At 64.7% G+C, this 57,671-nt stretch carries 32 protein-coding genes (2 of these 32 cut by a window edge); 14 read left to right on the plus strand and 18 right to left on the minus strand.

Annotation, left to right across the window (positions count from 1 at the left end):
- Positions 1-712, plus strand: partial view of a TerD family protein gene (locus tag ACFWU2_RS06635; RefSeq protein ID WP_378603745.1) — the 3' portion only. It extends 527 nt beyond the left edge of the window; 712 of the gene's 1,239 nt are visible here — the last part of the coding sequence; the start codon falls outside the window, past its left edge; it ends in the stop codon at positions 710-712.
- 160 nt (positions 713-872) lie between these two features.
- On the opposite strand, the gene ACFWU2_RS06640 is transcribed toward ACFWU2_RS06635, so the two are convergent.
- From ACFWU2_RS06640 to ACFWU2_RS06655, 4 genes are read right to left on the minus strand one after another with little or no spacing between them, the layout of a single operon-like run.
- Positions 873-1,649, minus strand: a complete 777-nt coding sequence (locus ACFWU2_RS06640) for a hypothetical protein (protein WP_378602828.1) — start codon at positions 1,647-1,649, stop codon at positions 873-875.
- Between the two features lie 52 nt (positions 1,650-1,701).
- On the minus strand, positions 1,702-2,886 hold the full coding sequence (locus ACFWU2_RS06645) for a hypothetical protein (protein ID WP_378602830.1): 1,185 nt from the start codon (positions 2,884-2,886) through the stop codon (positions 1,702-1,704).
- Positions 2,883-3,164 carry a hypothetical protein gene (locus ACFWU2_RS06650; RefSeq protein WP_378602833.1) on the minus strand — a complete coding sequence of 94 codons (282 nt, stop codon included), beginning with the start codon at positions 3,162-3,164 and terminating at the stop codon, positions 2,883-2,885. Before ACFWU2_RS06650 ends, ACFWU2_RS06645 begins: the two co-directional genes overlap by 4 nt.
- Positions 3,161-3,442 carry an SAV_915 family protein gene (locus ACFWU2_RS06655; RefSeq protein WP_378602836.1) on the minus strand — a complete coding sequence of 94 codons (282 nt, stop codon included), beginning with the start codon at positions 3,440-3,442 and terminating at the stop codon, positions 3,161-3,163. Before ACFWU2_RS06655 ends, ACFWU2_RS06650 begins: the two co-directional genes overlap by 4 nt.
- Positions 3,443-3,855: 413 nt before the next feature.
- Between ACFWU2_RS06655 and ACFWU2_RS06660 the strand changes: the two genes are divergently transcribed.
- The 13 genes from ACFWU2_RS06660 (at position 3,856) to ACFWU2_RS06720 (ending at position 30,965) form a co-directional block, all read left to right on the plus strand.
- Positions 3,856-5,727, plus strand: a complete 1,872-nt coding sequence (locus tag ACFWU2_RS06660) for a DNA/RNA helicase domain-containing protein (protein ID WP_378602839.1) — start codon at positions 3,856-3,858, stop codon at positions 5,725-5,727.
- A 341-nt stretch (positions 5,728-6,068) separates the two neighbouring features.
- Positions 6,069-10,187, plus strand: coding sequence for an NERD domain-containing protein (locus tag ACFWU2_RS06665; RefSeq protein ID WP_378602842.1), 4,119 nt, complete (start codon positions 6,069-6,071; stop codon positions 10,185-10,187).
- Positions 10,187-13,786, plus strand: a complete 3,600-nt coding sequence (gene pglX, locus ACFWU2_RS06670; protein ID WP_378602845.1) for a BREX-2 system adenine-specific DNA-methyltransferase PglX — start codon at positions 10,187-10,189, stop codon at positions 13,784-13,786. Before ACFWU2_RS06665 ends, pglX begins: the two co-directional genes overlap by 1 nt.
- Positions 13,786-17,499 carry a DUF6079 family protein gene (locus ACFWU2_RS06675; protein ID WP_378602848.1) on the plus strand — a complete coding sequence of 1,238 codons (3,714 nt, stop codon included), beginning with the start codon at positions 13,786-13,788 and terminating at the stop codon, positions 17,497-17,499. Before pglX ends, ACFWU2_RS06675 begins: the two co-directional genes overlap by 1 nt.
- A complete protein-coding gene (gene pglZ / locus ACFWU2_RS06680) occupies positions 17,496-20,306 on the plus strand; it encodes a BREX-2 system phosphatase PglZ (RefSeq protein ID WP_378602851.1) in 2,811 nt (936 codons plus the stop codon). Before ACFWU2_RS06675 ends, pglZ begins: the two co-directional genes overlap by 4 nt.
- Entirely contained in the window at positions 20,303-21,598 is a 1,296-nt protein-coding gene (gene brxD / locus ACFWU2_RS06685; RefSeq protein WP_378602854.1) for a BREX system ATP-binding protein BrxD, read from the plus strand. The genes pglZ and brxD overlap by 4 nt, the downstream gene beginning before the upstream one ends.
- A gap of 3 nt (positions 21,599-21,601) precedes the next feature.
- A complete protein-coding gene (locus ACFWU2_RS06690) occupies positions 21,602-23,692 on the plus strand; it encodes a DEAD/DEAH box helicase (RefSeq protein ID WP_378602857.1) in 2,091 nt (696 codons plus the stop codon).
- Between the two features lie 191 nt (positions 23,693-23,883).
- Entirely contained in the window at positions 23,884-24,573 is a 690-nt protein-coding gene (locus ACFWU2_RS06695; protein WP_378602860.1) for a GIY-YIG nuclease family protein, read from the plus strand.
- Between the two features lie 122 nt (positions 24,574-24,695).
- Complete coding sequence (locus tag ACFWU2_RS06700) at positions 24,696-25,592, plus strand: hypothetical protein (RefSeq protein ID WP_378602863.1); 897 nt, start codon at positions 24,696-24,698, stop codon at positions 25,590-25,592.
- 31 nt (positions 25,593-25,623) lie between these two features.
- Positions 25,624-27,555 (plus strand): McrB family protein, encoded by a 1,932-nt coding sequence (locus ACFWU2_RS06705; protein ID WP_378602866.1) that lies wholly within the window; start codon positions 25,624-25,626, stop codon positions 27,553-27,555.
- Positions 27,552-29,000, plus strand: coding sequence for a hypothetical protein (locus ACFWU2_RS06710; RefSeq protein WP_378602869.1), 1,449 nt, complete (start codon positions 27,552-27,554; stop codon positions 28,998-29,000). The genes ACFWU2_RS06705 and ACFWU2_RS06710 overlap by 4 nt, the downstream gene beginning before the upstream one ends.
- 37 nt (positions 29,001-29,037) lie before the next feature.
- Complete coding sequence (locus ACFWU2_RS06715; protein ID WP_378602872.1) at positions 29,038-29,904, plus strand: ankyrin repeat domain-containing protein; 867 nt, start codon at positions 29,038-29,040, stop codon at positions 29,902-29,904.
- Between the two features lie 173 nt (positions 29,905-30,077).
- Entirely contained in the window at positions 30,078-30,965 is an 888-nt protein-coding gene (locus ACFWU2_RS06720; RefSeq protein WP_378602877.1) for an HNH endonuclease, read from the plus strand.
- 128 nt (positions 30,966-31,093) lie between these two features.
- Here ACFWU2_RS06720 and ACFWU2_RS06725 read toward each other — a convergent pair whose 3' ends face one another.
- The 14 genes from ACFWU2_RS06725 to ACFWU2_RS06790 form a co-directional block, all read right to left on the minus strand.
- Positions 31,094-31,462 carry a nucleotide pyrophosphohydrolase gene (locus ACFWU2_RS06725; protein ID WP_378602880.1) on the minus strand — a complete coding sequence of 123 codons (369 nt, stop codon included), beginning with the start codon at positions 31,460-31,462 and terminating at the stop codon, positions 31,094-31,096.
- A gap of 204 nt (positions 31,463-31,666) precedes the next feature.
- Positions 31,667-35,935, minus strand: coding sequence for an AAA domain-containing protein (locus ACFWU2_RS06730; protein WP_378602883.1), 4,269 nt, complete (start codon positions 35,933-35,935; stop codon positions 31,667-31,669).
- A gap of 516 nt (positions 35,936-36,451) precedes the next feature.
- Complete coding sequence (locus ACFWU2_RS06735; protein WP_378602886.1) at positions 36,452-37,174, minus strand: hypothetical protein; 723 nt, start codon at positions 37,172-37,174, stop codon at positions 36,452-36,454.
- A 190-nt stretch (positions 37,175-37,364) separates the two neighbouring features.
- A complete protein-coding gene (locus tag ACFWU2_RS06740) occupies positions 37,365-39,038 on the minus strand; it encodes a DUF262 domain-containing protein (protein ID WP_378602889.1) in 1,674 nt (557 codons plus the stop codon).
- Positions 39,039-39,163: 125 nt separating this feature from the next.
- Entirely contained in the window at positions 39,164-40,327 is a 1,164-nt protein-coding gene (locus tag ACFWU2_RS06745; protein WP_378602892.1) for a hypothetical protein, read from the minus strand.
- Positions 40,324-41,316 carry a hypothetical protein gene (locus ACFWU2_RS06750; protein ID WP_378602895.1) on the minus strand — a complete coding sequence of 331 codons (993 nt, stop codon included), beginning with the start codon at positions 41,314-41,316 and terminating at the stop codon, positions 40,324-40,326. The genes ACFWU2_RS06745 and ACFWU2_RS06750 overlap by 4 nt, the downstream gene beginning before the upstream one ends.
- 46 nt (positions 41,317-41,362) lie before the next feature.
- The gene (locus tag ACFWU2_RS06755) at positions 41,363-44,101 is read right to left on the minus strand and encodes a hypothetical protein (protein ID WP_378602898.1); all 2,739 of its coding nucleotides are present in this window, start codon (positions 44,099-44,101) and stop codon (positions 41,363-41,365) included.
- A 2-nt stretch (positions 44,102-44,103) separates the two neighbouring features.
- Positions 44,104-46,113: a hypothetical protein gene (locus ACFWU2_RS06760; protein WP_378602901.1), complete on the minus strand. Its 2,010-nt coding sequence runs from the start codon at positions 46,111-46,113 to the stop codon at positions 44,104-44,106.
- Positions 46,114-46,128: 15 nt separating this feature from the next.
- Positions 46,129-48,831, minus strand: coding sequence for a magnesium transporter (locus ACFWU2_RS06765; protein ID WP_378602904.1), 2,703 nt, complete (start codon positions 48,829-48,831; stop codon positions 46,129-46,131).
- A 16-nt stretch (positions 48,832-48,847) separates the two neighbouring features.
- The gene (locus ACFWU2_RS06770; protein ID WP_378602907.1) at positions 48,848-52,414 is read right to left on the minus strand and encodes a tubulin-like doman-containing protein; all 3,567 of its coding nucleotides are present in this window, start codon (positions 52,412-52,414) and stop codon (positions 48,848-48,850) included.
- Positions 52,415-52,459: 45 nt separating this feature from the next.
- A complete protein-coding gene (locus tag ACFWU2_RS06775; RefSeq protein WP_378602910.1) occupies positions 52,460-55,234 on the minus strand; it encodes a vWA domain-containing protein in 2,775 nt (924 codons plus the stop codon).
- Positions 55,201-55,725, minus strand: coding sequence for a hypothetical protein (locus tag ACFWU2_RS06780; protein WP_378602913.1), 525 nt, complete (start codon positions 55,723-55,725; stop codon positions 55,201-55,203). The genes ACFWU2_RS06775 and ACFWU2_RS06780 overlap by 34 nt, the downstream gene beginning before the upstream one ends.
- 161 nt (positions 55,726-55,886) lie before the next feature.
- Positions 55,887-56,384 (minus strand): hypothetical protein, encoded by a 498-nt coding sequence (locus ACFWU2_RS06785; protein WP_378602916.1) that lies wholly within the window; start codon positions 56,382-56,384, stop codon positions 55,887-55,889.
- A 187-nt stretch (positions 56,385-56,571) separates the two neighbouring features.
- Positions 56,572-57,671, minus strand: partial view of an NERD domain-containing protein gene (locus tag ACFWU2_RS06790; RefSeq protein ID WP_378602919.1) — the 3' portion only. 559 nt of this gene lie beyond the right edge of the window; 1,100 of the gene's 1,659 nt are visible here — the last part of the coding sequence; its start codon lies off the right edge, out of view; the stop codon is at positions 56,572-56,574.

The raw sequence follows: 57,671 nt of genomic DNA on the forward strand, positions 1-57,671 counted from the left end.
AGCACCAGCTCCGCCCCAAGCACCGCCGCCCACCCCCTCCACGGAACGCCGTGGGGTTCCTCCGTCCAGGCCACGCGTATCGACACCCCCAGCGCCGCCCGTCACCCTCTCCAAGATCACTCTCGACAAGAACACCCCCTCGGTGAGCCTTGTGAAAGCCGGCGAGGAGCAAGGCGTCATGCGAGTGAACCTGAACTGGACGACCAGAGGCTCCGGTAAAGGGTTCCTGGGCCGCCTCGCCGGCAACAACGGAATCGACCTCGATCTCGGCTGTTTGTACGAAATGGCCGACGGACGCAAGGGCGTCATCCAGGCCCTCGGTGGAGCGTTCGGATCGCGGTACGACTATCCGTTCATCGAGCTGGATGGCGACGACCGAACGGGCTCCGTGGCCGGTGGAGAAAACTTGTACATCGACCTGTCGAACCCGCGAGCCTTCAAGCGAATTCTCATCTTCGCGTACATCTATGACGGTGTGCCGAACTGGGCTGCGGCGGACGGGGTGGTCACGCTCTACCGAACTTCCGGCTCCGAGATCGAAGTCCGACTCGACTCCGGCGACAACAGTGCGCCTATGTGCGCGATCGCCCTCTTGAAGCAGAAGAATGGTGAACTGGATATCAAGAGAGAAGTTCGCTATATCCGGGGCGACCAATCCCACCTCGACAAAGCCTACAAGTGGGGCTTGCGATGGACGGAAGGAAGGAAGTAACGGTTGGCGGATCGCACCGCCGGAAGTGCCTCGGCAACCGCCGTGAAGCGAAACCGAGTCTCCGCGACGGCCCTCGTTTACGTTGCAGTCCCCGCGCGCACCCAACCGGCGGGTACCGCTCGATCCAGGCAGAACACTTCGGGGATTCGGCGAGCGCCGCTCATCGGCGCTCGTCACCGAAGCCTCTTGCCTTGACCCGTTCCAGCGCAGCGTCGGTCCCCAACTCGCTTCGATACCCGGGGTTCTCGAGATAGAACCGCAACAGCGAGTAGAGCAGCACCGGGTCGATCGGGTGCATGTGGCAATGCACTTCGATCATCGGTGTGATCGGCAGCCCGTCCCACCCGAGACCTCGGGGCACCGTCGCACGTCGCTCCCACTGTGCTGCAGGGTGTCCGAGAAGCACAACCGCCCAGTTGCCGAGTACTACGGGCCTGACGGTGAGGATGGAATGCCAGTCCAACGTCGATTCCAGACTCCAGCCTCGCTGGTGGATCACGTTCGGTGTCAACACAAGTCGTCCACGGCGGATTCTTCCGGCCAGCATCATGGGAAGGAAGAAGCCCACAACACATCCGAACACGCTCAACAAGATGACGAGCACTATCGTTCCTCCACCACCGCCATGACGAAAAATGTCCGCTGCCGCCGACAGGCAGAGTCCAGCCCCGGCGAGGAAAAATGCCGTCACCACTGCGAATACGATCCGCGAGTGTTCGATGACAGTCGCCGACACACCGTTCCACTCCGTGGTGCGAATCGAGCCCCACCGATTCCTACGCGCATTCGCCGCGAAGGGCATCAGAATCGCGCTCACTAATACGCAACTGAACAACACTCCATATTTCGCCAGGTATGGATCACCGATCACAAATCCACCTGCCGCAACGAGTAGCGCAGGAACGGAAAACGCCGACATGGCGATCACCGAGAGCACCAGGCGTCGAGTCCATCTTCGCGCCGACCATTCGATCGGTCGTGAGAGCTGATTAGAATAGTGCATCCCAGATACCTTCCACAACATCGCCCACGGCCGATCCAGCCTCGGCGACCGCGTCGACTCCGGCTGAAACCGCACCTCCTACATCTCCGATCCCGTTGGCGTACACAGCGTCTACCGAACCTGATGTGAAGAGCCCCGCTGCTGATCCCGCGGCTGCGCCGGCAATCGCCCCCGCCGTTGTCCCCAGGATCGGCACAACCGACCCCGAAATGGCACCGATACCCGCGCCCGCTGCCAACGAGGCGCCGAATCCCGCAGCCCCGGAAACAACCGCTTGACCAACCGGTTTGTCCGTGGCAAGGACGTCGTATGCCACGCCTGCAACCGCCAAAGCTCCGCCGAGCTTGATACCACTCATTCGCGCCAGGCCGTCAGACCTGACAGCCGCGGCTGCCGCGTCGTCGGCACGATGGGCGAAGGCCCTCCCGAGATCGAAATCTCGGTAGATCACCGAGGCTGGTGTACCGGGTACTCTCGCTCGCGCCAGGTCGACGTACTTCTGCGCTTCTCCGGCCAAGAACGCTGCGTTCTTCCTCAATGCGGCCGCGTTCACAACAGCGAGTGCACCGGATATGCCGTTCACCGAGTTGGCGGCAAAGAAGAACCATTTGCTTGTGATTTCCGCCCCGACGTTGCGGGTCGATTCCAGTGCGATCATCCAGACAGATCTCGCGGCTCTCACTGCGGCGTCGGCGATCTCGAAGGCTGCGGTCAGCTCGTCATGTCGACGTCGTGCCGACACAGCGGCGTCATAGGCCGAAACAACGCTCGGCGACGCGTCCTCCGGCGGTACGCCGGGAACGGACGGCGGAGTTCCCGGTGGATAAATCAGCCCGCCTTCCACCGCCAATCCGGATTCCCGTGCCGCGTCGCGTGCGCGCTCCAGATCCGACTGGGCGGATCGCAGTTGGCCGGCCAGGTCGTCGATGTGCCGCCCGCAGTCGGCGATCGCCTCAGCGAAGCGCTCCGCGGTCTGTGCGTCAGCAGTGATGAGCTTCCGGAAGTCTTCACTTGCCGCGCCTTCCCATCCACCGTCCGCCAGGCGTCGAGCCGCATACATCGCATCGACCGCCCTGTCCACTTCGGCCGCGAGTTTCTCGTTGAGCCATCGACTCACGGTACGAATGGATTCGGGGTCACCGGGCAGGCGGGTATCGAGCGGCTGACTCATTCGGTCCACGCTCGGGTCAGGTCGGAGGCGAGATCGTGATCCCCGTTGCGATACGCGGTGTTTATTTCTGCGACGACAACGCTGGTTTTCGCGAGAGCAGCCACCAACTCGCCTCCGTTCTCGAGCAGCAGCGCCGCGATCCCCAGTACGAGCGCCGTCGCGTCCCCTGCATCGACCGACAACGGAACGGTCTCGCCTACTTCCCCGACAGACCTACTGGCAGCGCCGCACGTCGCCGTGATCTCCTCGAGTGCAGTGTGATCGACGTAAAGGCTCACTCCCCCGACACCTGACCCTCCGGCGTGACAACGTCCAGAAGCAGTAGGTCGAACGGGTCAGCGCGGTGAAGAGCCTCCAAGGCAACCGACGGGAGTGCAACCCACGGTTTGAGGTCCCCGCAACACCTCTGAAACCTGCCGAAGGCGGAGTAGGCCAGAAGCGCCGTCCGGCCATCTTTAGTGCGTCTCAACTCGATCACTGCGTCCGCCGGATCGGTCACTCTCTCGATGCACGGCAGATCAACGATCGGCGGTACTTCCCGCACAGCACAGGTCACATTTCCCCCTAGATCCGATCACCGATCCCCCTCGGTGTTCCCCATCCGGATTCCGGCGCCAAGGGTAACGCACCTATCCGGGCAACTACCGCTTCTCCTCGCGCAAGTTGTCGCCGGCCGGACGGGAAGATCTTCCCGGAGCTGTCGGGCACTGTCGAAGCGTGGCGGTGGCGTTCCTCGTTGCGTGATTCTCTGGGGCGCGGCGCATCCGAATCTCCACGCGCCCTGCGCCCTACACTCCCCCGGATTGTTCACGGCCATGCGTGGCCAACGCACCGCTGCTCCTTCTCGCTAGGAACGAGTGACCTCCGTTAGTCTCTCCCCTGCGGCCCGACGGACTTCCGCTGCGATGAGCGGCCACGGACATGCCCCCACCCGCACGACTGAATTCGTGCTGCCTTGGGGACTTGACTGTGACGTTGCTTCGTACTTCCGCCCGCCGGATTGTCGACCTCGAACGACCCGATTCGCTCGTCGAGCAATTGCTGGAGCAAATGCTGTTCAAGACCGGTCGCCGGGCCAGTGAGGCCGAGCAGCGATCATGGCGCCGCAGCTTGCCTGCACTGGCACAGGATCTGGTCGATGCCGGTCTCGGCGAAGTTGAGATGCTTGTCGAATACCACCTACCGCTGACCTCACAACGGGCGGATGTGGTCCTGGCCGGAGTCCATCCGCGGACAGGCGCTGCCTCATACGTGGTGGTGGAACTGAAGCAATGGACGGCCGCATATCACTATGAGGACAATCCTGAGCTGGTCGAGGTGCCGGGTATGCCCGGCGGTCCGAAGTTGCATCCGGTGGCGCAGGTCAAGGGTTATTGCGAGTACCTCTTCGACTTCGCTCGTGCTTTATCCGATCAACCCGACGCCTTGGCGGGAATCGCATACCTTCACAACGCCACCGATCCCGGAACCGTCTCGGATCTACGCGCCTACCCCACCGACGTGACCGGACGAATGTTCACCGCCGCCGAACGCGGTGACATGCTTGACTTTCTTCGGACCCGCCTCGCGTCCGTCTCCGGTCATGCCGCCGGCGACACATTGATGAAGTCGGCGGTTGCACCATCGCAGCAGCTGTTGAAGGTTGCAGCCGCCGAGGTGCGAGACCGGCCGCAGTTCCACCTGCTCGGCAACCAGAAACTGGCCGTCGATCTCGTCCTGCACGCGGTGGAGAACTCGCGTGCGTCGAACAGCAAACGGATCGTCATCGTCACCGGTGGTCCCGGTAGCGGGAAGAGCGTGATCGCCCTGTCGCTGCTCGGTGAGTTGGCGCGTCGAGGACGAACCGTCCTGCACGCCACCGGGTCACGGTCCTTCACTCAGACACTTCGCAAGGTGGCAGGGCATCGAGCACCGCGCGTGCAGAAGATGTTCAAGTACTTCAATCAGTTCATGTCCGCCGATCCGAACGGTCTGGACGTCCTGATTCTCGATGAGGCCCACCGGATCCGGGAGACATCGGTCGATCGATACACCCGGGCCGAACTGCGTACCGATCGACCTCAGGTCGACGAACTCATCGCAGCGGCACGAGTACCTGTGTTTCTCCTCGACGAACATCAAGTCGTGCGTCCCGGTGAGATGGGGTCGCTCGAGCAGATCGAGCACTATGCGACGTCGCTCGGAATCGAAACGCAGCATGTCCACCTGGGCGAACAGTTCCGTTGTGGGGGGAGCGAGGAATACGTCCTGTGGGTGAAGCGACTCCTCGGCCTCACCGAAGGGGGTGCATTCCAGTGGACCCCCGACCCTCAGTTCATTGTGCGCGTTGCCGACACTCCCGAGGAGATGGAGCATCTGCTTTCGCAGCAGATGGAACGCGGCTATTCGGCTCGAATGACGGCAGGCTACTGCTGGCCCTGGAGCAACGCTGACAAGGACGGCAACCTCGTTCCCGACGTGCAGATCGGAAGCTGGGCGAGGCCCTGGAACAGCAAGAGCGATCGGCGCACGGGCGATGCTCCGCCGGCTCCGTTGTGGGCCACCGAGGACGGCGGCTTCGGACAGGTCGGGTGTGTCTACACAGCACAAGGATTCGAGTACGACTGGAACGGCGTCATCCTGGGACCCGACCTGGTGTGGCGAAACGGTCGTTTTACGACGGACCGCGCCGCGAACCGCGACCCCGACTTCAAGAACCGCACCAAGATTTCCGACGTCCGATTCGATCGGCTCGTGCGCAACGTGTACAAGGTCCTGTTGACCAGGGGCATGATCGGTACGGTCATCTATTCCACGGACGCGGAGACCCGAGCAGCTCTCCGCGATTTGATCTCGGAATAGCACCGGGCACGGGTAGCAGGTTCGCGACTTATGCGCTCCACGCCCAGGTCCACCGGAACCACCTGTAAGGGTGCAGGTGGTGCCGAGTTCAGGCCGTCACGCAGTACTCCGCGACGAGATCTGCCAGGCGCGGACGTGGAATCCGACTCGCCGGAGCAACGGGTGTAACGCACATCGAGTCCCATACGACACTCCTGTGTCCGACAGTAACGGGGTGGGGAGGTTCTGGGGTTGAGGCGTCAGTGGTGGACTCGGAGGACGTGTCCACTGGTTGGTAAAGTCCGCTCTGACTTGCGCGACCCTCGTTCGGCCGCGATTCGAACCGAGAAGTAGGCGGTGACGTGGCACAGAGCGATGATCGCTGGGTCGAGGTCTCGAAGTCGGCGTTCGCGCACGAGACCGACGGTCTGGCGATGCTCCGGTACATCGTGCCCAAGGCGTCCCCTTACCGCGCGTGGACGAATTTCGAGTTCATGGACAACCACGGACAGTGGCATGAGATCGACGCGCTTTTTCTGGGCCGGCGCCGACTCCATCTTGTCGAACTCAAGCACTACACCGGCGTCCTGCAGGGCACAGAGACCAGCTGGGTGCGCACCACCCTCGGCGGCAAGACCCGTACCCAGCGCTCCCCGCTGCTGATCACCCGCCGCAAGGCCCAGCGGTTGGCGACGCGGATCGAAGAAGAGGCCCGCAAGGTTGCGCAGCAAGCCGGCTTGAACGCAGAGAAGGTGCGACGCGCCCTGCCGTTCGTGCAGGAGTCCGTGTTCCTTCACGGCGCCCCTTTCAAGGTCGATATGCCGGACCTGGCGAAATCGGGGCTGTTCGGCCCGGACGGGTTCGAGGACGAGACCGGTCTGCCCGGCATCTCGACTCGGCTACTGGAGCCGCCCACCGAGACCAAGCGGGTGGACGAGGACCTATCGGTCATCATCGCCCTCGCTCTGAAGAACCTGGGCATCGCACGCCGCACCGAACGCGACGCGGGGTCGTGGACGATCACCGGCACTCCCCTGGCCAGCGGCGACGACTGGCAGGAGTGGGCAGCCACCCACAAAGGCACAGACGAACGCGCACGCGCCCGCATCGTTTCGTTCCACCGCGGTACCCCGGTGCAGGCACGGGCGGCGGCGCACCGACGAATGCAACGGGAGTTCTCGCTGCTCTCCTCGCTGCGGCACGACGCGATTGTCGCGCCTCGTGATCTGGTTCAGGACGACGACGGCAACACCGTCATCGTTTACCCGGACATCCCCGGCTACGAACCCCTGGATCTAGCCCTGGCGACGCGCACCCTCACCGCGGAGCAGCAACTGCTGATTCTCACCCAGACCGCCGAGGCCGTCGCCTACGCGCACCGCAATCACGTCGCACACCGAGGCCTGGGTCCGAGCACCGTGCTCGTCCACACCGATGCTCTCGATCGAGGCGAGGTACGCGTGCGTCTCGCCGACTGGTCGTGGGCCGGCCGCGTGCATACAGGAGATACCCGATCCGCGACGATGCTCGGCACCGCGGTCGCGCCGGGCAGTGCCCCGGCCGATGCCGTCTACCAGGCCCCGGAGGATCGATGGGCCCCGGACGCCGACCGGCTCGCGCTGGACGTGTTCTCCCTCGGGGCACTCGCCTATTACCTGCTTTCGGGTGGGCAGGCACCCGCCCGCGACCGTGCCTCGTTGCTCGAACGACTGCGGCTCGAACAGGGCCTGGATCTGGCAGCCTCGGGAGGCGGGTTCGTCGACGAGACGTTGCGCGCGCTTGTGTTGCAGGCGACAGCTCCGTCGGTGTCGACGCGCATGAAGACGGATCGCAAGACCGGCCGTCCCGAGTTCGGTGCGCAGCAGTTTGTCGCCGCGCTTTCCGACTACCGGCACGACCGATTGGCCACGTCGGCGGCTCCGGAGGCGGATCCGCTCAATCCCGCTCCTGGTGCGCTCCTCGGCGGCCGCTTCGACGTGGTGCGAGTGCTGGGCGCCGGTTCCACTGCACGCGGCGTGTTGGTCACCGACCGGGAGCACGACGACCAACTGCGGGTACTCAAGGTGGGACTTGACGACGCCGCCACCTCTCGCCTCCACGATGAGGCACTGGTTCTTACCGAGCTGGCCCGCCAGTCCCCGCCGGTGCCCGGCGTGGTGGAGCTCATCGAAGGACCGATCGAGCTCGCGCACCGCACAGCGCTGCTGCTGAGCAACTGCGGCGAGCAAACACTCGCAGACGTCGTGCGCTACACCCCGCTGGGGGAAACACAGCTGCGAAGCTGGGGCAAGGAGTTGCTGGACGTGGTGGTCGCGCTCGACGCGGCCGGCATCACCCACCGCGACCTCAAACCCTCCAATCTGGGTTTGGCAAAGCCCGAAGGCAAAGCCAAGGCGAAAGCCAGGCTCGCGCTGTTCGACTTCTCGTTGTCACGCGCCCCCGTCGAGCACATCGATGCGGGCACTCCGCCGTATCGGGATCCATTCTTGGGCACCGGCATTCGCACCTCTTATGACTCCGCGGCAGAACGATACTCGGCGGCCGTGGTGCTGTACGAAATGGCAACGTCCGGAACTCCCGTATACGGGGACGGACTGAGCGACCCACGTGTTCTCGACGACGACGTTTCCGTCTCGGCGGAAGACTTCACTGCCGGAGGCATGAGCATCACCCGCGCCGATGCGCTGGCGGACTTCTTCCGAACCGCTTTGGCACGCGACGTGAAGAAGCGGTTCGATACCGCCGCTACCATGCGGGACGCCTGGACCGCAGTCTTCAAGGCGCAGACGATCGAACCGGCATCGACACCGAAGAAGAAGCCCACCCCGCCGCCCGTTCCGGAACCCGTGCAACCCATCGGTTCCGCAGCGACGTACACCTCGCTCGCGACGCTGGCAGACGAGTTCGCTCGCGCAGCCGCGACGAAGCCTTCGGCGATCCGTCGACAGGTAGTGGAGCTGGTTCTCGGGTCGCATCCGAACAGCACCGACGATCCGTTCATGACCTATCAGATGGTGGCACCGCGCGCCGGAGTTTCCTCGGGTCGCATCGCCCAGATCTTCGGTGAGTTCCCGTCGCTGTGGGCAAAGAACCCGCAGCTCGCGGGGACCGTAGAGGACTTGTACGGGCGCATGCTTACGCTGCTCGAATTGTCTGGTGGTGCTTCGACGCCGGATTTGCTGGCTCAGAAGCTCGCCGGCGCGCTCCACACCGACGGAGTCGAGAACCCGCAGCGGACCGCGCTCGGCGTGCTGCGGCTTCTACTGGCGTCGCCTCCACACGCCGAGAACGACGAAGAGGGCGCGGCCGTCGCCGCAGTGCACATGGCGCGGCGGCACGGCTCGGGCACAGTCGCGATGATCTCGCTGCCGGGGGTCTCACGCAAGCTGCCCGCGGTGCTCGCGGCGCGTGCCGAGGTACTGGTGGACGCCGCACAGGCTCAGGGGTCGCTGCTGGTGGCACCTGCGGAGTCCGAGTCGGCGCTGCGCCACGCCACAGCAGCACTGTTGGATGTCGCTGCCGGCGACGTGGAGATCCCGGGCCACGCGCTGCTGCGTATGGCTGCAGCGTCGTCGACGCAGGTTGCATTGTCGTCTCGTGACGAGTTGCACGCTCGATCGATGCCGATTCTCGAGGCGTTGCGCATGCTACTGCGCGGCCTCTCGGCAACGGACTCCTTCGGCAGGTCCGAACTGGAATCGCGTCTCGCAGCGCGTTTCCCAGCGTTGGCGAAGCCCCTGCCCCGCCGCCCGGAACTCGACGCGATGGTTCTGTCTCTCGTACCGGACATGGAGTGGAACGACGCCCGCGCTCGTTACCAGTTCGTGCAGGAGCACGCCGCGGCGTCCTACGTGCCGACACGGCACACGCGCACCCCTGCTCCTACGCACCGGGAGCACGGGACCTCCGATGTCGAATACCTTCTGGCCTCAAGCGTGCAGGAACGAACGTTCCGGGCTCTCGGTGTTCCTCTGGGTACCTCCGACGCGGTGGCTGCGGCGCTGGTCGAGAAATTTGGTGCCGCCCACATCGACGTGACGGAGCTTCTACTGAGTTCGCTGCGATCGAAGGCCGAGGCCGCGGGCATCGACTGGAACATGATTCTCGCTGCAGACGCAGGTGCTACTGCCGATCGTGAAGGGCTGAAAGGCTTCGTCGCTCAAGCAATTCCGACACTCGTCGAGGTGATCTCGGCAGCGAACCGCCCGGTGGTCCTCACCGACCTGTCGACGCTCGCCGCGTACGGGCAGCTCGACGTGCTCGGCAGATGGACCGATCTGACCACCCCGCCTCCACATGCTGTGTGGGCGCTGGTGCCGCAGCGTAACGAGGCTGGCGGGCGTCCTGGCTCGAAGGTGGACGGCACGAGGTTGCCGATCAACAGCCCGGAACAATTCGCGCAGATCGACGACACAGAAGTATCAGCGCTACTCAGCGCTGCAACGCAGACCGAGGATTCGACAATGAAGGAGCACGCCTGATGGCATTGGCCACGATCGCCGGAGCCCAGTTGACGGCCGCACTCAAGCCGCAACTGACCCTGCTGGTCGATGACATGCGGGCACGGCTGAACGCCGACACGCACGAACTCGAAAACTGGCGGACCACCCACCGCGAGGCCGTGCGTGAACAGCGCACCGCCACGTCGTGGACCGACTGGTCCGAAGATCAGCTCACCCAGGCGGCCGTCGGCTGGCTCCTTACTTCCGTGTTCGTGCGGTTCTGCGAAGACAATCTTTTGCTCGGCGACACCGCGGTGTGGATCGCCGGCCCCACCTCTCTGCTGCGGCAACGAGCGGTCGATGCCGAGAATGCCTTCTACCGCGAACACCAGGACTGCTCTTACCGCGAGTGGCTCGAACAGTCCTTCGACGCGCTGCGCCGCAACCCCGCCACCCAAGCGCTGGTCGACGAACACGCTGCGCTCAACATCATCTCCCCGTCCTCAGACGTCGTGCAGCAACTACTCGGATTCTGGCGCCGAACCGACGACGTGGGCGAGTTGGTGTGGTCGTTCGACGACGAGAGCCTCTCGACGCGATTCCTCGGCGACCTGTATCAAGACCTGTCGGACTTCGCGAAGAAGAAGTACGCGCTCCTCCAAACCCCTGACTTCGTCGAAGAATTCATCCTCGACCACACCCTCGAGCCTGCGCTGAGAGACCGCCCACTCGAAGGTTTCAAACTCATCGACCCGACCTGCGGCTCCGGTCACTTCCTCCTCGGCGCCTTCGACCGGCTCGTGGAACGCTGGCACCGGCACGCCCCGGGCGTTGAGCTCCGCACCCGCGTGGACAACGCGCTCGCTTCTATCTATGGCGTGGACCTGAACCCGTTCGCAGTCGCGATCGCAAAGTTCCGGCTCATCGTCGCAGCGATGAAGGCATGCAATGAACCATCGCTGGTGCATGCCCCGAAGTTCACCCTCAATCTCGCCGCTGGCGACTCGCTGCTGCACGGACCGGAGCAGGGCGGCAAGGACGCGTTCGACTTCGGCGACACCACGTTCGACAAGGACGCTGTCGCTTCGGGTTTCATCTACAGCACCGAAGACGCGAAAGTACTGCGCCGGATTCTCGCACCGGCGCAGTACGACGCGGTGGTAGGTAATCCTCCGTACATCACCGTCAGCGACAAGGCACTGAATTCCCGATACAGGGAGATCTACCACTACTGCAAAGGCAAGTACGCTCTCACAATCCCGTTCATGGAGAAGTTCTTCGACCTCGCCAAGTCGGGTGAGCGTGCAGGCTGGGTCGGGCAGATCACGTCGAACTCGTTCATGAAACGCGAATTCGGCGTGCCTCTTATCGAGGAGTTCCTCGCACGTAAGGACTTGCGCCTAGTTGCCGACACCTCCGGTGCGTACATTCCTGGGCACGGAACCCCGACGGTAATTCTGGTCGGTCGCAATCAATCGATGGTTCACGAGGCGGTCCGCGCGGTGCTTGGCATTCAAGGTGAACCTGGAGCCCCGCAGAATCCGGCCAAGGGTCTCGTCTGGTCGACGATCGTCGAGCACATCGATCAGCCTGGCTACGAGGACCAGTGGGTATCGATCACCGACCTTCCGCGCGCAAACCTCAGGGAGCACCCGTGGAGCCTTAGTGGTGGCGGTGCCGTCGAACTCCTACGGGCCGTTGAGTCACGTAAGCGATTCACCCTCGCAGATGTTGCGAAGAGGATCGGGGTGTTCGGCATGACCAACTGCGACCCAGCCTTAATCGTTCCTGATCGTGTGCGCGCGCGACATAGTCTGGAGGCGGAAGGGTTTCGTCGGCTGGTTTTGGGCGATGAGATCCGTGACTACAAAATTAATGAGGGCGACGCCGCCTGGTTTCCATACGCCAGCCTGAATAGGCTTCGACCGATCTCGGATTTTCCGAATGCTGGTCGGCATCTATGGGCGTACCGAACCGAGCTCGGTAACCGTGCGACCTTCAATAAGGTCTCCTACTTCGTAGAAGGACGCCCTTGGTATGAATGGCACCAAGTGCCGAAGAACGACGACCCGACGACTCCGACTATCACCTTCGCGTTCGTCGCCACCCACAACCACTTCGTGCTCGACCGCGGCGGCAAGGTGTTCAAGCAGTCCGCGCCGGTGATCAAGTTGCCGGAGGGGGCGAGCGAGGACGATCACCTGCGGCTGCTGGGCACCCTCAACAGCTCGACCGCGTGCTTCTGGCTCAAGCAGAACAGCCACGACAAAGGCAACGGTGGCATCGGCGGCGGCATCGGCGATGAAAAGTGGGAGCCTCGATACGAGTTCACAGGCACCACCCTCCAGGATTTCCCGCTGACGAAGGAAGCCCCACTCGAACGTGCCCGTCTTATCGACGCCGTGTCACGGCAACTCGCCACACAAGAACCGGCAGCAGCAATGAAGGCCTCCGGTCCCATCCCCACTGCCATCGACACCGCTCGAACCGAACACGCCCGTCTTCGCGGGTTGATGATTGCCGAACAGGACGAGATCGACTGGGAGGTCTACCGCCACTACGGCCTGATCGACGACGACCTCACCCTTCCACCGAGGGAAGCGCCCGGCATCACTCTGGGCGAGCGCGCGTTCGAGATCTTCCTCGCCCGCAAGATCGCGGCCGGTGAAGCCGAAACCGAGTGGTTCGCCCGCCACGGCTCAACACCGATCACTGAGCTCCCTGCGCACTGGCCGGCCGAGTACCAGGCACTAGTCGAAAAGCGCCTCGCCGTTATCGAATCCAACCCGTTCATCCGTTTGCTCGAACGCCCCGAATACAAGCGCCGCTGGGCCGGTGATTCGTGGGACGTGAAGCTGCAGCGTGCCCTGCGGGATTGGCTGCTCGACAAACTCGAAGACCCGACTCTGTGGTTCACCCCGCACGGCACCCCGCTGCCCCGCTCCGTCAGCGAACTGGCCGGACACGTCGAGAAGAATCCCGAGTTCATCGAAGCCCTGGATCTGTGGGCAGGCCAGAAGGACGCACCCGTCACCGCGACTCTGGTCAAGCTCCTCTCCGACCAAGCCGTCCCCTACCTCGCTGCCCTGCGCTACAAGGACTCCGGGCTGCGCAAGCGCGCCGAGTGGGAGCGGGTATGGGACATGCAGCGTGACGAAGACGCGGGCCTGATCAAAGCTACCGACATCCCCGTACCCCCGAAGTACACCAACGCGGACTTTCTCAAGTCGTCGTACTGGTCGCACCGCGGCAAGCTCGATGTGCCGAAAGAAAGGTTCATCGCCTACCCCGACGCCGGACGCGCAACCGATCCGACCCCGCTGCTCGGATGGGCAGGCTGGAACCACGCTCAGCAAGGTTTGGCGCTCGCCACCATCTATGCAATGCGCGAATCCGAGGGCACACCGCTGACCGCATTGGTGCCTGTCGTCGCGGGCATCGCCGAGGTGCTGCCCTGGGTCAAACAGTGGCACTCCGGTGTCGACCCGAATCTCGGGGTCGACCTCGCCGAGTACCTGACGACCCAACTCTCCGAGAAATCCGCCGCGGTCGGTGTTCCGGTGCAAGATCTGCCGGCGTGGCGACCCGAAAAGAAGACCCGCGGCCGCAAGGCAGCAACCGGAAAGGCAGGCCAGTAGTGTTCCCCGGCGCCTCGGCTCCCGCGCGCACCTTGCGCGAGACATTCGACATCCCCGAATCACACGGCACAAACGACTACGTGTTGCGGCTGTCCGATTCGGTAGGCGAAGACCACCTCTCCGCAACCGTCGACTCGTACGTCGTCACTCCCGCCCTCGTTGAAGCATTCGACTCGGCTCTATCGGTAGTCGACGAGGCACTGCGCTCCGGCGAAAACAAGGCCGCGTTCCTCCACGGCTCCTTCGGCTCCGGTAAATCGCACTTCATGGCCGTGCTGCACGGCATCCTCGGACACTCCCCCAAAGCTCTGTCCGTACCGGAGCTTCAGCCGATCGTGGCCCAACACCCCACAATGAACCAGGCGAACCTGCTGCGGCTCACGTTCCACTTCCTCGACGCTACGAGCGTCGAATCGGCGCTGTTCGACCAGTATCTGCGGCAGATCGCCGCTGCACACCCCGATATGCTTCCCCCGGTATTGCACTCCGCGGGCGGCTTGTTCGGTGACGCCGACAACCGACGCCGCGAGGTGGGCGACGAGAAGTTCTTCGCCGCGCTCAACAGCGCCGGGGGCCCGCAGGCCAGCACCACGGTCAACTGGTCCGCATTGGGTCAGTCGACCGGGGCGTGGACACCCGAGACCTACGCAGCCGCAAGCGCTCCCGGTGCAGATCCCGCCGAGCGTGCTCGGCTACAGCAGGCCCTGGTATCCACCTACTTCACCAGCTACTCGCGCAACACCGACTGGCTCTCTCTCGAAGACGGTCTCGCCGTCATCGCCGACCACGCCAAATCGCTCGGTTACGACGGCGTCGTTCTCATGCTCGACGAACTCGTGCTGTGGTTGACGTTCCTCATCACCGAACGCGAACGTTTCAACGCCGAGGTTCAGAAGATCACCAAGCTGGTCGAGACCAGCAGGGGGCGCCTTGCCGTCCCGGTCATCTCGTACGTCGCCCGGCAGCACAACCTTGCCCAGTGGGTCGCCAGCGGCCCTGACGCCGGTGCCATCCAGCAGGCCGTCGAGCGTGCCTTCGCGCATCAGGAGGGACGTTTCGGACTCGTTACCCTCGGCGATGAGAACCTCCCCTATATCGCGCACAAGCGGCTGCTGCAGCCGCGGGATGCCGATGCCAAAGCCGCCCTCGACGCCGCGTTTGCTCGTCTCGACCGCAGCCCGCAGGTCTGGGATGTGCTCCTGGACGGTGTCAACACCGATGACCGTCACCGCGGCTCCGACGCCGATGCTTTCAAGCTGACCTACCCGTTCTCGCCTGCGCTCATCGCGACGCTGCGCGAGTTGTCGGGACAGATGCAGCGCGAGCGCACCGCGCTGAAGGTCATGCAGCAGATGCTCTCGGACAACGCCGACCGGCTCACTATCGACAATGTGATTCCTGTCGGCGAGGCGTTCGACTACATCATCGACAGCGCCAACGCGACCCCCATCAACGAAGCCGCCACCCAGACGTTCAAGACTGCGCGGTCGCTGTGGACCGATAAGTTGCGTCCGTTGCTTTTCCGCAATGCGAATGTTCCCGAGTCCACACCGGACAAGGACGTGCCGCCCGGTCTGCGCGCAGATATCCGTATCGCCAAGACGTTGCTGATGTCGGCGGTGGCCCCGAATGTGCCTGCGCTCAAGCAGATCGACGCCGCTCGGTTGGCCTCGCTCAATCACGGCAGCGTCATCAGCCTCATCCCGGGTGACCAGATCGGGCAGATCACCGGCAAGGTCAAGGCGTGGGCGGCGGAGATCCCCGAGTTGTCCGTCACGGCAGACGCCAACCCCATCATCTCGGTGACTCTCGAATCGGTCGACTACGAGCGGATCGTTCGCCGCGCCCAGGCCGAGGACACCGACGGTCGTCGCCGCGAGCTGATGCGCGAGATGCTCTCCGAGCAGTTGGGTGTGGTCGGCGCCGATCACACCGTCGACAACGCACTTCTACGCCAGGTGATCTGGCGCGGAACCCAACGGCAAGTGGAGGTAGTGTTCGGCAACATCCGAGACCACGGCTACCTGCCGGACGAAGCTTTTCGCCCCTCGATCGACGGGGCGTTGCGGCTCGTCGTCGACCTACCGTTCGACGATGCCGGCCACACCACCGGCGAGGACCACGACCGCATCGATCAACTCCTGCGTACCGGGCAGGATCGGTTCACCGTGGCATGGTTGCCGAACTTCTTCAGCGAAAAGGTGACTCGGCAGCTCGGCCGACTCGTGATCCTCAACTATGTGCTCGCCGGAGACCGATGGGCGTCCTACGCGAACGAGCTGTCCGACGCGGATCGGGCCGCGGCCCGATCGATCCTGCAACAGCAGCAAACACAGGTGCGTGGCCAGCTGGGGACAGCCATTCAAGTCGCCTACGGCGTGGCAGCCGGATCCGGTTCGGCCTTCGCACCCGATCAGCCGCCGCTGCGGTCGCTGCACGCTGGTTTCGCCGTGCAGCCTCCGATCGGACACGACCTGGGCGAGGCCGCCAACCGGTTGATCGCCGACGCGTTCGCCGCGCTGTATCCCGATCACCCCGAGTTCACTCCTGCCGATCAGCTCATTACCCGCCGTCAGCTGAATACGACGTTGACGCGGTTGCGGGAGGCCCAGGCGGTAGAAGACGGACGTATCCCCCTCGACCGCGGTGAACGCGACACTGTACGACGCGTCGTCGAATCCCTCGGTATCGCCCGCACCAATGACACCCATTTGCTTTTCGGCCCAGAACATTTCGCGAGCTGGCGTAACCGCATCACTCAGGAACTCTCACGCGGTGGATTCGACGAGTCCGGGGACGTTCACATCGAGGATCTGCGCAATGCGATCGTCGCGAGCGGACCGAAGCGGGGTTTGACCGATGACATGGTCGACCTCGTCGCGGGCGCGTGGGCAGCGCAGGGCAAACGGTCGTGGTTCCTGCACTCGTCTCCCATCACCGAACCGGCCATCGGCGACTTCCGACGTGGCACCACGCTGCGACTCGAGCCGCTGCCGGACCGTCAGGTATGGACCCGGGCGTGCACTCGGTGGGAGATGCTGACCGGACTCACGGTCAACGATTACCTCACCGCCACCAACGTCGCGGCGTTCGTTCAGCATGTGCGCGACTACGCAGCAAGCGGACGCGCCGACCGGTCGCGCCTCGTCGATGTCCTTACTCGCGCATACGCCTATCTCGGCCTCAAAACCGGCAAGCGCTTCGACCTGGCGCGAGACCTCACCGAGATGCTCGATGCGCAACTCAACCACTTGGACAACATCGCCATGGTCGAGACGATTGCGACTGCTCCCCTCGCCGGCACAGACCTCGAGGCCGGCAAGTGCCTTACCACGGCGGTCTCGGTGGCCGATGCTGTCAGTCGCTATTCGCTCGACAAGTTCACCGTGCTGCGAAATGCGGCAGCAGCGGACGATGAGCGGGGCCGCGAGGCGGCTGTGATCATCGATGCTGTTGCGGGCAGCTTCGCCGACCATGAGCTTTCGCGCCCGCTGGCTGGAGCCCTCCGGACTGCTGATGCGGCGCGGGATCGATGGATCGAGAAGTGGATTACCCAACCACCATCCCCACCGCCACCGCCACCACCGCCGCCGCCGGTTTTCACCTTCACCGCTCGTGGCGGCTTCTCCGCCGTCGAAACCCGTCTACGGGAACTACTCGACGCAGATCCGAACGCCACCTACACCGTCACCATCACCAAGGTGGAGCCGTGACCGTCGCTGCCGGACTTCCTGAGGCCGACGTCGCGGCAGTACGCAGTCTCGTCGCTGGACTGCGCAGCAAGAACTACTCGCACGGGGTCATTGCCCTTGCCGCCGCACCCGTATGGTCGGGACCGGACGAGATCGACTTCAACGGCCAATCAGTGCGGGTGCGTGTGGCGCCGAGTGTTCTGGCGATCCGCGACGCACTCACCGAGCGGCACCGTGCCGACTGGGTAGTGATTCTGACCGATCGCGACGCGGCCGAGCTCCCCGCTGGTGTGCTCGAACATCTCACCGCCGGACGGCTGTCGAATCTGGATCCGTGGCCGGCGTTGCGAGAGCTGTTCCAGGCTGCCAGGCAAGAGTTTCACCTGCTCTCGCTGAGCAACGATGCCGCCCGCGCCGCATTGCGCGACCTCGACGGCGTGCGCGCACCCGCGCCCGGTGGGGTACTGACGAACGATCACCTTTTCGCGACGCTGGCCGACCGAAACTTCGGATTACGCCCAGCCGAGTACACCCCTCACCACATCGCGTTGTGGTCGATGGACGACGCGATCACCGCCCGGTTCGAGGTGTGGCGCCAGCACACGGATCCAGTGCTTCTCGAGCAGTTCTACAGCTGGATCGAGACCCGGCTCGGCCCGCTCGGCCCGGTCTTCGTCGCAGTGTGGCGCAGCATAGGCCCTGGGCACCTCGTCCCGCTCGGTCTCGTCGCCGCACTCATCGGCGACGGTAGCGCGGCCTCTGTAGCGTTCCCCGCGGCGCGAGACACCATCGTCAAAGCCCGCACCCTGCTCGAGGTCGAGCTCGGAAATCGTGCCCTCACCGAGCAGCAGCTCACCGCGTGGGGCAACGCCGCCGCACTTGCGGTGTCGGGCACCAACGTTCCCGACGAGGTGCTGCGCCGGGCCGAAGATGCAGTGCGACGCCTGCACGCCGAGCCGCTGGTCGCGCGGTCCGACGTCCTACCGATGGCACTTGCCCCGCGCATTGCGCAATTCGCAAAGGCCCTCGGAGCAGCCGTCGATTCCGATGATCTGGCGACAGCGGAAAACGCGTGGGCAGATGTGGTCGCCCACCGTAGTGCGCACGTCGGCACAGCCGATGCTCCACGGAATGTACAGGTCGGGGCAGCTGCGCTGCGTCTGCTCCGTCGACGGAACCTCGAATGGTCCGAGCCTGCCGGTCTGACCCACTGGCTCTCGTACTACCGGCGCGACCTGTCGTGGGTGGACGACGCCGTCAACGATGCATTCGTCGGTGCCGATGACCGAGCCCTGGCAACGGTGGCCGATCGAATAGTCACTGCGGTGCGCAACCAGCGGTCCGAGGCGGATCGCCGATTCGCGCGCCAACTCGCCTCCGGCGGCGGCCATCGCGCCGGCTCGGGCGGCCCGCTCTACATCGAAGATGTGCTCGACCGAATCGTGAAACCGCTGACGGTGCCGGCACCGGGACCCACCGGTGGGCTCGGCAGCGTCTCCGCAGGCGGACCGAAGCCCTCGCCTGTACTGCTCGTGATCGCCGACGGGATGAGCGGATCGGTCGCCAATAAAGTTGTCGCCGACGCGCTGCGGCGACACCGGCCACAATGGCAGGAATGCCGGTTCGCCGGCGCAGACCAGCCGCACGCAGCACTCGCGGCACTGCCCACCGTGACACGCTTCTCGCGCTGCTCGCTCCTGACCGGAGGTCTCGCCGAGGGTGGGCAAGACAAAGAGCGATCCGGGTTTGCCAAATGGTTGCAGCGCAACGGGTTGAAAGGCACTGGACAGGTCCTGTTCCACAAGGCCGATCTGGATCTGGTCTCCCGAAATCACGCACTTGCCGACGTCGTCCGCGATGCGGTGGACGACACAGAGCATCGCCCGGTCGTGGCGTGCGTCCTGAACGACATCGACGATGCGCTCGATCGGTCCGATCCCATCGGCACCATCTGGAGCACTGCAAGCTTCAAGCATCTCGATCCACTGCTCACTGCCGCCGCAGCCGTGGGCCGAACTGTAGTGCTGGTCAGTGATCATGGGCATGTCGTCGAACGCCGCGAGCAGCCGAGCGTCCAACGCGGGCAGCAGATCTCCGCGAGATACAGGTCTGCCTCCGACCTCGACCCTGAACCCCGTGAGGACGAAGTGCTCGTCATCGGTGAGCGGGTACTGTCCGGACACCAGCGCGCGATCCTCGCTGTCGACGAGCAAGTGCGTTACACGGGCCTCAAAGCCGGATACCACGGCGGCGGCTCACTGGCCGAAGCGGTGATCCCCGTGTCCATCCTCGTCAACGGCGCGCTACCACAGCATCTCGGGCTCGAAGTGGCACCTGCGCCGCAACCCGCATGGTGGGAAACGGCGCGTGCCGCACCGACACCCATGGCCGCCCCTCCTGTCGCCGCGGCACCGGTTCCGAAACGCAAGAAGCCGCCAGCCTCCACGAAACCCGTTGCACAGGCCGATGCGCTGTTCGATGTCGGCACGCCCGCCGCCGGCCCTGCCGCCACGGCACCCATGGGCCGCGATCGGATCGCGGAGGTCCTCGGCAGCGAGCTCTTCAAGCAGCAGTACGCGCAGTTCCGACCCAAGTTCACCAAGCCGGTCATCGGCAAGTTGTTGCAGGAAATGCTCGACGCTAACGGTCGGCTTGCGTTGAGCCGAGCTGCGGACGTCCTCGACGTGAAGCCTGCACGCGCTCGCGCCGCGATCGCAGTGCTCGCACAGGTACTCAACACCGACGGGGTGGTGGTGCTCTCCGACAACGGCACCGAGGTCGAGCTCGAATCCGCGCTGTTGTTCGAGCAGTACGGGGTTGCGCCGTGACCACGTTGTCGCCGGTCCGGCGGCGAGAGATCCTGCAGGCGCTGCGACAGGGAACCGTTCCTGCCGGCAACCTCGATGTGCTTGCCGTAGGCATCGACAGATTTGCTCCGACCGTCGACGAGGACCTCGACGCCATCGCCGCCGGTGGATCGGTGTTCAAGGCTGTGCGTGGCGAATATGGCTCGGGCAAGACCTTTTTCGCTCGGTGGATACAGCAGCGCGCTATGCGTCGTGGCTTGGCGGTGGCCGAGGTCCAGATCAGCGAACTCGAAACACCCCTCCACAAGCTGGAAACGGTGTATCGCCGGACTACCGAGTCCCTGCGCACCGCCGCGTTCCCTCCCTCTGCCTTCCGCAGCGTGCTCGACGCTTGGTTGTTCGGTGTCGAGGAGGACGCCGCGACAGCGGCGGGAGTGGACGAAGCGTCCGAGGAACAGATAGACGCGCTGCTCGAGCAGCGCCTCGCGGCCGTTGCGACTGTGACACCGGTGTATCCGATGGTGTTGCGGGCCTATCGCGCCGCCCTCGCCCGCGAAGACGCCGCCACCGCGGATGCGCTCGTCGCCTGGCTCGGAGGGCAGCCTCACGTGGGTGCAGCCGCGAAACGGGTTGCCGGCGTTCGGCAAGACGTCGACCACTTCCTCGCCATGGGATTCCTTCAGGGGTTGCTCGCGGTGCTCGAAGGAGCGCGACACCCGGGGTTGCTCCTGGTGATCGACGAAGTCGAGACGCTGCAGCGGATGCGCTCGGACAGTCGCGCCAAGGCGCTCAACGCGCTGCGTCAGTGGATCGACGAGCTCGACTCGGGTCGATATCCGGGCTTGTATCTGCTAATCACCGGTACACCCGCATTCTTCGACGGTCGTCTCGGCATCCAGTCGCTGCCGCCACTTGCGCAGCGCCTTCACACCGACTTCACCACCGACGCTCGCTTCGACAACCCGCGCGCTCCACAGATCCGTCTTGCCGGGTTCGACTTGGAGAAGCTCGTCGAGGTGGGCATTCGGGTGCGTGACGTGTATGCGAATGGTGCCTCGGCACCCGACCGGATTCGCGCCCTGGTCGACGACTCTTACTTGCGCGACCTCGCATCCGCAGTGGCCGGCAAACTCGGAGGGCAGGTGGGAATCTCACCGCGGCTCTTCCTCAAGAAGCTTGTGCTCGACGTGCTCGACCGAGTCGACCAGTTCGACGACTTCGATCCGCGACAACACTACGCGTTGACGGTCGCGTCGACCGAGCTGACGGACACCGAGCGCGCCGCGGTTTCCGCGGACGACGTGGAGCTTTAACACATGACCGGCTTCGACCTGCTCGATCCGGTGCTGCAACACCACATCGTCAACTCGCTCGGCTGGCCTGGTCTGCGGCCGCTACAAGACGAGTCGGTCGCGCCGATCGTCACCGGATCGGACGCGATTCTTCTTGCGCCGACTGCAGGTGGCAAGACCGAAGCGGCAATATTTCCGTTGCTGACCCGTATGCAGTCCGAACGCTGGACCGGTATCTCCGTGTTGTACATCTGCCCGCTCAAGGCGCTACTGAACAACCTGCAGCCGCGTCTGGCGGACTACGCGACGTGGCTCGGCCGCGATGCGATGACGTGGCACGGAGACGTCGGTCAGTCCGTCCGAGGTCGCATCAAACGCGACCGACCCGACATCCTGCTGACCACCCCGGAATCGCTCGAGTCCATGCTTGTCTCCGAAAGTGTCGACGCAGACGAACTACTCGGTGGCGTGCGGGCCGTGGTCGTTGACGAGGTACACGCGTTCGCGGGTGACGACCGCGGGTGGCACCTGCTGGCGGTGCTAGCCCGAGTCGAAACGTTGCTCGGACGACGTCTGCAACGGGTGGGTATGTCCGCCACCGTCGGGAATCCGGACGAGTTGCTCGGCTGGTTGCAGAGTGGCACGACCGCCCCCGGCCGCGTCATCTCCCCCGCAGTGTCAGGCGCTGCGGTGGTTCCCGAGATCACCGTCGACTCCGTAGGTGGTATCGAGAATGCCGCAAAAGTGATCGCCGCGCTGCACGCCGGGGAGAAGCGACTCGTCTTCGTCGATTCGCGGAGGCTCGCCGAAGAATTGGGAACCCAGCTGCGCCGACGTGGCATCACCACCTTCATCTCGCATTCCTCGTTGTCCGCGGCTGAGCGCCGTGAATCGGAGGAAGCGTTCGCCGAGAATCGTGACTGCGTCATTGTCGCCACCTCCACTCTCGAACTCGGTATCGACGTCGGCGACCTCGACCGAGTAATCCAGATCAATGCTCCTCGGACGGTGTCGTCGTTCCTCCAGCGACTCGGTCGCACAGGCCGCCGCCCCGGTACCACCCGCAACTGTCTGTTCCTTGCTCTTACCGATCAGGCAGTACTCGACACCCTCGGTATGCTGCAGTGCTGGTCGCGCGGGTGGGTTGAGCCGGTGTTATCGACGCCGCAACCCCGGCATATCGCAGCCCAACAGTTGCTCGCCGCCGCGTTGCAGACCCGCCGCGTTCCGCTCGTCGATTGGCGGCGGGCATGGGGATCGCTGCCGCTGTTCGACTGCGACGGGCAGGAGGTTTTCGACCACCTGCTCGCCGAAGGATTCCTCGAACACGATGCGGGAAGCGCATTCATTGGACCTGAGGCCGAAAAACACTTTGGGCGGCGACATTTCATGGAGCTGCTCGCGGTGTTCACCGCCGCTCCGGAGTTCAAGGTATGGGCCGGTCGACAAGAAATCGGCTCGGTAGAGACCAGTGTGCTCACCGACGATGTCGAGGGACCGCGTATTCTGCTGCTCGGTGGGCGGTCGTGGAAGGTCACTCACATCGATTGGAAGCGACGGCACGTATTCGTCGAGTCCACCCATATCCAAGGTCGCGCCAAGTGGAGTTCGATGCCCGATGGTGCCTCATTCGAGATCGCGCGCGGTATTCGTGATGTGCTGCTCGGTGCAATGCCCTCCGGGGTCACGTTGACGCGGCGAGCCATAGCGACGTTGGAAGACCAGCGTCTGCAGCGCTCCGGCCACGTCACCGATGGTGCATTCGTCATCACTCGCGACGATCGGGACGATTGGCGTTGGTGGACGTGGGCAGGCTCGAAGGCGAACCGAACCCTCGCGGCGTGGGCCCCGGATCTGGTTCCGCCGCGGCAACGGATCGGAGCCGAGTCGCTGCGTTTGCACGCAGACCTGACGGTCGCTGATATCCGTGAAGGACTCGCCGCACTACGCAATGGGCGTTCGAGGCCTCTCCCGGCGGTGGACGCGGGCGCACTGCGAGGGTTGAAGTTCTCGGCGGCGTTGCCAGAGCACCTGGCACGGGCAACCCTTGCTGTCCGCGCCATCGACGCAGCCGGAGCGGACACGGTACTCGGCGAGAAGACACAGATCGGATGATCACGGGCTCAACACCAGATTGGAGCAGCTGGTTTCCACTGCTGGGAATCTCCCGCAATGCCTCTGTCCCCCGACTCCCGGGCATCTACCGTGTCCGCCGCAGCGATTCCGAAGGTCTCGATTACATCGGGCAGACCGGACGGAGTCTTCGTGAGCGCTTGGGTGCGTTGTCCCGGTGCCACGCCGAGGAGATGCCCTATCGCGATCCGCACACCGCGGCACCCGCGCTGTGGGCGTTATACCATTCAACCGGCTGTGAATTCGAGGCGTCGTTTGCAGAATTCTCTGGCGATTCGCATGCACGGAAGGGGCTGGAATCGTTGGCGATCGGCCTCTACCGCCAGGAGTTCGGCGCTTCCCCCACCGTACAGTTCGGCCGTGTCCCGAAGGGCTATCGCGCCTCATCGCAGAACAACTCACGCCTCATAGCCGCGGGTGCCAGGTTTCGTGGTGGCCTGTACGACGGACCCCCGCTGGCGGAGCACCTGGCCGGAGTGCCCCCGGTCGGTCCGCTTACTCCCTCCGCACAGAGCCAGTCGTGGTGTGGACACAGCTGGAGCGAGTGGGTGGCGCTCTCGGATGCTCGATACAGAATCCCCTCGAACACGGTCGGCCTGTATCGCATACGGGGTGATTGCGACGGCGCCCTGCTGTACATCGGGCAGGGTGTGCTTCCGAATCGGCCCGTTGCGCACCTGTCAAAGATCACCAAAGTCGGCCACGCGCAGGGTGAAATGTTCGCGGCCCAGCGGAGGTTGGAAGTCTCCTGGGTTGCTGCGCCGAAGCGACGGGCACATCAGCTGCTGGAACTCGAGAACGACCTCATCGCAGCACACGTGCTTCATCTGAACTGCGCGCCCGCGGCTCAGTTCAAGGGTTGAACGGACAGGACACTCAGGTGCATTCGACAGATTCATGGGCCACTGCCAATGGGTTCGGGCCTCACGTTCCCTACACGCCGGCGGCGATGTCGGTGCCACACTCACGTCGTGGCCCTCGCGGGTTGCGCGGCATCTACCTGGTGGAATTCGCCAACGGTGCGTGTTATATCGGTATCTCCGGGAGCGACTGTGCCAGCCGCCTGATTGCTCACGGCAAGACCTATGACGACATCATCGGGTTCCGCCTACAGCGGTTCGCCGGTTCATACTCCGCATTGAGGGACCGCGAACGTTCACTGATTCATGACGCGGAGAAGTCCGGACTCGTCGTACGGAACCGCGAACACGCCCTTCGATTCGAAGGAACCTCGGTATTGAACGATGTCGTGACAACGGACGACCAGGCTCTCTGGCTCGAGGAACCTGTGGCCCGGAACTCGCTGGATTTCGACTGCGCACCGCCGGACTTGCCGGCTAACCAAATCGAGAGCTACGCCCACCGATGGGCACGATTCGGTGGTCGTCCCGACGCTACGGACCTCATCGAGATTGTCGGCAAGTACCTGAGGAGCACGGTATGCCATGCTCGGCGCACCGAGGCGCAGTTCTGGTCAGTCAGCTGTCTACCTACTTCGAACCCGACAAGGTTATCCTGCGTGAGTATCAACTGGATGGAAACCTTTGTGCTGTTCACCGCGCCGTCCGGCCCGGTTCAAGCGTCGCTCTTCGTCGATGGGGACGAACTTCCGGCCGGCGCATTCCGATGCGCAATTTATCTGCGTCGGCGTGGAATACGCCGCGGCAAGATCAAGCACGCACCAGGTGGCGCGTCGCAGCAACAACTGATTGCCCGCGGTCACAAGGCGATCGAAACAATGACGGAAGACCCCGTGATCATGCGTGCCGCGGCAAGTTTGAATCTCGCGCTCATGCGCAAGGGCAGAAGCTCACAGATCCGGTCCCACTGCGCTCAACTGGCCCGAGCAGCTCTGGATGCGACAGTTCTCGACCCCGCCTGAAGCCCACATCACGTCCAATGAAAGCGACCACATGGCAATCCGCGATATCGAACGAGAGCACCTCGACGCTGCCATCAGCGAGTTCGACACGACCGACCGTAAGGCGATGCTCGATACCTACGGCTTCGGTGTCTCCACCGGGTATCTCGTGCATCTCAACGGACGATTCTACGATCCCAAAGCACTCATCGGCGTCGCGCACAAGTATGCGACCGGACGCCCGCTCACAGCGTCCGCCTTTGTCACGGACAACGCCCGAGCCCAACTCAAGGCGCTCCGCGTACCGGTCGTAAAGTTCAAGGGTCTGTGGTGGGTCAACCAAGGCGCCAACTACGCAACTGAGCGTGATGGCGGATACGTGTGGGCCGGGCAACGTGCGAAGAACGGGAGGGCCGTCCCGTCCTGGTCGAATGTCATGAAACTGCAGGAGGGGCAACTCGTCCTGCACTACACAAACAAGCAGATCACTGCCGTCGGCACCGTTCACGGGCACCCGCGAGAGGCGACGGATCCCGAGTCGAATCTCTTCGAACAATACGCACCCGCAGGATACCTCTGCCCCATCGACTACCGGGAACTCGCCAACCCTATTTCCGCGTCGGAGTTCCCTGAGGAGCTTCTCGCGACTGCGCCGTTCGACAAGAACGGCAAGGTCAACCAGGGGTATCTCTACCCGATCGGTAACGACCATATTCTTGACGTGCTTGCGTTCCTCGACGCCCGCATACCCGGCCTGCTCGCGGGCACCTTCACCCATCGGACACACTACGAGGATCAACACTCCGACGAGTTCGCCGGCTCCTACGAATCCGATCCCATTCTTGAGTCCTTGCTGCAGTTCAAGAACATCGTCCTCGAAGGCGTTCCAGGCACGGGGAAATCGTACGCAATCGACAATATTGCACGTCAATGGCGTTCCCGAACCGGTCGGTCGCTACACGATTTTGATGGGCGCCCGTACCGCACCACAGTGATGCACCCGAGTACTTCTTACGAGGACTTCATCGAGGGGTTGCGCCCCGTCCCGTCTGTACGCGTAGATGCGCCTGGATATTTCGACGAAGCTCCGGCTCGGGATACCTCGTTCGCAGTCGCCGACGGCTTCTTTGTCGAGGTGTGCCGTGCGGCGGTACGCACGCCACACGAGGATGTGCTTGTCCTGCTCGACGAGTTGAATCGCTGCAACATTCCGAGCGTCTTCGGCGACTTGCTACTGACACTGGAGTCTTCCCGTCGTGCAAAACTACGCAGTGCCGGACCAAGCAGCGGATCGGCGGAAGATTGGTCGGCAACGACGACAGCTCGACTCCCGTACTCCGGTCGCACGTTCTTCGTCCCGGACAACGTGTATGTCGTGGCAACTACCAATACGACGGACCGGTCGGTGGCACCCCTCGACGCTGCGTTACGTCGCCGGTTCGCATTCCACCGGCTGGAACCCGAGTTGGGCGAAGTGACTGCGCCATCCATCTTGTCCTCCGCTGATCGCGAGTTGTTCCGCAGCGGGGCTCGGATTCTGGAGAATGTGAACGAACATGCGTTGCGGCCCTGCCTGGGCCCCGACGCACTACTCGGACACTCCTACTTCTACTCGATTGCCGACGCACTCAATGATCGTTCCCGAAATCCCGCAGACGTGATTGCAAGCTATTGGAGGTACACGATCCTCCCCCAGTTGATCGATTCGGTCCGAGCACTCAATGCCGACGATATTCTCGACAGCCACACCCGACCCGCATGGTTCGATACCCATTCCGAGATCGAGAAAAAAGCTCTCGACCGTGCCATGGATGCTCTCGGCGCCCTGGACGATTATCTGGCCCAGCTCGGACTCATGCTTGTCGTCGAAGGCACCGGGTTGGCGAGAGGGGCGCGGATCGCGGGAATCGAGGTCGGCGACCCGGGTTCTGATGACGAGTTGGTTCTCGACGACTTCGACGCAGCGGCCGGTATCGACTCGTGACAGTCACGATTGCAGCGTCACCACGTGGCGCCCGCGTCGGGTTCTCCTCGGCGAGCGTGGACGGGACACAACTGCTGTTGACAGTCGCGCCGAAAGCCTGGCGTCCTGAACATCAGGGGACGCTCCACGTGGCGGGCCCACGACGAGCGGATGGCCACTACCTCGCAACCGTCTACGAAACCGACCGACTTCACGTCCGTGACAACCCCGACCTCGAAAACCTCACTGAGCGATGCCTACAGCGTTCAGTGATCGAATCAGAGAAGTCGAAACGAATGTGGGGAGAGGCATTACTCCACCCCGACGTCTCACCTTTACGGACGGGTCTGCTCGCCACACTCCCCGAGGTCGACACTCACGCGGCAACCGATCTGCTCCGATTGTGCAACCGTGTGAATCTGCTGCGGCGCGAATCCGAACCACTTTCAGCCGAATTTATTCGATCACAGCTTCACCGACCTATGCTTTATCGCCGCCTTCTCGACGAGGTGCAACGTCGTATCTCCTCCGCCCGTCGCGGATTTCGCCCGATTATTGCAACACATACAACGATTCGAGGTCGGGTGGTTTCGGCTGGTTTGGCTCGATACCACGCCACCGGAGACCCACGGATCGAATGCCGCTACGCGGAATTGAGCGGATCCACTGCACTGTTGGGCATCGTCTGCGCGGCGCTCGACTGGATCGCCGACGGCAGTTCGACATCGTCGCTGTTCTCGGCCGAATACTCGACGCCACGGCTGCGGCAGGATGCCGTCGGTCTGCGACGCGCACTCAACGAAGTCACCTCCACACCGATGCGTTCCGCCCTCACCAACGGGCCGCGCATGCACTTGACGCGTCTGGATCGCCCGTGGTCCGATGCGCTCGCGATGAGCCTGGCAGTCCTGAGCGAATACGAACATATCGTAGGGCGAACGCATTCTCGCGAGACCGACGCATTCGAGTTGTCGACACGCACCGACAAGCTGTGGGAACGCATCGTCGAGGAGTTGCTTCAACGCGCGGGGTTCGACGCCGTGCGGAATCAAAGCAGACTCAGTACGGGGGTGGTGGCGGACCCCTGGTCCGGCAAGGCGGACAGCGGATCCCGCACATTCCCGGATCTCGTGGCCCAGTTTGGCGACGATCTCGTGGTGATCGACGCGAAATACAAGTTGCGTAACAGTCTCGTGGCACCGAGCCGCGACGACCAATACCAAATGTTCGCCTACAGCCACCTCGTGGCGGACGAAGGGCGCCGGCCGAGCCGGGTCATGCTCATCTACCCAGGAACTGGACCGACTGCACGATGGTATCGAGGACCTGATAGCACGATCCCGCTCGATGCCTACAGCATTCCGTTCCCTCAACCTGGCGATGCCCGGACCGACGCTGCGTTCGCGCAGTACCTGGATCGTGCCGGAATGGATCTTGCGAAGCAGCTCCGTGACAGCTCCAGATGACACCAAGCGAGCCGGCTGACTCGCATGTCAGCTACGTGTGACGCTATTGCTCGGTTCGACCTTCCAACCAACACGCAACTCTCAGGGCAGGCAAGCCCACATCGCGGAGGTTGCAATTGTCCTGGCACTTCGATACCTGAAAGTGCAGACGAACATTAAGGAACGGAGTTCAGAAGTGGCAAAGATAAACGGTGACACGTCGGCGGGGGACGCCAGCGCTCCTGCGCTCCTCGACGGGGCTGAAAATCCCGACCATCCCAAAACGACTGTGTGGGATGGGCGACTCGATCATTTCTCCGAAGAGGAAATCGCGGTTCGAAACGCACTTGCCGATGCAGCCAGAGCCGCAAACTGGAAGGCTGTGTTCGGCCTGCTCGATACCCACAGATACACCCTGTCGCCGAACTCGTGGCGTGCGAATGGAAAGTCCTGGTACACACCACTTCACCAAGCCGCCTGGCACAACGCGCCGGTTTCGGTTGTCGAGGAACTCATCCAACGTGGCGGATGGCGGTCATTACGCACCGCGTCCGGCGAAACTGCACACGATATTGCTGTGAAGAAGGGACACATCACGCTTGGCGACTCACTCGTCCCACCCACATGCAAGCGTGTCGACAATGACGTCTTCAGCAAGCTCGACGAATACTTGGCGCGGTTGGTCGAATCTCGAATCCGCCCTGCTCTGCCTGTACGGCTCCGCCACCCTGCCACCGAGGTACTCGCCGAGACCACCGACCAAGCGTTATGGTTCCCCATCCCGGGTATGTACGGCGGCTTCTCCATCCGACTTATGCGCAGCTATCTGTTCGTAGAAAGTTGGTGCCGAGTCGCCGGAGGATCCGGGCAAGCACACGTCGTCACCACCGAAGGGTTCACCCTCGTCGAGGAGGGGTTCGTATAGCCAGATCTACCCCGATCCACCATCTACGGCCGAGAACCCAGGTCGGGACGCGATACGCGACCTGATCGCCCAGTACTATCACCTCACCACTAACACTTCTCGAGCACGGCCCGACGGGCTTCCGACACAGGACATGCCCCCACCCGATGCGAACCTGAAAAGGCGCATGGGCATTGACCAGTTGGATCGTCAAAATCGGTAAGAGCACTCCACAGCATTGGGGTTTCGCACGCGACGACGGGTTCTGGGATGTCCGCCGCCCCGGGTTCTTCCGACGCATCGAGCCTGGAGACGATATCTGCTTCTGGCTGTCAGGGACCGGACTACTCAGCAGGGTTCGCGCAACCAGCGCTCTCTACGAACTCACCCCCGACTCGCGTCCGGCTCACTGGATCGACCGAGACGACGGCGGTTACACCCACCGCTTCGAGTTCGAGACCGTTAGCGAGGTTCCCCAGCGTTCCTTGACGTGGGGCGAGCTCAAACGAGAGCACGGACGCAAATACGCCGCGCAAGCCCCAGCCAACGAAATAGATGATCCGGTAGCCGAATCACACCTTAGATCCCTGTTCGACAATCGGAGCGATATCGCCTTTTCGAATCTCCCGCTACCGGACGACACCCAGCTCGAGTACTCTCCCGGGTATACGCATGGCGACGATCTGCGCGAGCGAGCGAAGCGCGAGATCGCGGCCCGGCGGGGCCAGCGTAGGTTTCGCCAATCACTCCTCGTTGCTTACGAACACAGGTGCGCCGTCACAGGATCGAAAATCGAATCGGTTCTCGAAGCAGCACACATCGACCGATACTTCGGCGATCACAGCAACCACGTCACCAATGGACTATTGCTTCGCGCTGATCTACACACTCTCTTCGACTTGCAGATGTGGACCGTCACGGATCTGCTCACCATCGAAGTCTCACCGATGCTGACACGCAGCGAGTACGCATCGTTCGATGGCAGACCACTCCGGGTACCCGCGAATCCGAGGCATCGCCCAGACCGTGCCGCCCTCGGCCGCCACCGAAAAGCGTGCGGATGGACGACGCAGACCGCGTGAACGATCGCCTAGGTATGCATCTTCGGAACGCAACCTGTCGAGTTTCTCCTCGGATTCGATCGTCCTGAGGTCAGGGCAGCGAACCGACCCGCAATGTCGCCCACGGTTCAGGCCCTGAGCCGCGTTAATCAGTCGGTGTCGGTCGAAGCCCTGAGCGCTGTGTATTTGGTGGCGTTGCCGCGAGCCTGATCGACGGGATACTTGCTGCCGTTGGCGGCGAGCTTGTTCTGGACGGCATCGGCCAGGTCGATGTCAAGAATGTCAGCGAGTCGAAGCAGATAGATCAACACATCGGCAAGCTCATCGGATGTGTGCTTCCGTTGCTGCGGGTCGAGCTGATCCGCCTGCTCAGGAGTAAGCCACTGGAAGATCTCTGCGAGCTCGCCAAGCTCCCCGGTGAGTGCCATGATCAGGTTCTTTGGAGTGTGGAATTGTCCCCACTCGCGTTCATCAGTGAAGGCACGCACCGCTGCTTGCAACTCGTCGATGGTCGTCATTTCCAGCTCCGTCCGTGCGTGCTCTCTTAAGTCCGTGCCCCGCGTAGTCCAGCGTCTCAGACGTGCGAGGCAACGCGTCCTGGAAGGACCGCACGTTTTTAGTCGGACGCAACTAATCCACCACTGCCTGCCCGTCAAACCACGCCGAGGTGATGCGGCCCAGGCACGCTCACGGTGATCATTGCGACGAGCGACCAGTCACGTTCAAGCAGGGACATCCGGGATACGAGTTGTGATACGCCGCTCGAGCTCGTCCCATAAGCCCGCCATCGCCGCGACCGGGTCGAGGTAATACTCCGACTCCCGAACCCTCCAGAACTTCCACCCACTCCGGTGCAGTTCACGTTCCCGCTCGAGGTCGGCGCGCTGCCGGTCGGGGCTGGCGTGCCACTGCCCGTCGTCGCATGCGACCGCCAGCTTCCCCGCTGCACCGGTCACGACCAGATCGATGAAGTGCCCGTTCACCTCGACCCGCGGGTTCACGTGATATCCCCGGGCGGCGATGTCGAGAAACACTTCCTGCTGGAAGAGACTGTCGAACGCCTCGTGCCGCTCGTCTCGCGTCACACCGTCCGGCATGGGTGCGGCGGGCATCGTCGACGTCGACTGCATATGGGCTAGCAGCGAATACCGCAGGTCGGTCCGTCGCAGCGTGTCGAGCGTCCGTGAATGGAACAACCACAGTTGGTCCTGAGCGCGCGACGCGGCAACGTTGAACCGTCGCTGGTATTCGGTGCGCGTCATGGCCGCGATGTTCTGGTCGGGCGCGACGACCATCGACAGGAACACCACATTCCGCTCGTCACCCTGGAAATCGGGGGGCGTGCCGACGCGCAACCTGCGTTGCTCCCATTGGGCCGGGGTGAGCCGGTCGAGCAGTTCGTTCTGGATGACGTCAACCTGCGACTGTCCCTGCAGAACGACGACGCCGAATGTCTTGCCGTCGTAGGCGGGGTCCTGGACACATTGAACGAGGGTGTCGACGAGGGCACGTGCCTCGACGTGGTTCGCCAACGTGGAGTTCTGTCCTGTGACGGCGCCACTCTCGACGTACGTGGTGCGTAGTGGCGGCAGGCGATCGGACCCGTACTGCCGCAGGGGAACCAACGGGTCGTCCGCGTAGAACTGTTCGCTGGACCACGCGATGATCTCCGGCATCGACCGGAAGTGTTCCCGCAACCGGATGATGCTTCCGAACCGCGACCGCAGCAAGGAGAACAGACTCGACCGTGGAGTGAAGCTGTCGCGCAGGTAATTCGGAATGTCGGGCAGGTACGAATCGAGACGGGTGAAGACGCCGTCGAGTGCACCTAGCGACACCGCACTCGGTGCACACTGCTTGTCATCGCCGACGACGATCACACGCGGCGCCAGCCACAGCAGGAACAGACTGCTGATGTCGACCTGGCTCGATTCGTCGACGATGACAACGTCGAACGAATTCTGTTCGGGTGGAACCGAAGCCAGCACCTGTTGCAACGGCATCACCCACGCCGGCACCGCGCCTTGCGCGACCTGCATGGCCTCGCGCGCCGCTGCCCGATAGCGCTCCGCATACCGCCCGGTTCCCTTACCGATGCTCGCGACATGGTCGCGGTAGGAATGGAGTGCCTGGACTTGCTCGGCAGTGGTGCGGGCGAGACACGCACTCCACGCCTTCTCCTCGACGAGCTGCGTTGTGATACGCGTGATGTCCTTCTCGACTGCGCCTAGCTCACGTTCGAACTGCCCGTCGTCGCTATGCTCGTGGAAGCGCCGCACCCAGTCGTCTGCGCGTCGCCACGCCCACGCATCCTCGATGTGGGCGAGACGAACCGGCCATGCCAAGCTCAATGGATTGTCTCCGAGTGTCTGCGCGAGTGCCGGTGCAGCAGTCGTCAAACGCGCCTGCAGGGATACGAGTTCCAGCTCCTCGCGTTGTTCACCGACCGCACGGTCCCACGCGTCCAATGCCGCATTGATCGCCTCGAAGTCCGCTTCGTGGAAGGCTCGTGCCAGCGCGCGGCCTTCGGGCGACGCTCCCCCGGCGGTCTGGCCCCGCACGTACATTCCGATGGATTCGAGCCAGTTTTTGCTTGCTTCCGCAGTGCCCGTCGCGGCGATGGCCCGTGCCGACTCCGCGATGGACCGCGCCTGCTCGACACTCGCGATCCGCGGCGCACCGGGGTGGACATCGCGCAACGCCGATTCGACGTCTCGCACCCGTGCTACGAGACCGTCGATGATGACGCGGTCTCGGTCGATGAAGGCGAGGGTGCCGACAGCACGGCTGCGCGACTCGTCGAGCTGGATGTCGATGCCCAGATCGCGGAGGACGACACCCGCCACCCGGATCGCCTCGAGCACACGAAGATGTTCGGCGACGATGCGTACCGTGTGGGCGGTGGTAGCCGCGACGCCGTCGACGGTCGCCGGCTCACCGAGCGCCTCGACTGCGGATTGTTCGTCGCTTCTCAGGAACCGAGCGAAACCGTTGCGCCACGTTTCCCCGGCCTCCAGCTTGCGGGCGAGCGCGTCGTACGCCTCGAAGGCGAGCGGTCCCGCTACCGGTACCTGGACCGAGCTGGCACCGACGATCCGGTCGGCGTCCTGCGCGGCCTGCACGAGCCCTGCGAGCTCGGCGGTCTTTCCCCACAGATGCTGAGCCTTCCCCGACAGGACGTCGTCGGCGACGCGACGAATTCGAGCGTCGAGCCGATCTGCATCCTTCAGGGCACCCTGCAACTGCTCGCACCGGTCACGGATGTGGGCGAGTGCCTCGAGGGATGCCCCCTCGAGTATCCGTAACAACCCTTGCATCTCATCGTTTGCGGTGCCGTTCGACGCCTGGGAGACGGCAGCACACGCGTACTGCAGTTCCCTCTGGGTGGGGAGCGACAACTCCGGAAAGCGTTGGTGCCTGCGACGCGCGCGTTCGACACTCGAACGCTGATGGAGCGCATGGAGGGTGACGAGCTCGTCGACCGTTAGTGGCGGGGCGTCGGTGAGGAGAGGTGCGGGCAACCATTCATATTTGGACTGTTGCGCGCGGACCCGTCGGACGATCGACGCAACCGTCCCCTCGTAGCCGGCAACGACCTCGGCATGGATCAACGCTTCCTCGGCTCGCGCCTGCCGGATCTGTTCCATCAGCGTCGCTCGACGGCCGAGTGCATCGTTCCGTTGCGTGGTGAGTTCGTCGATGCGTTCTTGCGCGCGCCGCGCGTTGAATTGCGCTTTGCGGATAGCGATTTCGCTGACGCTACGGGTGAGCTCCACAGACCCGCCGTCTACCGGGTCGGTCACCGCCACACACAGGTCCTGAAGCTCGTCCGGGAGCTTTTCCCGGAGGACACGCAGCGCCTGCGCCTTCTCACTGGTGACCAGCACCCGCTGGCCACGCGCCAGCAGCGCGGACACGATGTTGGCTATGGTGTGGGTCTTACCCGTACCCGGTGGGCCTTCGATCACGACGCCGCTGTCGCCGGAAAGCCGGTCGAGGATCTCGCGTTGTTCCTCGTTCGCGGGCAGTGGAAGCAGCGGATCGCCGGTGAAGAGACCCGAGGGCGTGCCGATGCGGTCGAGCCATGTGACACGGTCCGCCGGTTCGATGGCTTCGACGAGTTGCGCCAGACCGAGTGGCACCAGGTTCGCTTCGTCGGCGGCGGCCTCGGTCATGCGGTTGTAGTACTCGATGAGTGCATGGGCACCGCGCTTGCGCAGGACGAGTGCGGGTGACGGGGTGACGAATGCGTCGGGCGCCGATGCTTCTTCTGCACGCTCGGCGACCTCGACGCGCAGGGTGAGCGCACGTTCGGCCCAGCTCTTCAAGAACGCCCGGGCGGCGGGATCGAGGGGCGACGCGACCTGAGTGACAAGGGAGTCGTGCAGTTCGCGGACACTCGACGGGTCGAACACCTCCAGTCCGGTGAGAATCTGAACGTCTTCCAACGACGGGCCGGCGCCGGGATCCAGCCGGACCACCAGGTCGCCGGAGTCGCCGTGCCGCTCGATGAGAGCGGATTGCGTGATCAGGTGCGTGCGAACCCGCGCGCCGGCAACCCGCTCTGACAGGTGCAGCAAGCCCGACGCGACGACGAGCTCCATCGATTCCGGTTGGTCTTCGAGGTCCAGCATCGTTCGCTGCAGGAAGGTGTACAGATGCGACGCGGCTCGTCGTTCACGGTCGACGGCCGCCCATGCCCGCCACTCCGTGAGCCAGACGTCGAAGCCTGCCACGGTGTCGGGGGCCTGCGGGTCGAGTGCGGGTTCGATGTCGGAGTCGCCGATCTCTCCGCGAACGTAGATCGCGAACTCTCCGGAAGGGCGTGGCGGGTCTTCGAGCTGAGCACGACGCGCGCGCAGGAAGACCTCACCCGACGCGGCGTGAGCTTTCAGGCCGGCCCTGATGTTTCCCTCCTCGAGGGACATCACGGCACGGTGTTTGTCGACGATGCGAACCGGTGCGCTGCGGGCTTTGACGAGCTCTGCCATGAAGGCAAGCAAGCGTTGCACACGATCCCTCAGGTCGGGATCGTTGTCCCTCGACGCGACGTCCACTCCACACCCTGCTTCCACCCGCCGACGGCAACGGACCACACCACCTTAGAAACCGTCTCCGACGAGTTCGCGTCGGGTCCCATGTCTCGACCGGCACACGTGCTTTTCCATTCCGCCTGTCACCTATTTAACGGGCGGTCCCGAGTGGGCCCCAATACGTGACGAACTGTTCCCGGGCGGCGCGACATGTTGATTTCCACCAACTATCCGCCAGGGCTGCGATGACCCGCCACCATAGAATTCTCGTCTCTGGAGAGCATGCGACGAATGGACGAGACCGGAGTCATCCGCTCGCCACGAGGTCCACGCTATCGAGGGCAAACGCGGATTCGCAGTGACATGCCATGCAGGTTCTCGAACCTCATCCGAGAACTGCCCGTCTCTGGCCTCAGCCGGGAGCTGGACGTCAGCAACAGAACAGGACGTCAATTCCGGCTGCTGACAGAATCGCTACCGCAGGTCCAGCGCTGTTGCCACCGCCTTTCGCGTGGCTTTGACAACCGTCTGAGCCATCACAAGGTTCCCCCCAGCTCCGATCGCCATCCCAACGCCGAAGGGAGCCACTCTCCCGAGTACCAAGATCCCCTGACGAGTCCCATATCGGGTGACGAAGTTGTAGCCGAGCACGCGATTGATCGAGCGGATCGTGCTGAGAGGCACGGCATTGGCAAGAAGCTTACCCAGGTTGCCTCCCGCTCGGGCCGCCGCCTTCCCGAAGAAAGTGGAGCCACCCCCACCGGCCAAGACGGTGAGCACGATCGCCTTCTGATGTTCCAGGTCAGTGATGTCGATGCCGTGGATCCGCAACGCCGCCAGAACATGGCCGGCTGCGGCGGTCATGAACCACGACGTATCCCCAGCCGTCATCGCCAACGCGGCTGCTGTACCGACTCCCGGCACCGCCGCCGCGCCACCGGCGGTAGCACCACTCACCGTGACCGAAGACAAGAAGGTTGTTTCGAGCTTCTTGAGCAACTGTTCTTCACTCGCATCCGGAAATCGCTGCTCCAGTCGCGCAACCCGTGCCCTCATGAGGTGCCCGGCCCCGATCAGTGACCGGTCGAAAAGCGCCATCAGTTTCGACGGATCGCCCTCGACATCCGAACCCGGTAGCTCGTCAGCAACGTAGTCCCCGCCCGTATCCCCCAGACCGTCAGCCTGATCTTTGAACACTGCTCCCCCTCATTGGTTGATCGTCAGTTAACTAGCTAGGCCAACCCGCCGACGTTCGAAGAGCTTGGTCGGCCGTTAAGAAAACGCCCATTCGCCCAAGGTCCGCCACCCTACGAAATGCCATCCATCACGCCTACGTCGGCAGACTTCAGTTTCCGATCCGACGCGAGGCCAATTGATCAGCAATCCCCTACAAGGCCCATTCCTGAGCCAACAACTCGACCAGTTCGGATTGACGCTTCGCGAGAAGCTCTGCGTTCCAGGTGGATTGCTGGAGCACGTGGGTCGTGAGAGCGAACGATGCAACTCCGTACTTCGCCGTGAAATACTGCTTCTTCTTGCGGTCGAACTCGTAGTTGCCGGCAGAAGCATTCTTGGTGCGGTTGAGAAGAACCAAGTTTGCCAGTCGGTGTGTCCAATACTCCCGCTCAGACGGCGAGAACCACTCGAGCCACTGCGATCCGACTTTGGGATTCTGCGGTAACACATGCTCGACCGAGATCCGGGGGTGGTCGTAGACGACTCCGGATGCACCCGAAAGCAGTTCGTCAAGCCGAAGCAAGACATACTTTCGAACAGGGGCAACCTTGTACAGCTCGCTGTCGAGGCGCTGGCGTGTTTCGGCCAGCTCTTCGGGAGACAGCTGAAGTGCGGGAGATGAAAGGCCTTCACCTGCTGTGAGCTCACGAAGTACCTGGATATAGCGAGATGCACGAGGAGTTGCGTACACACGACGCAGCAGCATGCTTACCGCCAACCGTTCGAGCGACCGCAGGAACTGGATGAGGAAGTCCGAATCATTGCCTTTGTTGCTCAGAGCCCACAAAACTGGTGCGCGCCAATCACTGTTGTCCAACTGATCGAGTCGCTTCAGCCAGACATTCACCTGATCGGCGCCGGATACGGCTGCGTAGCTCTGATCCCGGAGGATTCCGTATGCCTCGGCGTAGGGCACCACGACGTCATCGACAAACTCCGTGCCGCGGCCGGGAACGTAGGCGGACAGAACAAGCTCTTCGAACTCTTTGAGCAGCTCGCGTTTTGGGCGCTCCTTCACGACGATCGTCCTGATATGGAGGAATAGGTCGGCGAAGTCGTCCGTACCCAGGGCCTCTTCTACGTCGTCCCAGCGATCGGCATATTCGTCGCGGCGGTCGTCAGGTACGTCACCGACCACCTTCGCTTTGAAGATGTCGGCCGCAGACAGATCCAGGCCACGCGAGTTCATCACACTGAAGATCCGGTGAGCGCTGGCCAAGTCCGGCGTGGTGACGACAACCAGGAATGTCCGTGCGGCAAGCATCTTGGTCAGCTGCAAGCGGCGATCCTCCGCCCATTCCGCGACCCTTCCGAACAAAGCCAGCCCGTTCGAATGAATAGATCGCTGCGCATCGGTACGCAACGTCCGCGGGTCGATGTCTTGAAGCAGTTTCATTCCCCCCAAAGCCTGCACATGGCTGGAGAAAAACCACTGGTCGCGAGTTCGGAGCGCAAGCCGAGGCTTCGCTTCGAGATCGAGCATGAGATTTCCGGGTTCCTGGAGCATCTCGTCCAACTGCTTCGCCAGGAGCGGGTTTTCCGTCGCGTCACGAAGTGCAGCCAACAGAATTGTGAGTGTCGTGAGGCGCTGCTGGCCATCGATGACGTCTGCGCGTGCAGTCGTAGGGAGCTTCACCAGAACAACCGAGCCGAGGAAGTACGGCTCGTCGTCACCTCGGTCCATCGCTTCGACGAGATCTTCGAGCAGCTGCGAGGCCTGCTCCACCTGCCACGCGTACGGACGCTGGTATTCCGGGATACGGAAGTCATAATCCCCGGAAAAGACCTTGCTCAGGGACACTTCACGCGCTTCTAATTGCTGCATGCCGCCCATCATGCAGCACCCACAGAATGGTCAAACATCCAGCCCCCCAAAATGACCCGAGTAATATCTACCGACGAACGCGTGCCCGAGAATGGCGATTCGAATGCCCGCCGCCTTGCGTCGTCCTACACCCATACCCCCTTCTGCGCCAGCACCCATCGCACGGGATCCAAGCAGCGGAACGGCGAAATGCCGTTGTGATGCAACCTGTCCCCCACCGGCGACTCGCCCAGCGCAGACACTGCGAAGAACCGGCTGTTCAAAACGACGCCCGTGTGCGGTTGATCGACCGCCATCACCATCATTTTCGCCTCGAGTTTGTCGAGCAGGCTCCGGACTTCCTCGTGCACGAGGCGGCCGTCCATCTCGTTGTACGGTGCGTATTGCAGGCTGGGGTCGCGGGAGAATCCTGCACCGCGGTGCGACATCATCTCGCTCCAGTCGCTGCCGTCGACGTGCTGGAGTGATTGCAGTGCATCGAATTTGGAGAGGACGACGGCGAGGTTCGGGGTCGCGTCACCGATGATGGTCAGTACGGTCCGCAGTACCGAGCGCGGGTCGCCGCCGACGCGTTCCTGGACGGGGACGAGGTCGTGGAGTTGCTGGCGCACGGATTCGACTTTGAGCGGATCGAACATGAACACCACGCCGTCGGCGTGTGCAAAGAACCGCATGTGCTGCACGTGGACGTTGTTGGGGTTTTCGAGATCCTCCCCCGCGACGTCGCGCAGAACCAGGAATTGCCGCACACCGTTCCACACACCGAGCGAGAAGATCAGTGGCTCCCGCTGGTACTGGTTGCTGGTGTGGGCGGCGGGCGTGGATTCGAGGATGCCGCGCTCTTCGTAGAGCGGCTTCTCGTACAACTCCCGGTAGACCATTTCCGTTTCGGCGGTGGCAGGTTCCACGACGCAATTGAGTCGTTCGCCCAAGAGTTGCAACGTCTTGACGAGAACGGCGACGTACACCGTCTTGCCGGTAGCGCGGGCACCGGCCATCGCGACGCAGGTGGCCTGCGCTCCGCGCCACGCGACCGGCAGGCGGTAATGGCATGTCGGGCACACTTCGACGGCGGGTCCGCCGACCTTCTCTTCTACAACGGCCGCGTCGGGCGCCCACTGGTCACCGCCGGTCGCCGGGCGGTCGAGCGCGACGACCTTGCCGGAGCGAACAGGCGTGCCCTGGTACGCGGTGGCAACCTCGTCGACGTCCACCTCGTCGGGTGCGGTCGGCAACCATGCGGTGCGGTCGGTGGGCAGGTTTGTGAAGCAGCGGGGGCATTTCGTCATCGCCGTGTTCCTTCCGGTTCGTCGGCGACCGCCAGGCCGGCGACAAGTGATTTCACCGTCGCGAAAAGCTGATCCGGGTCGTCGAGCTTCTGTCTCCGGGTGCCGGACGAACTGCCGTCGACCACGGCCGCTCCTTCGCTGGACAGGACCACCGGGCGACGGCGCACTCCGGGAACACCGGTCGCCGCGTGATCGGCCGGGACCGCGTCGGTCACGGTGAAGACCAGCGTGGGGGTGGTGTACCCGGAACGATTGACGGCGGCCGACCGGAATCCGACGCCGAGGCCCGCCGAGTTCAGTGCGTTCTGCACGTGTCCTGCGACCTCGCGCAGCGCCTGAGCCGGCAACGGCGTGGCCGAGCGACCAATCATGGTCACCCGCAGTTCTTCCCGATTGCCGATGACGGATGCGACACCGGTGAGTAGATCGACCACCTCACGCACGCTGCCGTCGTCGATGAGGGGAAGCATCGACATCGTGGTGTCGATATCGACTTCGACGTCCACGCGCCGGTTCACCGGAAGCCGGTCGACGCCGAGCACGCCGCGCGCGGCCGATCGAGCGCGCGCTCCCAGTTCGGTGAGCGGCACGTCCACAGCCGTCTTCCGGGCCGCGACCGCGAGACGCTCACCGGCGGGAGTCACCGTAGCGAGTTCGACGTGGTGCAGGCCGGATACGTCGAGTGGTGTCAGTTCTGCGCGATCGGGGTCGGCGGTGCGGTTGCTGTCCACACCGAGCGTGGCCTGCAGGACGGTGCCCTGGGGGAAGGCGGTGCCCTCGGCGTGCGGGCGCGCCACGATGACGATCTCCCCGTCCACATGCGGCAGCACCATGAATCCGGGGCGCGGATACAGCGCGCCGGGGGCGGGCTCGCCGTCCGCGGTGATCGCACGCACCGTCACCGGCAGGTCGAGCGCAGTCACGGTCACTGCCAGCGGCTGGCGCGGCAGTTCCACCAACCCCGCACCGTCGAGTACATATCCGGGCATCAGGCCTGTCCTTCCCATGTCGGCGACGCGCAACCCAGCACTGTGGTCACCGTCGTCTCCGTTCGCGATCCCACGACATCTCGTCGCGGCTCAGCAGCCGTTCTTCGAGCCATCGCCCGACGAAGCCCGCGTAGATGTCGCAGGCATAGTCGACGTCGCGGTGACGGCGGTCGTGCAGTTCGGTGCGAATCGCGTCCATCAGTCCGCGTGCGTCGCGAGGACCGCGGTATCCCGGTTCGGTCAGGACGACCGACGCGACCGCGTCCAGCAACGCTGTCCGTGCAGACGGCGGGCCGACCTCGAAGCGGGCGAGAAGGTCGCGTCGATCCAGCACCGAACGGACGTGCGGCGCAGACAGGGACGTGAAGACCGCGTTTACGATGACCCAGTAGACGTCGAGAGCACCGGAGCGGACGAGGTCGACGAGCGCGTCCACCACGTACCGCGCGTCGCGGTCCACTGCGTCGACGAGCGCCTCTTCGTGTTCGGGCGGAAGCTGCGGCACATCGCGTCCGAGCGGCGCACAGAACGCCACGAGGAAGACCGCGAGCCGAGAACGCACGTCGTCGGGCAGGCTGGCGTCGTAGTTCTGGGCGTAGTCCTCGAGAACCGGACGCGCGTGCAGTTCCAGAGCGTGACCCAGCGCGGTTGCGGAAATACCGGTCCAGTGATCGCTCAGCCGGATCTGCGCCCACGACCCAGCAAGCTCGTCGCGCTGGGGAACCGGATCCCACCGCCCACTGATGTCACCGAGTTGAACACGCTGGAGATAATTCGCGAGCACCTCCACATCGCTGTTCCACGGTTCGGTGACCACAGCGTCCTGAAGGAAGCGCGGGGCCACGATGTGCGGAAAGATCTCGCACACCCGGTTCCACTGCGTCGCTGTCCAACCGGCACGCTCGACGAGCGCGGAGACGTCGCTCGAGGGCCATCCACCCTCGTAGAGTTCGAAGAAGGCTCGCCACAGGGCGACCGAGGCGACATCGCGACGAAGCCGGCCACCTTCACCGGTGCGGATATGAGCGGAACCGGCTTCGGCGACGAGAATGTTCGCCGCGTCGAGCACCAGCGAGGGATCGGTCTGCATGTCCTCGAAAGCGGGGATCGCCACCGGTGTCCCGGTGAGCCAGGCGAGGACCCGGTGCGGAAGCCGAGCGCCCAACGGCCGCACCGCGAACGCCGGATTCGTGACCACCGCTGTGTGGAGATGACGCAGGAGCGCAGGCGACCGGATCGTGCCGACATCCGCGACGAAGTCGCCACCGGACTTCTCGTCGAACAGCACGGGTACTACGGCGAGTTCGAGGACTTCGTGGGCGATGTCGAGTCCCGCGTCACCCAGCAGATCCGCGCGAACCAGCGCGTCGAGAGTCGCGTACGCCTCAACGGCCGTCTCACGCCGGTGGTGGCCGGACCGTGCGCGCTCGCGCAGGTCGTCGAGCATCTTAGCCGCCTTGCGCATCAGATCCTCTGTGCGGGGGCAATAGTCGAGCAGTTCGAGACGGGCGAGGTCTCCGTCGCGCAGCGAGGCCGGGTCGTCCAGGACCCGGTATCCGAAGACCGCGCCGGCGATCCGCCAGACGACCGGTGCGAGGGTGTCGTCGGAACGCCACCGCGCCAGCACGTCCGCGGCCTGTTCGAGGGTGTCCCCGAGCAGTCCGTGAACGATGCCGTCGACAAGGTGGGAGAAATCGGTGGAGTCGACACCGTCGGGGGTGTGCTCGAGCAGCACGGAGGTCGCTTCGTCGAGCGCATCGTGCAGATCCGGATCGCTCACCACCGCCATTGCCAACGGCCACATCGCGTTCAGGGCGCGGTCGCCGACGCTTGCGGCGATCTCGTCCTGCCGAGCCAGTGCATTCGCCGCGATCGCGCGGTCGAGGAGTGCAGTCTGCGCAAGGAGCGACCACGGCGTGACGGGCACCGTGTCGCCATTCGCCGTGAGGTGCGCTTCCCCGTCCAGTTCCCCCAGTTCAGGCGACTCGTCCTCACCGAGGACCACGCACCCCGGAACGTCGCCGGGGAGGTCCTCGAGCGGCACGGTGACCAGATGCGCGCCGCGGGCAACGGCGTCGTCGACGGAATACAACCGGTCGAACGTCGACCAGCCGAGCCGCACGGCCGTACCCGGCGACATGAAGTGCGATACGGCACCGATCCACAACGCCGCGTCGTCCGGGGTGCGGCAGCCCAGCACGACGGGTGAGCCACCGTCGAGTGCTCGTGCGACGCCGTCGAGGAGCACGCTGAACACTCCGATCCGCCAGGTGTCGGCGTCGAGGAGGAAGTCGAGCACCGCTTTCCGACAGGCGTATTCGGCAGGGCGCGGTGCCTGGTCCGAGAGGACGGCGTCGGCGACCTCGTCGGCGCCGTACGGCACGAGCCAGTCGCGTGACCGCCAGCGCTCGATCGGGCGAACCGACTCCGCGGCGTCACCGCCACGGTCGAGCACGCAATGGGCGAAGACGTTGCCGGGTCGGCCGGAGGCGTCGGCACCGGCAGGGGCGGTGTGCCAGTAGAGCCCGCGACCGTTCTCCCCCGGCACGTACATCAGTCGGCGCGGACGGTCGTGAACTTCCTCGAGTGTCGGGAAACGCGGAAACGACTGTGGTGACTCGAACCGCGTCACCACACCGACGCGCAGCGCCTCCTGCTCTTCCGGATCGAGACCTCCGGTGGACTCCTTGACCTGCCAGCCACCGCCCGAGGATTCGCCCGGCCGGTCGAACGAGGTGTAGGTGAGCTGACCGAACCGTGGCGGTTCGGATTCGTCCTGGGCCACGGTCAGGACACCTGCTCCTCGAGCAGCGACGCTTCGATGAGGTCGAGCCGGATCTGCTCGACAGGCGGGTCGAGCAACGCGATGGTGCGCGCACGCTCGGGAGGCACGTCCGCGAACACACGGACGTAACCCTTCTTGTCGGTCACGTCGACGGTCCACGGCTGTGACCATTCACGCCGCAGCCCCTTCGGGTGGAAGCTGCGCGCGCCCGGTTTCGTGGCTCCGTCGCCACGCACTTCGAGGGGCTGACCATCGCGTGCACTCAAGGGAAGACGAGTCTCGTTGTGTACCACAACGAACGGCGGAGAACCCGGAAGGTCCATCTGGGAGGCGAGACGAACCGCCAACGACGTTCTTCCGCCGCCGCGCCGCACCTCGGTCTTGTACTGGATGCGCAGGAGTCCGCTGTAGTCGACCGTGGTCGGGATACCGACGATCCGCTCGCCGGCGGTGTAGGCGATCGCGACGACGTGGACCGCACACCCGGCTTCGGGAAGCGGGGTCGCGAGATGCAGCCCGCCGTCCCTGTCGTACTGGGAGCGTGAGATTTCGGTGACCGGGCGCTGCTCGATCGCATGCTCGGCGGGAACCTGTGTGGCGCTGAGGTACACGGACACGGACGCCGCACCGTCCGGCCACGGGAACGTGATGACCTGCTCCGCGCAGCGTTCGATGATCCTGACATCGGTGAGTGCCGCCAGTGGCCTGGTCGCGATGACCGTGCGTCCCACCTGGACCTGGCCGTCCAGCACCGTGACCGGCGTGAAGTAGGCCCGTACCCAGCCGCGCGGCCACGACACGTTCGTCATGCGGTGCACGCCGTCGTTCCCGGCCTCCACCGGATGCACGAGGCGCGCAGATTCGGGCAGGCCGCCCGAGACGGCAAGGGCACCGGCCGACAACAACGTTCGGTCGATTCCGGCGCGCGGGGCAGCTTCCGTCCTGTACATGACCACCCTGCCGATACCCGGCGGCGTCCACCCGAGATCGAAGTGCAGATCGTCACTGCTGCCCGTGGTGGTGACATGCAGATCGGCGACCGGTTCGAGCACCGCTGAGACCGACACTTCGGCCTGCGCGGCCGGCGACAAACGGGTATGGCCGTCGACGTCGACCTCACAGATCGCCCGGTACAGGTAGCGGTGGCCGCGCTGGGCGTCGCGGTCGACGAAGCCACCGAGGTTGGGCTGGTCCCCGAGGATCCGGTGGCGCGGGTCGTTCGTCACCGGGGTGCGTCCGTCGAGCGGAATGCGCAGCACCCGAACCCGGGTGACCCCGGGCCATGCCCTCCATTGACCGATCACGGCGCCGTCGTCCTCGATGACCAGGAAGTCGGCGACCGGACTGAGGAGATGCGTCTCGGCGATGAGAATCGGCTGGCGGCGGGCCGCATCCCCGTCGTTGCTCCCGATGTGCGCCCACACCTGCAGATGCCGCACGGCGGCCGCGGGCGGTGCCGTGTCCACCAACGTGGAGCCGCGGGTGACGCCCACGAGCCGTCCTGCCTCGGGCTTGTATGCGCGATGGGTTTCCCCCGCGACCACCCGGTACAGCACGGTGGACCCGGGCTTGTCCGCAAGCGGCACCCAGTCCAGCAGATATCCGCCCGTCGGCTCGGCGGTGACGGTGACCTGCCCGATCGCGTGATCGGACTCGCCGTGCAGGTACTCGCAGAAATCTTCCGTCTGCAGGTCGACGAGGAACTCGCTTCCGGGCAGCGGCTCGGCGGCTTCCACATCCGGGGTCGGCGTGGGTTCCGGCTCCCGCGCGTCGTCGCGGACTCGATCGTCGGCTGCGCCGGTCGCGGTAGCGGCCTGCAGTGCCTCGACGAGGCTGCCGACGAGCGCCTTGGCGTGGCGCGGGAGCATCGGTTCGATCTCCTCGACGGTGCGCCGATTGGACCGGATGATCTGCTGCAGGTTCGTATCCTTGATCAGCCCGGGACGCAACCGAGCCGCCTCGATCTCGCGTTGCCGCCACTGCTGCAAGGCCTGGAAGACGTCTTCCGACACGGTGTTGACTCGCTCTCAGAAGTTGATGCCGTCGACGGCGGGGGCGACGAAGGGCCCCGGCGACGTGCGATCCGATCGTGCATCGGCCGGCTGGGCGGGTTGCAACTCGATATCGGGCACGTGCGCGATATCGACGCGCGGGGCGCTGGTGTCCGCACGGGCCGCGAGGTCTTCCGCGGAGATGCCCTCGGAATACTGCGTGGTCACCGCGACAAGTCCGCACCCGACACGCACTGTGGTGGGCACCTCGCCCACCACCGCGGTCAAACCCTTCATCGTGGCGGTGTCGCTGAACGCAGACCTGTCGAAGAAGCTGTCCGACGTGGGGCGACCGACTCCGGCAAGGAACTCGTCGACCCCTGCCCGCCGGACGTTCCCGTCCACTCGGTGCTCGACGGCGGCAACGAGTTCGCGAGAGAGCTCCGAGCGGGGCCCGGTCAGTTCACCGAGGGCTCGTTCCCACAGCAGCGCCGCGCCGGTGGACCGCACCCGACCGCGGTGGAACCGCTGCGACCATTCGTCGAGCGGCGAGCCCGAACCCGCTCCGGCCTTGACCGCGAGCAGACTCGGGTCACGGTCGATGTCCTGGGCCACACCGCCGAGTGCCGCACCGGCGCCGCTGACCACCGTGTCCCAGGGGTCGGTCAGCCAGCCGACGGTGAACAGGTCCTGACGCAGTTCGTCGGCGACGCGCGCCACCTGCTCGGTCTCCGGAGTACCCGACCCGATTGCGCTGTGCCACGGAAGTCCCCACTCGATGCGCCGATGCACCGTCAGGGTGTGCTCGGCCACGCCGAGCGGTTGTGCGAGGAAGGCGCCGAGTGCGCGGCTCCAGGAAAGGTACTGGCGGTAGGCGCCTGTCAGGTCGTCGATCTCCCGCAGTGCCGCACGAAGGTTGACGCGATCGGCTTCGACGGCCGCGGCCACCGCCTCGCGCCGCGCGAGCAGATCTTCGAGTTTCTGCTGAGCGCGCTGACAGATCCATGCCACCACACCGGCCCAGACGAGCACACACAACGCGATCAGCGGCCCGCCGTACCACCAGGAGATCACCTGTCGCCACGCCAGCACTCCGGAGAGGACGGCCAGGAGAACGAGCACGATCGTGGTGATGCGGACGCGCCAGAACATGGTGCGCTGATGCTCGGCGCTCTCCTCTGCCGGATCCCGCAATTCCTCGGCGTTTTCGAGCCGCTTCAGGATTGCTTGTGCCTCGGTCACGTCGGCGGCGAGGCGGTTGGTCAGGATCGTGCCGAAGCCGACGGCGAAGCTGCGGCGTCCCCGTGCCATCCATGCCTTCACCGCGGAACTCGTGCGGCGCGCGTCCAGTCCGATCACGGGATCCTGCTCGAGTCCGCGAAGCTGTTCACGGAACTCGTCGAGCCCCAGGATGTCGGGTGCTTCCACCGTGTGGGCGTGCAGGGTCGCCGAGACGACACCCGGGATGTCGTCGAAGTCGTCGGCGGGGCCGGGCACGATGTCGGAGGCGGAACGCAGCACTGCGCGATGTGCACCGACCTGTACGGGCGGCAGCCCGGCAGACCGCTCTCTGGCGTCGGCGAGAGTGAGGGCAGCACGGGCATAGTCTCGCCACAGTGCCGAAAGGTCCGGCGCTGCACGATGAACCGCACCGGTCGCGCTGTCGAGTGCGGCACCGATCTGACGCGACGCGGACGCGTAGTCGGTCCACGCCACCTTTCGTCCGTCGGAGTCCACGCCGCCGACCACCACGCGGTACGCGCCGGGAGCAGCGCCGTAGAGGGCTGCCTGCGTTGCCGACGCCACTGTGGACGACACGCGGGTGATCAGCCGCGACGGCGCATTCATGAGCACGGCGAGCAGGAATCGGCCGAACATTCTCAGCGCATCACCGAATGTGATGACGCGGGCGGGCCGGGCCGTGGGCGTGGGGACGCGCCCACTCTGCAGCAGATGCCTGTGTTTGGTCCACAGTGCCCGAGCCATCTCGCTCGACGCGGCGGGTACGTCGTCGACGTAGACGACAGGAGTTCCGGCGTCGCGTGGAAGTGGCAACTGGCCACCGAAATCCAGTAGTTCGGCGTGGAGTTGATGTTCGGCATGCGAGGTGTCGAGACGACGGTAGAACGACCGGACCACTCGCAGCGAGTTGCCCGGCAGGACCGGCTCGTCGTCGAACGGTGCGTGCTCGACGTCGGTCCACAGGCCCGCGACCCCGGCGACGACGGGCGCAGCGTGGCGGCCCACGTCGATCGCGTCGGTGGTGAGCACGAGTGATTCGTGGCCCATGCCGGGTCCGCGCGAATTCTCCGGCGCGATCAGCAGGTTGTGCCAGCCCGCGAGTGCGGGCACAGCGGTACCCGATCGCTCGTCGCCCGGCCGCTGCAGCAGCAGCCGTATCCGTATCAGGCGTGCGCCGCCGGCATTGGACGAGAGCAGTTCGGCGAACATGCGCTCCGACTTCGCGCGGACCGGCACGGAACCGGCCGCGGTGGGCACGAGCACGCACAACCGCACCAGGTCGACGCGACGGGACGCGAGCACGTCCTGCAGAGTCGCGGCGCGATCGGTACCACGCACCGTTTCGACAGTCGGGATGCGAGTGCCGTCCAACGGGATCTGCGCGTCGTCCACCCACAGGAACGGCGCGACGAGGTCTGCTGCGGACAGGTCGCGCAACACGTCGCGAACGCCGTCGGCCACGCCGGGCGAGGCCAGGATCACGGTCAGCACATTCATTTCGGTCTCCGCCATCTCAGAACTGCCCCATGTCGGGAATCTGGAAGGTGGGCGCCGATGCCGCAGTCTGCGGGTTCGGTGCGATCGCGCGGTCGGGCTGCTCGGCGCGGAGCTTGCATTCCTCGACCAGATCGATCAATTCCCCTGTCGCCCAGTAGACGTCGGGCGCAATATCCCGGAAGAACGGGGTGTGAGACGCCTGTTCGCGCACCGTGATCGTGGAGAAGACGCCGCCACCGGGAGCACCCACGTCGCCGGGCGCCAGGTAGTGCGTTCCGGTGAGATCGCGGACCCCGTTGAGCCAGGTGATCGCGTTCTTGGCCCGTGCATCGATCGAGGTACCCGGACCGGTGTCGGCGACCTGCGACTGCCAGCCGGTACCGGTCTCGCCGGTACGAAGCCACTCGGTCAGTGTCGCCTTCGCCGACACCTCGAGGATGCCGCCCGCCGGCTTCTCCGCCGACGCGTCGTACACGGCCCGCAGTGCACGGTACGGAAGCATCGAGCTCATCACCGGCGACTCGTGTGAGCGCGCCATCGCGATCAGCACCGATTCGAGTACCGCCGGCAGCCAATCGTTGTTGGCGAGGAAACGTGCGGGCGGGGTGAGCAGCGGATTCGGGAAGTCGACCCACCCCGAGGATCCCGCGTCCCACACCCGGACCGGTTCGGTGTAGGGCTCCGGCGGCAGGCGCAACCACCCGACGACGAGCCCGAGGAACCAGCCGGCCGTCATGGCGCGACGCTCACTCTCGTGCATCGGCAGCGATGCGGCGAGCGGACGCGCACGACGCCACTGCCAGAACGATTCCTGCTGCGCGGGAGTCGAATCGGCCCACTGCTTCGACGCGGGACCGAGCACCGAGTCGTAGGCGAGCGGCGAGTAGTTCGGGTACGAGCCGAAAATGTCGATGCGGGTGAGCTTGTCCTCTTCGGTCAGCAACCGCCCGAACTCGGCAACGGTTTCCTGATCGATCATGGTGTTCTTCCGCAGGACCTGCGACAGCGCGTCCGCGACCGGAAGGTTCAGGAAGGGCACCGACGTGAACTTGTAGCGGTACTCGACCTGCTGGCCCGGATGCAAGGCCTCGAGTGCCTGCTGATTGACGCTGGCGAGTGGCCGGGCGAGGGACAGCGCTTCGGTGAACTTGGACTGCAGGCGCGCGCGGCGTTCGTCGAGGGCGTACTCGGGCACCGAGGCGTCCTCGATGTATTCCCGCAGCGACACCCGGCAGAACCGGTCGAAGGACTCGCCGGTACGCGCGACGAACTGCCGTGAACGCCGGAGCAATTCGACGGGACGCACATGTACGTCGTACCGGGCGGCGGACGGCACGAGCGCTTCGCGGCTCCCCGGATCGAAGGGGAAGGCCCGCGAACGCCACGCCGACGTCCGTTCGAGCACGGGGTGCTCCTCCCCCGGAGACTTGCTGCCGTCGACGGTCGACCAGAGACCGGTCACGACGCTGCCCACCGCCTGCTGCACCGCGGTCTCGAACGGCGGGGGCCCCGCGGTGTCGGACATGACGGCCAGCGGCAAATCGGCGCGGTACTGCACCATGAAGTCGGCGGACGGGGTGAGCATCACCTCGTTGTTGGCCTCCGCGAACCGCTTCGGCACCCGGTCGCTCTTGTCTGCGGGCCACGCGCCGTACTGATCGGTTGCCAGCCGGGCCAGCCCGACGTCGTTCGCGGGTTTGCCGCGGGCCTTGCGCAGCGATGTCTGCGATTCGTCGAGCCCGTCGAGCAGCGGCTTGAGGACCTCCGGCACGAGCGCGGTGGCGACCTCGGCCACCTTCGAGGACAGCGATGCATACAAGTGGCGGTAGACGTTCTGACTGCAACTCGCCAGCACCCGTTCGAGGATGTCGGCGTCGCTCTCGATGGTGCCTCTGAGTGCCGTCAGCATCTGCGCGGTGTCGGAGGACTGCGCGGTGATGTCCGCGGGGGTCTGCTTGGCCAGTTCCTCGGCGCCGATCCGGACCTGATCCTTGACGAGGACGGCCAGCCTGTTTACGATCGCGGTCGCGTACGGGAGACCCAGGTCGGCGATCGCCTTCACCACGACGGCCTCGATGGTGTCGGCGAGCGTGCGGTGCCACTGGAAGGCATGTCCGAGCGCGTGCTGCTCGGCCGATGCCGTGAGCGCCTGACGCCTCCGGGCGAGAGCTTGCTGGATTCCCGGGACCCACTGGTTCGCGGTCAGCCCGCTGCCGGACGGGAGGTAGGGACGCAGTTCGGTGTCCACGATCTGCCGGGCCATCCGATCACCCTCGGCGGACGACAGCACCACCTGGGTCAGCCACGGCCCGACACCGACCTGCGCACCCCGCGGATCCGCCTGCAGCACAGGAAGTCCCATCGTGGTGAGCAGCGACTGCCACTGGCTGTCGAGGATCGAATTGACCTGATCCTCGTCCGATGCCACGTTGGCGTGACTGCGGTGCCCGTCGAGCAGACGGTCCACCGCGCTGCGAGCCAGGCGCTGCGCCGAGTACTCGGCATACCGGTCGCGCCCCATACTCAGGCTCGAGAAGCCGTAGGTGCCCCAGGGCAGGTTGTCCCATTGGCCGCCCCAGCCGATGTTGTCGCGCTGGCCGGACAGACCCGCACCGTTGGTGAGGTCATATTGCACGAACTGGCGGGTCGCGGCACCGGACATCATCATGCCGGCGAGGCCGCGGGCGAGGCCACGGTAGATCGCTTTCTGCGAACCGTCGCCGAACGGTGCGCCCTCCACACCGACGCGTCGCCCCACCGGGAAGACGCGCGCGAACGGCACCTTCTCGCCCGCGCCCTGCTGCTGGCCGAGAGCGCGGAGGATCTCGACGTCGTGCTCGCGGGCGGAACCGAGCTGGCTCGCGACGATCTCGCCGAGCATCGCGAGGGCATTGGCGCGCACACCCGTGGTGGCGCTGCGTCCGAGTCCGTCGAAGATGTCGGGCGCGACCATGAACACGCCCATCAGGCGAGGATCGAGCTTGGGAATGAGGGTGAGCAGACGGCATACGTCCAATGCCATGGACGCACCGGCGCCGCCCGCCATCGAGGACACCACGAGGACGATCGGCGATTCCTCCTGCTCGAATCCGCCGCCGCCCGGGATGTCGAGTGCGGACATCTCCGTGGCGGTCTGCACGGTGAACAGCTGATCCCACGCGTTCTGCAGCGTGTCGCGGATACCGCCCGCCTTGCTCAGCGTGATCATGCGGCCGAGCGCGCGGTACTGGCCGGCGCCGGAGCCGATGGGCACGGTGACCGACGAGGGGTCGCGCGGCGCCCAGGTGGCGATTTCGTCGAGACTGCCCTTGGCCGCGAGCTGGTTGGTCAGTGCGTTGTCGAGCACCGCGTACGAATCGCCCTGCGGTCCGCTACCGAAGTAGCGGCCGCCCTGGTCACGCACGTTACCGAGACCGTCGGGTCCTGTCTCCGGTGCCGTCGGCACATCGACACTGACGAACTGCCAGCCACCGGGGATCTTGTCGATGCCCGCCGACGCGAGGTCGGACCGCAGCTGATCCATCATGTACGCGAGCGTGACAGCGCCGGATCCGCCGCAGCCCACTACGAGAAACCGCCTCATGCCGGTCCTTCCACATCGAGAGATATTTTGAAGACGAGTCGACCGTCAGGAGCCGGGAGGCCGGAACGGATCGAACGGTTGGCCGGGTGCCGGTGCAGCCGAACCCGGATTCCGGTCCGGCGCATCGCCGAAGGCGGTGTTGCCGCCGAACGGGGGCGGCGCACCGAAGGTCGGTTCGGCGGACGAGTTCGGCATCCCGAACGGATCGAACGCCGCGGCCTGTTGTGCGGGTACCGGTGTTCCGCTCGGCGATGATGTGCCGTTGTCCGAGTTGTCGCTTCGTCGGCGCAGTTCGGCAATCGCTCCCGCCGCGCGACGTCCCGCGTCGTCGACGAGGCGCTTGATCCGTTCCTGCGATGCACCGCCACCGACGAGCAACAACAACTGCGCCTGGTCCGCCGGACCCTCGGGGTCGTGCAGCAGCACCCAGTGGTTGTGCACGGCCAGCGGCAGGCGGGCGTCACCGCTGCGCCGATCGGTGGCCGGTGTCGCATCGGACGCGCCCAGCAGGCCGGGCGCGCGGACCAGTACGTAACCGCTGCCGACCGGGAACCCTCCGGTGCGGGCTTCGAGTTCGGCACCGTCGACGCTCAGTCGCCGTGCAGGCTTGTCCAGTCCGCGGACGATCTCGGTGAGGTCGTTGTCGTGCAGGACGAATGGCCGCCCGTCGCGCAGGAGCCCGTGGCCGGACACGGTGACCGCGAAACGCTGCGCTCTGAGCATCTCCGCGGGGATACGCGCCGTCTGCCACTTGCGCAGGTACAGCAGGGCGCACGGGAGGGCGACGCCGAGCAGGAAGACGAGCAGGAACACCGACCAGAAACGGCCGCTGTCGAGCGGCTTGAGCAGCTCGGCCGTGAACGGTACGTCGACGGGCATCGCGCGGTCGGGTTCTCCGGCAGGCGACATCATCAGGCGGACGGATCCGTTGAGTGCGCCGTTGCCCGCTTCGGGGACGGTCAGCTCGAGGGGTAGTGCCGCCGACGCGCCCTCGTCCACCGTCAGGCAGCTGTCCGCCGTTCCGGCGCCACCGGTTGTCAGCGCGATGTCGCCGACACCGTCGGGTGCCGCATCGATGCGGACGGAGCCGGCCGGATCGACCCACACGCAACCGGGTCCACCGATCGAGATCTCCCCGGGAAATGTGCCCGCTCCCTCGATGGTGCCGAGGTCGATCCGGTTCGGCAGAGTCGGATAACCGATGGGCGGGGCAACAGTGATCGGGACGTCGACGTACTGCGGTGCGAGATCGGTTCCCGGAGCGATGGTTCCGCCCCAGCTGTTGGTGGCGTCCGCTGTGGTCACCTCGAGGACGAGACGCAGTGTCGCTTCACCGGGAGCGACGGTCGTGAAGTCGAGCTCGACGGGAGCGGCTATGGCGCTTTTCGGAATACCGCTCGCGAGCTGGTGGTCGACCTGCGCCGAGTCGGTCAGCGATACCGACAGGTACGCCGATCCCAGCAGGTCGGACGGATCGATTTCCACGCGGTCCGAGTCGACGATCCCCAGTTGTACCGCGGAGGTGACCTCGCCCGAGTGGATGGCGGTGACGTCCTGTCCCAGCCACGCCGGGAACAGATTTCCGGAGATGTGGATGTTCGACTTGGAGCGCGCCGCGGGATCGGACCCGTCCTCGTCGACGAAGACCAGCGCCCACATACCCTGCCAGTCGTCGGAATCGTCGGGCTTGTTCATGGTGAACGACACCGACCGGTCCGACAGCCACCGGTGGTCGACCGAGACGTCACCGATCCCGGAAGTCACCGCGGTGGTGGTGAACGGCATCGGAAGCTCGGTACCGCTGGGCGATACGAGGGTAGGGACGAGACCGTCGGCATCCGCGAAGCCGAGGACCGTGACGGCCCCGATCGAATCGTCCAGAACGAATCGGTGCTGCCCCGCCTCGCACACCTCGAGCGCACAGACGCCGGCCTCCGTTTCCAGAGGGGCCTGCCCGGGGCTGCTGAAGGCGTCGAACGCGAACAGAAGATCGTCGATGTTCTGCGCCAGGTAGAAGTCACCGGGTGTGGGCACTGTCCGTGCGCCACACGCCTGTCCGGCGGCGGGCTCACCCGTGGCGATAGACCGCATCAGATCGAAGTCCGCAGCTTCTGCGGTACCGGACGCGAGGCCCACCGCAAAGGTCGCGATCCCGGACGAACGCAGCTGGTCGGCGACACCGGCGGGACGGCAGATCGACTCGCGTGCCGCAGCGACGACCTGCTGCACACTCTCGTCGGTGGAGAGCGAAACTCCCGGTGCGTACGGCTTCTCTCCGTCGCGGGCCGTGAAATCCAGTTTGCCGTCGGAGAACCAAGCAATGGCCTGGCACGATGCGGGTCCGCCGGACGCATGCTCGGAGAGCGTGCTTCGAGCGCCGTCGAGTGCGGTCCAGTAGTCGGTGTCGAGACCTGCGGTCCGAGAGCGGAACTCGCCGACCTCGCTCTGCAGTGCGGAAAGGGTGGTGCCGTCGAGCCGGGTCCACGGCGCGTGCACGGTGAAATCTGCGGAGAACCCCGCGACGGCGACGTCGAGCGCAACGCCTGCGGAGTCGCCGAACGACTGGAGTTGTTCGAGGAGGTAATTGGCGGCGGACACGCGGGCCGCGTCCGGATCGGACTGCTGGAGACTGCCGGACTCGTCGATCATCAAGAGCAGGTCGCCCTCGCGCTGTGAGGCGAGGCAACCACCGAAATCGGCGATCGCGGTCTCACGGGGCTGTGCAGATGCCGCCGGAGTCAGGAGCAGGCATCCGAGCAGCACGGCGACGAGTGTGGCAAGTTTCTTCACAGTCGGCCCGCCCATTCCGCGATCTGCCATGCACCCAGCACGATGCCTACGGCCGCCAATGCCACCGAGAGCCAATAGGTTCCTTGCAGGAAGGGTGACGCATCGTAGGTCGGGAGTGTGCGCTCCTTGGTATCCGCGACCATGTGCTGTGCGAGGAGGAGCGCCGCGACGGGACCTGCCATCGACCATCCGAGGAAAGCCCACACGACCGGCCCGAGGGCAACGGCGAGCAGGGTCGCGACGATGCCGGCGAGCACGACGACGAACGCTCCGAGGACCCATCCCAGCGGCGTTCTGCCCTGCTCCAGGCCGGAAGGTCGTGCGGGCTGCTGGAGCGTCGCGAAGGAATCCCCCAGGGGGACGCCTTGCGTGGCGAACCCGGAGAACGGGTCGTTCGGGATGCCGAATCCCCCGCCTGCGGGCGGGCCGGCGGACCACGGTGAATCGGACGGCGGGGTGTCGGTGCCGTCCCGCGAGCTCGAATACTCGCTGAAATCGAACGGATCGGACGATGAATGCACGGGCGACTTTCAGGATCAGGCGCTACCGCGCACTCAACGGTGAAGATCATCTTCGATGATGTCGAACGGTCAATCGCGGGAAGGAGCGATCGCGTTACAGGGGTCTCGCGAATTGGCGAGCAGACCGTGTCCACCACGCCGTTCCGGCTACGACGCGCGTGTCAGCAGGGGTTCGGTTCACCGATCTTCACGACCGAGAGAACCGCATCCCCTTCACCGATCGGAACTCCTACGCCCGGTGTCTGGCCGACCACGATCCAATTCGCATCGAGCACCTGACTGCGCCCCTTGCCGGTGGCATCGACGCTGCGTGAGTAGAACACACCGAGTTCCTGAATGAGGTTCTGCGCCGCCTGCAGATTCATGCACACGACCGGCGGCATCGGAACCGGCGTCACCTCGGGCGCAGCGGCCGGCGCAGCCGCGGCCGGGGCGGGCTCGGCTTCCACGGGCGGGAGCGTCTGCCTCGCAGTGCTCGAAGTTGTTGCAGGCAAGGGCTTCACAGTCGTGGTCTCCGCAACGGTGCTGGTCGTCGTCGACGACGCGACCGCGCCGGACGAGGGCAGCATCTCCGCAGGCGAGTCCGATTCGGTTCCACACGCCGACACGCTACCCACCAGAATTACCGCCATCAGTGCACCGAAAAGAAGACGGTTCATTCTGCAGACTCCAAAGTCGTGGGAAGCGATACGACTACGTATCGGACCGGACGCCCCTTTGTTACACATCCTGTAGCGAGATCATTTTCACAGCCAACACGACGTCGGCCATCTCACGACACGGGAATTCTTCCGGCCGGCAAACGTATTTCCCGAAGGCTGCCCGCAGAACCCCCGCGCGCGGATATCACACCCCGCCCAGCCGTTTCAGCAACTCCTCACCGCCGACCGTGCGTATGAATGCCGGGTCGCCGCATACGATCAACTGGTCACGGGCCCGGGACAGCCCCACGTACAACCGTTCCCGCGATCGCTCCTGCGGCCGTGATTCGTTCACGGCAAGCACGACCGCCCGGCGCTCGAGTCCTTTGAATCCCAGGACGTGCCCGTAGAACACCTGGTCGCTGTCCCAGAAACTCTCCCAGTACGCCCCAGGCCCGGCTTGCTGCCGCTCGACCTGCTCCGGATGTCGACTGCCGGTCGCGAGGAGAGCGACATCTTCGGTCCGCCAACCGCTTTCGAGCAGCGTCTCGATGGCGTCGTCGGCGCGATCGAGCGCATCTTCCGGTGCACACGGAACGAAGGTGACCTCGGGTCCGTCGCCGCCGAGCAAACGCATTCGCTGGCCGACGAGCGGGGTGAACGATCCGGCGATCTGCTTGGTGTTGCGCATGTTCCGGTCGAGCACCAGCGGAACCAGGGAGACCGGGGGAACACCTTCGCGATCGAATACGCGTTGGCCTTCGTCGCTGAACACGTACAGTTCGCCGGCGTCCTCGTCTTTCAACATCGCGAGTACCGGCCGCCACCAGTCGTCGGCGAAGTCCTGGGCTTCGTCGACGACGACGGCGTCGAAACGGTGACCGTACGGAAGTTCGGCGGCGAGTTCGGCCATGCGGGCCGGGAGTACGTGCTCCCAGAAGTTCACGGTCTCCTCGGTACGCAGACTCTCCGGAGGGCCTTCGGGTGCACCCCAGCGGGTCCCCAGTTCGTGGAATTCACCGACATACGCGGGGCGCTGTTTGCGGGGCAGTGCTCTCGTGACCCGTTCGAGGTAGGACGCAAGCCCGTGCGAATAGCAGATCAGCGCGACGCGCTTGCCCTCCTTGGTGAGCCTGCTCGCTTTCTCGATGGCCAGAAACGTCTTTCCGCTTCCTGCTCCCCCGCGAATCTCTACGCGTGGAAGAAGGCGCACCGCGTCGAGTATCGCGGCTTGCTGCTCGGTGAGCAGGTTACCGGCGTCCTCGTTCTCGAGCGCGCGGGCGACGACGTCACGTTGCGGGAGCC

This window comes from Rhodococcus sp. NPDC058639, assembly GCF_042717545.1.
Lineage (GTDB): Bacteria > Actinomycetota > Actinomycetes > Mycobacteriales > Mycobacteriaceae > Rhodococcus.

Bases quoted from the DNA above. Each gene is read 5' to 3' on its own strand.
- ACFWU2_RS06645 (WP_378602830.1), bottom strand. From the start codon at position 2,886: ATGAGTCAGCCGCTCGATACCCGCCTGCCCGGTGACCCCGAATCCATT.
- pglX (WP_378602845.1), top strand. From the start codon at position 10,187: ATGGCATTGGCCACGATCGCCGGAGCCCAGTTGACGGCCGCACTCAAG.
- ACFWU2_RS06690 (WP_378602857.1), top strand. From the start codon at position 21,602: ATGACCGGCTTCGACCTGCTCGATCCGGTGCTGCAACACCACATCGTC.
- ACFWU2_RS06695 (WP_378602860.1), top strand. From the start codon at position 23,884: ATGCCCTATCGCGATCCGCACACCGCGGCACCCGCGCTGTGGGCGTTA.
- ACFWU2_RS06705 (WP_378602866.1), top strand. From the start codon at position 25,624: ATGGCAATCCGCGATATCGAACGAGAGCACCTCGACGCTGCCATCAGC.
- ACFWU2_RS06725 (WP_378602880.1), bottom strand. From the start codon at position 31,462: ATGACGACCATCGACGAGTTGCAAGCAGCGGTGCGTGCCTTCACTGAT.
- ACFWU2_RS06730 (WP_378602883.1), bottom strand. From the start codon at position 35,935: ATGGCAGAGCTCGTCAAAGCCCGCAGCGCACCGGTTCGCATCGTCGAC.
- ACFWU2_RS06740 (WP_378602889.1), bottom strand. From the start codon at position 39,038: ATGCAGCAATTAGAAGCGCGTGAAGTGTCCCTGAGCAAGGTCTTTTCC.
- ACFWU2_RS06745 (WP_378602892.1), bottom strand. From the start codon at position 40,327: ATGACGAAATGCCCCCGCTGCTTCACAAACCTGCCCACCGACCGCACC.
- ACFWU2_RS06750 (WP_378602895.1), bottom strand. From the start codon at position 41,316: ATGCCCGGATATGTACTCGACGGTGCGGGGTTGGTGGAACTGCCGCGC.
- ACFWU2_RS06765 (WP_378602904.1), bottom strand. From the start codon at position 48,831: ATGAATGTGCTGACCGTGATCCTGGCCTCGCCCGGCGTGGCCGACGGC.
- ACFWU2_RS06770 (WP_378602907.1), bottom strand. From the start codon at position 52,414: ATGAGGCGGTTTCTCGTAGTGGGCTGCGGCGGATCCGGCGCTGTCACG.
- ACFWU2_RS06775 (WP_378602910.1), bottom strand. From the start codon at position 55,234: ATGGCAGATCGCGGAATGGGCGGGCCGACTGTGAAGAAACTTGCCACA.
- ACFWU2_RS06785 (WP_378602916.1), bottom strand. From the start codon at position 56,384: ATGAACCGTCTTCTTTTCGGTGCACTGATGGCGGTAATTCTGGTGGGT.